This is a genomic window from Klebsiella sp. 10982, assembly GCF_048589245.1.
In the GTDB taxonomy this organism is placed as follows: Bacteria; Pseudomonadota; Gammaproteobacteria; order Enterobacterales; family Enterobacteriaceae; genus Klebsiella; species Klebsiella quasivariicola.
Genome location: NZ_JBMAXV010000017.1, coordinates 57,124 through 98,794 on the forward strand (window position 1 = coordinate 57,124; position 41,671 = coordinate 98,794).

General features: G+C 56.3%; 39 protein-coding genes. 26 read left to right on the forward strand and 13 right to left on the reverse strand.

The window, feature by feature from the left end:
* The first annotated feature begins 107 nt into the window (after window positions 1-107).
* A complete protein-coding gene (degP, locus tag ACKLKD_RS14575) occupies window positions 108-1,541 on the forward strand; it encodes a serine endoprotease DegP (RefSeq protein WP_080897885.1) in 1,434 nt (477 codons plus the stop codon).
* 166 nt (window positions 1,542-1,707) lie between these two features.
* Complete coding sequence (gene cdaR, locus ACKLKD_RS14580) at window positions 1,708-2,865, forward strand: DNA-binding transcriptional regulator CdaR (protein ID WP_002889289.1); 1,158 nt, start codon at window positions 1,708-1,710, stop codon at window positions 2,863-2,865.
* Window positions 2,866-2,958: 93 nt separating this feature from the next.
* On the opposite strand, the gene ACKLKD_RS14585 is transcribed toward cdaR, so the two are convergent.
* The 4 genes from ACKLKD_RS14585 to map form a co-directional block, all read right to left on the reverse strand.
* A complete protein-coding gene (locus ACKLKD_RS14585; protein ID WP_002889292.1) occupies window positions 2,959-3,345 on the reverse strand; it encodes a DUF3461 family protein in 387 nt (128 codons plus the stop codon).
* Between the two features lie 108 nt (window positions 3,346-3,453).
* On the reverse strand, window positions 3,454-4,278 hold the full coding sequence (gene dapD / locus ACKLKD_RS14590) for a 2,3,4,5-tetrahydropyridine-2,6-dicarboxylate N-succinyltransferase (protein ID WP_080897886.1): 825 nt from the start codon (window positions 4,276-4,278) through the stop codon (window positions 3,454-3,456).
* 30 nt (window positions 4,279-4,308) lie between these two features.
* The gene (glnD, locus tag ACKLKD_RS14595; protein ID WP_087805041.1) at window positions 4,309-6,972 is read right to left on the reverse strand and encodes a bifunctional uridylyltransferase/uridylyl-removing protein GlnD; all 2,664 of its coding nucleotides are present in this window, start codon (window positions 6,970-6,972) and stop codon (window positions 4,309-4,311) included.
* Between the two features lie 57 nt (window positions 6,973-7,029).
* Window positions 7,030-7,824, reverse strand: a complete 795-nt coding sequence (gene map, locus ACKLKD_RS14600; RefSeq protein WP_025712340.1) for a type I methionyl aminopeptidase — start codon at window positions 7,822-7,824, stop codon at window positions 7,030-7,032.
* A gap of 322 nt (window positions 7,825-8,146) precedes the next feature.
* Here map and rpsB point away from each other — a divergent pair, with 322 nt between their 5' ends.
* The 20 genes from rpsB (at window position 8,147) to tilS (ending at window position 31,825) form a co-directional block, all read left to right on the forward strand.
* A complete protein-coding gene (rpsB, locus tag ACKLKD_RS14605) occupies window positions 8,147-8,872 on the forward strand; it encodes a 30S ribosomal protein S2 (RefSeq protein WP_025712341.1) in 726 nt (241 codons plus the stop codon).
* 119 nt (window positions 8,873-8,991) lie between these two features.
* Window positions 8,992-9,843 (forward strand): translation elongation factor Ts, encoded by an 852-nt coding sequence (gene tsf, locus ACKLKD_RS14610; protein WP_025712342.1) that lies wholly within the window; start codon window positions 8,992-8,994, stop codon window positions 9,841-9,843.
* Between the two features lie 149 nt (window positions 9,844-9,992).
* Window positions 9,993-10,718, forward strand: coding sequence for a UMP kinase (pyrH, locus tag ACKLKD_RS14615; RefSeq protein WP_004098747.1), 726 nt, complete (start codon window positions 9,993-9,995; stop codon window positions 10,716-10,718).
* 149 nt (window positions 10,719-10,867) lie between these two features.
* On the forward strand, window positions 10,868-11,425 hold the full coding sequence (frr, locus tag ACKLKD_RS14620; protein ID WP_002889308.1) for a ribosome recycling factor: 558 nt from the start codon (window positions 10,868-10,870) through the stop codon (window positions 11,423-11,425).
* Window positions 11,426-11,653: 228 nt separating this feature from the next.
* The gene (gene ispC, locus ACKLKD_RS14625) at window positions 11,654-12,856 is read left to right on the forward strand and encodes a 1-deoxy-D-xylulose-5-phosphate reductoisomerase (RefSeq protein WP_025712344.1); all 1,203 of its coding nucleotides are present in this window, start codon (window positions 11,654-11,656) and stop codon (window positions 12,854-12,856) included.
* 237 nt (window positions 12,857-13,093) lie between these two features.
* Window positions 13,094-13,852, forward strand: a complete 759-nt coding sequence (gene ispU, locus ACKLKD_RS14630) for a (2E,6E)-farnesyl-diphosphate-specific ditrans,polycis-undecaprenyl-diphosphate synthase (RefSeq protein WP_002889316.1) — start codon at window positions 13,094-13,096, stop codon at window positions 13,850-13,852.
* 12 nt (window positions 13,853-13,864) lie between these two features.
* Window positions 13,865-14,722, forward strand: a complete 858-nt coding sequence (cdsA, locus tag ACKLKD_RS14635) for a phosphatidate cytidylyltransferase (protein ID WP_025712345.1) — start codon at window positions 13,865-13,867, stop codon at window positions 14,720-14,722.
* Window positions 14,723-14,733: 11 nt separating this feature from the next.
* Entirely contained in the window at window positions 14,734-16,086 is a 1,353-nt protein-coding gene (gene rseP / locus ACKLKD_RS14640) for a sigma E protease regulator RseP (RefSeq protein WP_025712347.1), read from the forward strand.
* 31 nt (window positions 16,087-16,117) lie between these two features.
* Window positions 16,118-18,547 carry an outer membrane protein assembly factor BamA gene (gene bamA / locus ACKLKD_RS14645; protein ID WP_025712348.1) on the forward strand — a complete coding sequence of 810 codons (2,430 nt, stop codon included), beginning with the start codon at window positions 16,118-16,120 and terminating at the stop codon, window positions 18,545-18,547.
* 121 nt (window positions 18,548-18,668) lie between these two features.
* Window positions 18,669-19,154: a molecular chaperone Skp gene (skp, locus tag ACKLKD_RS14650; protein WP_002889325.1), complete on the forward strand. Its 486-nt coding sequence runs from the start codon at window positions 18,669-18,671 to the stop codon at window positions 19,152-19,154.
* A 3-nt stretch (window positions 19,155-19,157) separates the two neighbouring features.
* A complete protein-coding gene (gene lpxD / locus ACKLKD_RS14655; RefSeq protein WP_025712349.1) occupies window positions 19,158-20,183 on the forward strand; it encodes a UDP-3-O-(3-hydroxymyristoyl)glucosamine N-acyltransferase in 1,026 nt (341 codons plus the stop codon).
* A gap of 105 nt (window positions 20,184-20,288) precedes the next feature.
* The gene (gene fabZ, locus ACKLKD_RS14660; RefSeq protein ID WP_004145858.1) at window positions 20,289-20,744 is read left to right on the forward strand and encodes a 3-hydroxyacyl-ACP dehydratase FabZ; all 456 of its coding nucleotides are present in this window, start codon (window positions 20,289-20,291) and stop codon (window positions 20,742-20,744) included.
* 3 nt (window positions 20,745-20,747) lie between these two features.
* The gene (gene lpxA, locus ACKLKD_RS14665; RefSeq protein ID WP_025712350.1) at window positions 20,748-21,536 is read left to right on the forward strand and encodes an acyl-ACP--UDP-N-acetylglucosamine O-acyltransferase; all 789 of its coding nucleotides are present in this window, start codon (window positions 20,748-20,750) and stop codon (window positions 21,534-21,536) included.
* Entirely contained in the window at window positions 21,536-22,687 is a 1,152-nt protein-coding gene (lpxB, locus tag ACKLKD_RS14670) for a lipid-A-disaccharide synthase (protein WP_025712351.1), read from the forward strand. The genes lpxA and lpxB overlap by 1 nt, the downstream gene beginning before the upstream one ends.
* Window positions 22,684-23,283: a ribonuclease HII gene (gene rnhB / locus ACKLKD_RS14675; protein WP_025712352.1), complete on the forward strand. Its 600-nt coding sequence runs from the start codon at window positions 22,684-22,686 to the stop codon at window positions 23,281-23,283. The genes lpxB and rnhB overlap by 4 nt, the downstream gene beginning before the upstream one ends.
* A gap of 17 nt (window positions 23,284-23,300) precedes the next feature.
* Window positions 23,301-26,783, forward strand: coding sequence for a DNA polymerase III subunit alpha (dnaE, locus tag ACKLKD_RS14680; RefSeq protein ID WP_087805039.1), 3,483 nt, complete (start codon window positions 23,301-23,303; stop codon window positions 26,781-26,783).
* Between the two features lie 12 nt (window positions 26,784-26,795).
* A complete protein-coding gene (gene accA, locus ACKLKD_RS14685) occupies window positions 26,796-27,755 on the forward strand; it encodes an acetyl-CoA carboxylase carboxyl transferase subunit alpha (RefSeq protein WP_004145855.1) in 960 nt (319 codons plus the stop codon).
* A gap of 113 nt (window positions 27,756-27,868) precedes the next feature.
* A complete protein-coding gene (locus ACKLKD_RS14690) occupies window positions 27,869-30,022 on the forward strand; it encodes a lysine decarboxylase LdcC (protein WP_002889384.1) in 2,154 nt (717 codons plus the stop codon).
* A gap of 46 nt (window positions 30,023-30,068) precedes the next feature.
* Window positions 30,069-30,458, forward strand: coding sequence for a VOC family protein (locus ACKLKD_RS14695; protein ID WP_002889387.1), 390 nt, complete (start codon window positions 30,069-30,071; stop codon window positions 30,456-30,458).
* Between the two features lie 53 nt (window positions 30,459-30,511).
* Window positions 30,512-31,825 (forward strand): tRNA lysidine(34) synthetase TilS, encoded by a 1,314-nt coding sequence (gene tilS / locus ACKLKD_RS14700; protein ID WP_080897889.1) that lies wholly within the window; start codon window positions 30,512-30,514, stop codon window positions 31,823-31,825.
* Between the two features lie 13 nt (window positions 31,826-31,838).
* On the opposite strand, the gene rof is transcribed toward tilS, so the two are convergent.
* Window positions 31,839-32,099: a Rho-binding antiterminator gene (rof, locus tag ACKLKD_RS14705; RefSeq protein WP_002889424.1), complete on the reverse strand. Its 261-nt coding sequence runs from the start codon at window positions 32,097-32,099 to the stop codon at window positions 31,839-31,841.
* Entirely contained in the window at window positions 32,086-32,286 is a 201-nt protein-coding gene (locus tag ACKLKD_RS14710) for a YaeP family protein (protein WP_002889429.1), read from the reverse strand. Before ACKLKD_RS14710 ends, rof begins: the two co-directional genes overlap by 14 nt.
* A 196-nt stretch (window positions 32,287-32,482) precedes the next feature.
* Between ACKLKD_RS14710 and ACKLKD_RS14715 the strand changes: the two genes are divergently transcribed.
* Genes ACKLKD_RS14715 through nlpE form a run of 3 tightly spaced genes read left to right on the forward strand, consistent with a single transcriptional unit; the run spans window position 32,483 to window position 34,179 of the window.
* A complete protein-coding gene (locus ACKLKD_RS14715) occupies window positions 32,483-33,028 on the forward strand; it encodes a YaeQ family protein (RefSeq protein WP_080897890.1) in 546 nt (181 codons plus the stop codon).
* Window positions 33,025-33,438, forward strand: coding sequence for an alternative ribosome rescue aminoacyl-tRNA hydrolase ArfB (arfB, locus tag ACKLKD_RS14720; RefSeq protein WP_080897891.1), 414 nt, complete (start codon window positions 33,025-33,027; stop codon window positions 33,436-33,438). The genes ACKLKD_RS14715 and arfB overlap by 4 nt, the downstream gene beginning before the upstream one ends.
* A 42-nt stretch (window positions 33,439-33,480) precedes the next feature.
* On the forward strand, window positions 33,481-34,179 hold the full coding sequence (gene nlpE / locus ACKLKD_RS14725) for an envelope stress response activation lipoprotein NlpE (RefSeq protein WP_087805079.1): 699 nt from the start codon (window positions 33,481-33,483) through the stop codon (window positions 34,177-34,179).
* A gap of 148 nt (window positions 34,180-34,327) precedes the next feature.
* On the opposite strand, the gene ACKLKD_RS14730 is transcribed toward nlpE, so the two are convergent.
* The 7 genes from ACKLKD_RS14730 to metN form a co-directional block, all read right to left on the reverse strand.
* Window positions 34,328-35,170, reverse strand: coding sequence for a YaeF family permuted papain-like enzyme (locus ACKLKD_RS14730; RefSeq protein ID WP_080897893.1), 843 nt, complete (start codon window positions 35,168-35,170; stop codon window positions 34,328-34,330).
* Between the two features lie 60 nt (window positions 35,171-35,230).
* Window positions 35,231-36,949 (reverse strand): proline--tRNA ligase, encoded by a 1,719-nt coding sequence (proS, locus tag ACKLKD_RS14735; RefSeq protein WP_025712360.1) that lies wholly within the window; start codon window positions 36,947-36,949, stop codon window positions 35,231-35,233.
* A 112-nt stretch (window positions 36,950-37,061) separates the two neighbouring features.
* Window positions 37,062-37,769: a tRNA (N6-threonylcarbamoyladenosine(37)-N6)-methyltransferase TrmO gene (gene tsaA / locus ACKLKD_RS14740; protein WP_025712361.1), complete on the reverse strand. Its 708-nt coding sequence runs from the start codon at window positions 37,767-37,769 to the stop codon at window positions 37,062-37,064.
* Window positions 37,766-38,173, reverse strand: coding sequence for an Rcs stress response system protein RcsF (gene rcsF / locus ACKLKD_RS14745; protein WP_025712362.1), 408 nt, complete (start codon window positions 38,171-38,173; stop codon window positions 37,766-37,768). The genes tsaA and rcsF overlap by 4 nt, the downstream gene beginning before the upstream one ends.
* A 107-nt stretch (window positions 38,174-38,280) precedes the next feature.
* Complete coding sequence (gene metQ, locus ACKLKD_RS14750) at window positions 38,281-39,096, reverse strand: methionine ABC transporter substrate-binding lipoprotein MetQ (RefSeq protein WP_025712363.1); 816 nt, start codon at window positions 39,094-39,096, stop codon at window positions 38,281-38,283.
* Window positions 39,097-39,139: 43 nt separating this feature from the next.
* Entirely contained in the window at window positions 39,140-39,793 is a 654-nt protein-coding gene (locus ACKLKD_RS14755; RefSeq protein WP_004204478.1) for a methionine ABC transporter permease MetI, read from the reverse strand.
* Entirely contained in the window at window positions 39,786-40,817 is a 1,032-nt protein-coding gene (gene metN / locus ACKLKD_RS14760; RefSeq protein WP_025712365.1) for a methionine ABC transporter ATP-binding protein MetN, read from the reverse strand. Before metN ends, ACKLKD_RS14755 begins: the two co-directional genes overlap by 8 nt.
* A gap of 188 nt (window positions 40,818-41,005) precedes the next feature.
* On the opposite strand from metN, the gene gmhB reads away from it, so the two are divergent.
* Complete coding sequence (gmhB, locus tag ACKLKD_RS14765) at window positions 41,006-41,572, forward strand: D-glycero-beta-D-manno-heptose 1,7-bisphosphate 7-phosphatase (protein WP_025712366.1); 567 nt, start codon at window positions 41,006-41,008, stop codon at window positions 41,570-41,572.
* Window positions 41,573-41,671 lie beyond the last annotated feature (99 nt).

Sequence of the window (41,671 nt, forward strand, 5' to 3'; positions counted from 1 at the left end):
AATTTTTACTTTTTCCAGAGACTTAATTCCGGAACTTAACGCTATAAAATGACTCTGATAGTCACGTACACAGCAACTTTCGTTATCTGATATTGAGATTGAAACTGATGAAAAAAACCACGTTAGCAATGAGTGCACTGGCTCTGAGTTTAGGTCTGGCATTGTCCCCGCTCTCTGCGAGCGCGGCAGAAACGGCATCTTCGGCCACTAATGCACAGCAGATGCCAAGCCTGGCCCCAATGCTGGAGAAGGTAATGCCGTCGGTAGTAAGCATTAACGTCGAAGGCAGCACCACCGTGAATACGCCACGGATGCCGCGTAACTTCCAGCAGTTCTTTGGCGATAACTCGCCGTTCTGCCAGGATGGTTCTCCTTTCCAGAGTTCGCCGTTTTGCCAGGGCGGTGGACAGGGCGGTCAGCCTGACGGCGGCCAGCAGCAGAAATTCATGGCCCTGGGCTCTGGCGTCATTATTGATGCCGCCAAAGGGTATGTGGTCACCAACAACCACGTTGTGGACAATGCCACCACCATCAAGGTTCAGCTGAGCGATGGCCGTAAGTTTGATGCCAAGGTCGTGGGCAAAGATCCGCGCTCTGATATCGCACTGATTCAGATTCAGGATCCGAAAAACCTGACGGCGATTAAGCTTGCCGACTCCGATGCGCTGCGCGTCGGTGATTATACTGTGGCTATCGGCAACCCGTTCGGTCTGGGCGAAACCGTGACCTCCGGGATTGTCTCCGCGCTGGGCCGTAGCGGCCTGAACGTGGAAAACTACGAAAACTTTATTCAGACCGATGCGGCCATTAACCGCGGGAACTCCGGCGGCGCGCTGGTGAACCTCAACGGCGAGCTGATCGGTATCAATACCGCTATCCTGGCGCCGGACGGCGGCAACATCGGTATCGGTTTTGCTATCCCAAGCAACATGGTGAAAAACCTGACCGAGCAGATGGTGAAATATGGCCAGGTGAAGCGCGGTGAGCTCGGCATTATGGGCACCGAACTGAACTCTGAGCTGGCGAAAGCGATGAAAGTCGACGCCCAGCGCGGCGCCTTCGTCAGCCAGGTGATGCCAGGTTCGGCAGCGGCGAAAGCGGGTATTAAAGCCGGCGATGTGATCACCTCCCTCAACGGGAAAGCGATCAGCAGCTTCGCCGCGCTGCGTGCCCAGGTTGGCACCATGCCTATCGGCAGTAAAGTTGAGCTTGGCCTGCTGCGCGACGGCAAACCGGTGACCGTTACCGTCGAACTGCAGCAGAGCAACCAGACCCAGGTTGATTCCAGCACCATCTTCAATGGGATTGAAGGGGCGGAAATGAGCAACAAGGGCCAGGACAAGGGCGTGGTGGTCAATAATGTGAAAGCCGGTACCCCGGCGGCACAGATTGGTCTTAAGAAAGGCGACGTCATCGTCGGTGCGAACCAGCAAGCGGTGAAAAACATCGCTGACCTGCGGAAAATCTTCGATGCCAAACCGTCTGTGCTGGCGCTGAACATTCAGCGCGGCGACGCCTCTATCTACCTGCTGATGCAGTAACCGTCAGCGCCATCCGCAAGCCCCTGTCCTCGCCGAGGGCAGGGGCTTTTTTTCGTTCTGTGACTCCTTCCACAACTCCACATATCTCTCCCCGGCTTAGTGCATATGCACAATGCGCTACAACGATGACTCTTTTATGCTGGTGCCCTGCTAAGGGGAGGATTACATGGCTGGCTGGCATCTTGATACCAAAATGGCGCAGGATATTGTGGCGCGGACGATGCGCATCATCGATACCAACATCAACGTGATGGATGCCCGCGGGCGGATTATCGGCAGCGGCGATCGGGAAAGGATTGGTGAATTGCACGAAGGCGCGCTGCTGGTGCTTTCCCAGGGGCGGGTGGTGGATATCGACGATGCGGTTGCTCGCCATCTGCACGGGGTACGCCAGGGGATCAACCTGCCGCTGCGTCTCGAAGGTGAAATCGTCGGGGTGATCGGCCTGACCGGCGAGCCGGAATCGCTGCGAAAATATGGCGAGCTGGTGTGCATGACCGCTGAGATGATGCTGGAGCAGTCGCGGCTAATGCATCTTCTGGCCCAGGACAGCCGCCTGCGCGAAGAGCTGGTGATGAACCTGATTCAGGCGGAAGAGCATACCCCGGCGCTGAACGAATGGGCCCAGCGTTTGGGCATCGATCTCAATCAGCCGCGGGTGGTGGCGATGATTGAGGTGGACAGCGGCCAGCTCGGCGTGGACAGTGCGATGGCTGAACTGCAGCAGCTGCAGAACGCGCTGACCACCCCCGATCGCAATAATCTGGTCGCCATTGTCTCGCTCACGGAAATGGTGGTGCTGAAACCGGCGCTGAACAGCTTTGGCCGCTGGGACGCTGACGATCACGTCCGGCGCGTCGAGCAGCTTATCGCCAGGATGAAAGAGAATGGCCAGCTGCGCTTTCGCGTGGCGCTGGGTAACTTCTTCACCGGCCCAGGAAGTATCGCCCGCTCTTACCGTACCGCACGCACGACGATGATGGTTGGCAAGCAGAGGATGCCGGAGAGCCGTAGTTATTTCTATCAGGATCTGATGCTGCCGGTGTTGCTCGACAGCCTGCGCGGCGGCTGGCAGGCCAATGAACTGGCCCGTCCGCTGGCGCGTCTGAAGGCAATGGATAACAACGGTTTGCTGCGGCGGACGCTGCAGGCGTGGTTTCGCCATAACGTGCAGCCGCTGGCGACGTCAAAGGCACTGTTTATTCATCGGAATACGCTGGAATACCGGCTGAACCGTATCTCGGAGCTGACCGGCCTCGATCTCGGGAGCTTTGACGACAGGCTGCTGCTGTATATCGCGCTGCAGCTGGATGAACAACGCTAAGGCGTTTAGGCAAAAAAATGCCGGGTAGCGTTACCCGGCCTGGACGATGCGTGTTGTCTGTAGCGGAGGAAAACGGCCAGCCCGGGGATGCGCTTACTTTCGGGTGAGCTTTTCCAGATCGGCTTCGATTTCGCTGATCTTATTGGTGACCACGCTTTCCAGATGGCGTAAATCGTCGAGGATTTTACGCTTGAGATCGATTTCAGTGCGATCGCGCTGGCAGATTTGATCCAGCTCATCAATGACGTAGCGCAGATTAGGGCTGATCTCCTGGACCTCTTTATAGCCCTGGCCGACGCCGTCGGCAACCACGGTTTTGCGCTGACGCGGATATTTAAACTTGACGCTCTTGGCGAAGAATTCGCCTTTGTCTTTCTGAAAATAGATTTTCAGAATGTCGTTGTTAGCTTCCTGCCGCAGGCTATAGCGATCGATCTCATCAGGGTTGGTAATGCCAAGACTTTTCAGATTATCGTACATAACGGTACCTTTGATAGCATCATAACCATTGAATAATTAACGAAAAAATCCATTTTCGCCAGCATCAAATATAAAAAAAGCGGGATATCTCCCGCTTTTTATTTTGCTTTAGTCGATGGTGCGCAGCAGTTCGTTAATACCGACCTTGCCGCGGGTTTTGGCATCGACTTTCTTCACGATCACCGCGCAGTACAGGCTGTATTTACCATCTTTCGACGGCAGGTTGCCTGATACCACTACCGAGCCAGCCGGCACGCGGCCGTAGAAGATTTCGCCGGTTTCGCGATCGTAGATTTTGGTGCTCTGACCGAGGTAAACGCCCATGGAGATAACGGAGCCTTCTTCGACAATCACCCCTTCAACCACTTCAGAGCGCGCGCCGATGAAGCAGTTATCTTCGATGATAGTCGGGTTCGCCTGCAGCGGCTCCAGTACGCCACCGATGCCGACGCCGCCGGACAGGTGCACGTTTTTACCGATCTGCGCGCAGGAACCGACGGTGGCCCAGGTGTCAACCATGGTGCCTTCATCAACGTAGGCGCCGATGTTAACGTAGGACGGCATCAGCACAGTGTTGCGGGCGATGAATGCGCCCTGGCGCACCGCTGCCGGCGGCACCACGCGGAAACCTTCTTTCTGGAAACGCGCTTCGTCATAGTCCGCGAATTTCATCGGCACTTTATCGAAGTAGCGGCTTTCCGCACCATCGATAACCTGGTTATCGTTAATACGGAAAGAGAGCAGTACCGCCTTTTTCAGCCACTGATGCGTCACCCACTGGCCGTCGATCTTCTCAGCGACGCGCAGCGCGCCGGAATCCAGAAGGGCAATAACCTGGTTAACCGCTTCGCGGGTCACGGTATCCACATTGGCCGGCGTGATGTCGGCGCGACGCTCGAAGGCGGACTCAATAACGTTCTGTAACTGCTGCATTGTTTCTTTCCATTCACTAAAAAAAATACGTCACCCTTTATCGTTTGGATTGAGGGCCGCTGTCAACCGTTGTTGCACTTCTTGTTGCAGCTCATTATTAAGGGCACGCCGGTCGGCGGTGGCGATTATAAATAAATCTTCTACTCGCTCACCAATTGTCGTAATTCGCGCCCCGTGAAGCGATATGCCGAGGTCGGCGAACACCTGGCCGACGCGGGCGAGCAGCCCAGGCTGATCGAGCGCAATTAGCTCCAGAAACGATTTTCGATCGGTATGGGTCGGCAGGAAATTCACCTCGGTGTCCACGGAAAAATGGCGTAGCTTTGCCGCCTGACGACGCGGGGCCGGAGGCTGCCAGCTGCGCTGAGTGATGGTCTGCTCCAGACCCTGGCGGATCGCCTCGTGGCGGTCGGCGGAAAGCGGACTGCCGTCGGGTTCGAGGACGATAAAGGTATCCATCGCCATACCGTCGCGGGTGGTGAAGATCTGCGCGTCGTGGACGCTGAGGTTGCGACGATCCAGTTCGCCACACACCGCGGCGAACAGATAAGGGCGATCCGGGCTCCAGATAAAAATCTCCGTACCGCCGCGGGTGGCCTGCGAACTCAGCAGGATCATCGGCTTATTCAGATCGTGACGCAGCAGGTTGCGGGCGTGCCAGGCGAGCTGCGTCGGCGTATGTCGCACGAAATAGTTGGCGCGGCAGCGGTTCCAGATCTGATGCAGCGCCTCTTCATTAATATTGTCCATCCGCAGCAGCGCCAGCGCCTGCAGCTGATGATGACGCACCCGTTCGCGCATGTCCGGGGTACTTTGCATGCCCCGACGCAGCTGTTTCTCGGTGGCGAAATAGAGTTCGCGCAGCAGGCTCTGCTTCCAGCTGTTCCACAGGGTTTTGTTGGTGGCGCAGATATCGGCGACGGTCAGACACACCAGATAGCGCAGGCGATTTTCCGTTTGCACCTCCTCGGCGAACTGCTTAATCACCTCCGGATCCTGAATGTCGCGCCGCTGGGCGGTGACCGACATCAGCAGATGGTGACGCACCAGCCAGGCGACCAGCTGCGTCTCGCGGGAGTTCAGCCCGTGCAGCTCGGCAAACTTCAGCACATCCTGCGCGCCGAGGATCGAGTGGTCGCCGCCGCGCCCTTTGGCGATGTCATGGAACAGGGCGGCGATTAAAATCAACTCCGGGTGCGTTAAGCGCGGCCACAGCTCCACGCACAGCGGGTGGCGGCTGCGGGTCTCTTCTTTGGCAAAGCTCTCCAGCTTGAGCATCACCCGGATAGTGTGCTCATCGACGGTATAGGCGTGAAACAGGTCGAACTGCATCTGGCCGACAATATGCGACCACTGCGGCATATAGGCCCACAGCACGCTGTGGCGGTGCATCGGCAATAGCCCACGGCTTACCGCCCCCTGGTGGCGCAGCATGCTGAGAAAGAGCGTGCGTGCCTCCGGGATATAGCACAGCGGTTGGGTCAGATGGCGGCGGGCATGGCGCAGATGGCGCAACGTCGTGGAGTAGATGCCGGTGATAGTGCTGTTGCGCACCATCATATAAAACATGCGCAGAATGGCCTGCGGTTCGCGAATAAACAGCGTGTCGTCACGCAGATCGATAAGGGTGCCGCGCAGCTGGAAGTCATCGTCTATCGGACGCGGCTTTTCATCCTCGGTCAGGGCGAGAATGGCCTCTTCAAACAGCTGAAGCAGCATCTGGTTCAGCTCACTCACCCGGCGGGTGACACGGAAGAAGTCCTTCATCATATGCTCAATCGGCTGGTTGCCGTCGCCTTCATAGCCGAGCCGGCGGGCCACACTGAGCTGGCGGTCGAAAAGCAGACGGTTGTCATAGCGCGTGAGCTCAAGATGCAGCGCGAAGCGGATACGCCACAGCTGGTGCAGACACTCATTGAGTTCATTGCGCTCGGCTTCGGTCAGAAAGCCGAAACCGACCATCTCATCCATCGAGGTGGCGCCAAAATGACGGCGGGCCACCCACTGTAGCGTATGGATGTCGCGCAGGCCGCCGGGGCTGCTTTTCACGTCCGGCTCCAGGTTATAGCTGGTGCCATGATAGCGCTGATGACGGACGTTCTGCTCTTCGACCTTGGCGGCGAAGAACTTTTCCGATGGCCAAAAGCCGTCGCTAAAAATATGTTTTTGCAGTTCAAGGAACAGCGCGACGTCGCCGATCAGCAGGCGCGATTCGATTAAGTTGGTGGCAACGGTCAGATCCGAGAGACCTTCCAGCAGGCACTCTTCGAGGGTGCGTACGCTGTGGCCCACCTCCAGCTTGACGTCCCACAGCAGGGTGAGCAGTTCGCCGACTTTTTGCGCCTGGTCGTCCGGCAGTTTTTTACGACTGAGGATCAGCAGATCGACGTCTGAGAGCGGGTGCAGTTCGCCACGGCCATAGCCGCCGACGGCGACCAGCGCCAGGTCGCTGACGGATTCAAAACCGCAGGCGATCCACAACCGCTGCAGCAGCTGGTCGATAAATTCGGTGCGCGCCGCAATGAGCTGCTCCGCGGCGATGCCGGAGTCAAACGCCTCGCCCAGCCAGTGCTGGAAGGTATCGATGTGCGCCTTAATTGCAGCACAGTTCAGATCGCCCTGCGGCCAGCTCACCGGATGTTCCGGCGGGACGGGCAGAAGAGGGGAGGCTGTGTCAGGTAATGAGTTGCTCATCGCGTCACCATAAGAAAAAACTATCTAATAAAAAAGCCGGCGGGCGCCGGCTTTTCATCATTCATCGTGCGAGATTATCGCCGGGATGGTGTCATCCTTGCGTAGCGTCAGAATTTCGCAGCCGTTGTCTGTCACCACAATAGTATGCTCGTACTGCGCAGACAAGCTCCGGTCTTTAGTTTTCACCGTCCAGCCGTCTTTCATGCTGCGGATCTCTTTTTTACCGGCGTTGACCATCGGCTCGATGGTGAAGGTCATGCCTGGTTTGAGCACAACATTGGTCTCCGGCGAGTCGTAGTGCAGCACCTGCGGCTCCTCATGGAAGCCGCGGCCGATACCGTGACCACAGTATTCGCGCACCACGGAGAAACCTTCCGCTTCCACGTATTTCTGAATGGCCGCGCCGATAGTGCGCAGGTTGATGCCGGGCTTCACCATTCTCAGCGCCAGATACAGGCTTTCCTGAGTGATGCGGCACAGGCGCTCGCCGAGAATCGTCGGTTTGCCGACGATAAACATTTTGGAGGTATCGCCATGGAAATCATCTTTAATGACCGTCACGTCGATATTGACGATATCGCCATCTTTCAGCAGCTTGCCGTCGTCAGGAATGCCGTGGCAGACCACTTCGTTGACCGAAATGCAGACGGACTTCGGATAACCATGGTAGCCGAGGCAGGCGGAGATGGCCTTCTGCTCGTTAACGATGTAGTCGTTACAGATGCGGTCCAGCTCGCCGGTGCTCACGCCCGGTTTAACCCAGGGTTCAATCATTTCCAGCACTTCAGCGGCCAGGCGGCCGGCAACGCGCATTTTTTCAATGTCTTCAGGTGTCTTGATAGAGATAGCCATGGAATATGTCCAGCAGTGTCGATTTTTTCGACAATAATAGAGTAAGTCTTGTCAATGGTAACAGTCCGGGCAGGCTGGTGCCAAATTGAGAATCATTAACAGCACGACACGTCAACAAGAGTTGGTGTCTGGCCGGGTTTTGTGGTATAAAGCGCGCCGGACTTCCGTTCCATCTCAGATACACAAGGATGGACGTAAGCGACATAGCTCACTTTGTGTAATAACACACACGTATCGGCACATATTCCGGGGTGCCCTTCGGGGTCGGTAATATGGGATACGTGGAGGCATAACCCCAATTTCATCTATAGAGGTTTTAAACATGGCAACTGTTTCCATGCGCGACATGCTCAAGGCTGGTGTTCACTTCGGTCACCAGACCCGTTACTGGAACCCGAAAATGAAGCCGTTCATCTTCGGTGCGCGTAACAAAGTTCACATCATCAACCTTGAGAAAACTGTACCGATGTTCAACGAAGCCCTGGCTGAACTGAACAAGATCGCTGCTCGTAAAGGTAAAATCCTTTTCGTTGGTACTAAGCGCGCTGCAAGCGAAGCGGTAAAAGACGCTGCTAACAGCTGCGACCAGTTCTTCGTGAACCATCGCTGGCTGGGCGGTATGCTGACTAACTGGAAAACCGTTCGTCAGTCCATCAAACGTCTGAAAGACCTGGAAACTCAGTCCCAGGACGGTACTTTCGACAAGCTGACCAAAAAAGAAGCGCTGATGCGTACTCGTGAGCTGGACAAGCTGGAAAACAGCCTGGGCGGTATCAAAGACATGGGCGGCCTGCCGGACGCACTGTTCGTTATCGACGCTGACCACGAGCACATCGCTATCAAAGAAGCAAACAACCTGGGTATCCCGGTATTTGCTATCGTTGATACCAACTCTGATCCGGACGGCGTTGACTTCGTTATCCCGGGTAACGACGATGCAATCCGCGCAGTAAGCCTGTACCTGGGCGCTGTGGCTGCTACCGTTCGTGAAGGTCGCTCTCAGGACCTGGCTTCTCAGGCGGAAGAAAGCTTCGTAGAAGCTGAATAATAAGGTTTAAGCCCTTATTAGTACCGTGTATGAATAGGGGCCCATTATCGGCCCCTTTTTTCAATTTACGCTGTTTGGCCTCTGGCCGGGCAGTATCCACATCTCCCGAGGATTTTAGAATGGCTGAAATTACCGCTTCCCTGGTAAAAGAGCTGCGCGAACGTACTGGCGCAGGCATGATGGATTGCAAAAAAGCGCTGACTGAAGCGAATGGCGACATCGAGCTGGCAATCGAAAACATGCGTAAATCCGGCGCGATCAAAGCGGCGAAGAAAGCAGGCAACGTGGCTGCTGACGGCGTGATCAAAACCAAAATCGAAGGCAACTACGGTTACATTCTGGAAGTTAACTGCCAGACTGACTTCGTTGCTAAAGATGGTGGTTTCCAGGCATTTGCTGACAAAGTACTGGACGCAGCTGTTGCGGGTAAAATCTCCGACGTTGAAGTTCTGAAAGCACAGTTCGAAGAAGAACGTGTTGCCCTGGTTGCTAAAATCGGTGAGAACATCAACATCCGTCGTATCGCAGTTCTGGAAGGCGACGTTCTGGGCAGCTACCAGCACGGTGCGCGCATCGGCGTTCTGGTTGCCGCTAAAGGCGCTGACGAAGAGCTGGTTAAGCAGCTGGCAATGCACGTTGCAGCAAGCAAGCCGGAATTCGTTAAACCGGAAGACGTGTCTGCTGACGTGGTAGAAAAAGAGTACCAGGTTCAGCTGGACATCGCGATGCAGTCCGGTAAGCCGAAAGAAATCGCAGAGAAAATGGTTGAAGGCCGCATGAAGAAATTCACCGGCGAAGTTTCTCTGACTGGTCAGCCTTTCGTTATGGAGCCGAGCAAATCTGTTGGTCAACTGCTGAAAGAGCACAACGCTGACGTGACTGGCTTCATCCGCTTTGAAGTGGGCGAAGGCATCGAGAAAGTTGAGACTGACTTTGCAGCAGAAGTTGCTGCGATGTCCAAGCAGTCTTAATTTTTAAAAAAGGAGCCGCCTGAGGGCGGCTTCTTTTTGCGCCCATTTTGTAAATTCAGCCAACTGCTTATAGTGACCGCGCTGAAATGCGACATACAATGTCGCCGGAATTCTCACATCTCATTCGTTGACAGTCTCAGGAAAGAAACATGGCTACCAATGCAAAACCCGTCTACAAACGTATTCTGCTGAAATTAAGTGGCGAAGCGCTGCAGGGCTCAGAAGGCTTCGGTATTGATGCAAGCATACTTGACCGCATGGCTCAGGAGATCAAAGAGCTGGTTGAGCTGGGTATTCAGGTTGGCGTAGTAATTGGTGGCGGTAACCTGTTCCGTGGTGCTGGTCTGGCGAAAGCGGGTATGAACCGCGTTGTGGGCGACCACATGGGCATGCTGGCAACGGTCATGAATGGCCTCGCGATGCGTGATGCGCTCCACCGCGCCTATGTGAACGCTCGTCTGATGTCCGCCATCCCGCTGAACGGCGTGTGCGACAACTACAGCTGGGCAGAGGCGATCAGCCTGCTGCGTAACAACCGCGTGGTGATCCTCTCCGCGGGTACCGGCAACCCGTTCTTTACCACCGACTCCGCAGCTTGCCTGCGCGGTATTGAAATTGAAGCCGATGTAGTGCTGAAAGCGACCAAGGTTGACGGCGTATTTACCGCTGACCCGGCAAAAGATCCTTCTGCCACCATGTACGATCAGCTGACCTACAGCGAAGTCCTGGATAAAGAGCTGAAAGTGATGGATCTGGCCGCCTTTACTCTGGCGCGTGACCACAAATTGCCGATTCGCGTCTTCAACATGAACAAACCTGGCGCGCTGCGTCGCGTGGTGATGGGCGAAAAAGAAGGCACATTGATCACGGAATAATTCCCGTCAGCGCCAAATCCGGGTAATATTCCGCTTTACTTTCGCGGGGATATTGCCCGGTGATTTTCATTAAATCTGACTATACTTAGCTCATTTTCCGACGGGCAACCGTCTGGTCTGACTGAGACAAGCTTTCAAGGATTCGTAACGTGATTAGCGATATCAGAAAAGATGCTGAAATCCGCATGGAAAAATGCGTCGAAGCATTCAAAAACCAAATCAGCAAAATTCGCACGGGTCGTGCTTCTCCGAGCCTGCTGGACGGGATTGTTGTTGAGTACTACGGTACGCCGACTCCGCTGCGCCAGCTGGCCAGCGTCACCGTAGAAGACTCCCGTACTCTGAAAATCAACGTCTTCGACCGTTCTATGTCCGCGGCCGTTGAAAAAGCGATCATGGCATCTGACCTCGGTCTGAACCCAAGTTCTGCCGGCAGCGACATTCGTGTTCCGCTGCCGCCGCTGACCGAAGAGCGCCGTAAAGATCTGACCAAGATCGTGCGTGGTGAAGCTGAGCAGGCGCGTGTTGCCGTGCGTAACGTTCGCCGCGACGCTAACGACAAAGTCAAAGCGCTGCTGAAAGAAAAAGAGATCAGCGAAGATGACGATCGCCGTTCTCAGGACGACGTGCAGAAAATGACTGACGCCGCCATCAAGAAAGTTGACGCGGCGCTGGCAGATAAAGAAGCGGAACTGATGCAGTTCTGATGCTCTGCCGTTGCTCGGGCCGGGTACTGGCTGGTCTGAGTAAAATCTGAAACGCCGTACAGGAGACTGTACGCTCAATTCTCGGGATTGCGTTGAGAGGGCTGGCCTTGTAGCCTTTAGCGCTAGTTGAAGGCCTAATGCCGTCGTCTTAATCCCCGAGAGTGGTAGCGTAGGGGCTCGCTGACGGCGTTTTGCTTTTTATTCTGTTTCCACTCTTCTGGACGTTTCATGAAGCAATTAACCGTTCTCGGTTCGACCGGTTCCATTGGCTGTAGCACGCTGGACGTGGTGCGCCATAACCCTGGTCGCTTTTCCATCGCCGCGCTGGTCGCGGGGAAAAACGTTGACCGCATGGTTGAACAATGCCTGGAATTTACCCCCCGTTATGCCGTGATGGATGATGCGCAAAGCGCGGAGCGGTTGCGCATCCGTCTGCAGGCGCATAACAGTCGAACCGAGGTGCTGAGCGGCCAGCAGGCGGCGGCTGATGTCGCGGCGCTGGATGACGTCGATCAGGTCATGGCCGCCATCGTCGGCGCGGCGGGGCTGGTACCGACGCTGGCGGCGATCCGTGCCGGGAAAACAGTGCTGTTAGCGAATAAAGAATCGCTGGTGACCTGCGGCCGCCTGTTTATGGATGCAGTTCAGCAATATGGCGCTCGCCTGTTGCCGGTTGATAGCGAACATAACGCGATTTTTCAGAGTATGCCGGAGACAATTCAACAGCAACTGGGATACGCTGATCTCGCACAGCATGGCGTCTCGTCAATTCTGCTAACCGGCTCCGGCGGGCCTTTCCGCGAGACCGCCGTGGCTGAACTGGCGGCGATGACCCCGGATCAGGCCTGCCGCCATCCAAACTGGTCGATGGGACGTAAGATCTCCGTCGATTCAGCCACGATGATGAATAAAGGCCTGGAGTACATTGAAGCGCGCTGGCTGTTCAATGCCTCTGCGCAGCAGATGGAAGTGCTGATCCACCCGCAGTCGGTGATCCACTCGATGGTTCGCTATCAGGACGGCAGCGTGCTGGCGCAGCTTGGGGAGCCGGATATGCGCACGCCTATCGCGCATACCATGGGCTGGCCGCTGCGCCTGAATTCCGGCGTTAAGCCGCTGGACTTCTGCCAGTTGAGCAATCTGAGCTTCTCCGCGCCAGACTATACGCGCTACCCCTGCCTGAAGCTGGCGATGGAGGCGTTTGAGGTCGGCCAGGCGGCGACCACGTCGCTAAATGCGGCCAATGAAGAGTCGGTTGCGGCGTTTCTGCAGGGGGATATCCGTTTTACCGATATTGCGGCGGTTAACCAGGCGGTACTGGATAAGGTAAACCAGCAAGAGCCGCAAAGCATTGATGACGTTCTGATTATCGACGCTGATGCCCGCGCGGTTGCTCACCAGCAGCTGAAGCGGCGGAGCGCACAGGCGTAACGCGGTGATATTTGTGGGCGCAAGGCTTCAGTGATATAGTCTGCGCCACCCGATCGTTGCATTTTGTTGTTAAAGATTACGGTGGCCGTGGCAAAACACGGCTTTTTTGCGTAAAGCTTTTGGTTGTTCTCTGCGATTGGCTGCAGCCCCGGCATCGGATAAAAATGCGTATCCAGCGCGGCCCGGTGGCCTCTGTTTGGTGGCTAGTTAATCCTTATTATGGACTTAAAACGCGTGATGTTGTCTGCTAATCAAACTGTCAGCGAAATATCGCCCACCCATGGCTGCCGTCATGTCGCCATTATTATGGATGGCAACGGCCGTTGGGCGAAACGGCAAGGTAAAATTCGCGCTTTCGGGCATAAGGCCGGTGCGAAATCCGTGCGTCGTGCGGTCTCCTTCGCGGCGAATAATGGGATTGAAGCGTTAACGTTATACGCGTTCAGCAGTGAAAACTGGAACCGTCCGGCTCAGGAAGTCAGTGCGCTGATGGAACTGTTCGTCTGGGCGCTGGATAGCGAAGTCAAAAGTCTGCATCGACACAATGTGCGTTTGCGGATTATTGGCGACACCACGCGCTTCAATGCGCGCCTGCAGGAGCGTATCCGCAAAGCGGAAGCGCTGACCGCAAACAATACCGGCTTAACGCTGAACATTGCGGCAAATTACGGCGGTCGCTGGGATATTACCCAGGGCGTTCGTTTGCTGGCGAAACAGGTACAGGACGGGACGCTACTGCCTGAGCAGATCACAGAGGATATGCTGAGCCAGCAGGTCTGCATGCATGAACTGGCTCCCGTTGATTTAGTTATTAGGACCGGGGGAGAGCACCGAATAAGTAATTTTCTGATTTGGCAAATTGCCTATGCCGAACTTTACTTTACGGATGTTCTTTGGCCCGATTTTGCTGAACAGGACTTTGAAGGTGCACTCCATGCCTTTGTTAATCGAGAGCGTCGTTTCGGCGGCACTGAGCCGGGTGGCAGTCATGCCTGATGGGGGTCACTTTTGCTGAAGTATCGCCTGATATCTGCTTTCGTCTTAATCCCCGTCGTCATTGCGGCATTGTTTTTATTGCCGCCGATGGGGTTTGCTATCGTCACCCTGGTCGTGTGCATGCTTGCCGCCTGGGAGTGGGGACAACTGAGCGGTTTCACCTCGACTTCGCAGCGGGTTTGGCTGGCGGTGCTCTGCGGCCTTCTGCTGGCGGCGATGCTTTTTCTGCTGCCTGAATACCATTATGACGTTCATCAGCCGATGGTCGAAGGTTCGCTATGGGCCTCTTTCGCCTGGTGGATCGTCGCGCTATTGCTGGTGCTTTCCTACCCGGCGTCGGCGGCCCTCTGGCGCCATTCTAAAGTCCTGCGCCTGATCTTCGGCATCCTGACCATCGTTCCGTTTTTCTGGGGCATGCTGGCGCTGCGCGCCTGGCATTATACCGATAACCATTACAGCGGTGCGCTGTGGCTGCTGTACGTCATGATCCTGGTCTGGGGCGCGGACTCTGGCGCCTATATGTTCGGTAAAATGTTCGGCAAGCATAAGCTGGCGCCGAAGGTTTCGCCGGGAAAAACCTGGCAGGGTTTTTTTGGCGGGTTGCTGACCGCGGCCGTGATCTCCTGGGCCTACGGGGTGTGGGCCCATCTTGACGTCACACCGACGGTACTGCTGGTTTGTTCGGTAGTGGCGGCCCTGGCTTCGGTATTGGGCGACCTGACGGAAAGTATGTTTAAGCGCGAGGCTGGCATTAAGGATAGCGGGCACTTGATTCCCGGACACGGCGGTATTCTCGATCGTATCGACAGCCTGACGGCGGCGGTACCGGTCTTTGCCTGTCTGCTACTGTTAGTCTTCAGGACGATTTGACGGAAGGTAATATGCTGAGCGTGCTCTGGAATCTGGCGGCTTTTATCATTGCGCTTGGCGTACTGATTACGGTGCATGAGTTTGGCCATTTTTGGGTGGCGCGCCGCTGCGGTATCCGGGTTGAACGTTTTTCTATCGGCTTTGGCAAAGCGCTGTGGCGGCGTAAAGACAAACAGGGGACCGAGTTTGTCATTGCCCTGATCCCGCTGGGCGGCTACGTCAAGATGCTGGATGAGCGTGTTGAAGCGGTGGCGCCGGAGTTGCGCCATTACGCGTTCAACAATAAAACCGTCGGTCAGCGTGCAGCAGTCATTGCTGCTGGTCCCATCGCCAACTTCATTTTCGCTATCTTTGCTTACTGGCTGGTGTTCATCATCGGCGTTCCCGGCGTGCGGCCGGTGGTGGGTGAAATAACGCCCAATTCGGTTGCCGCGCAAGCACAAATTGCAAAAGGAACGGAACTTAAAGCGATAGATGGTATCGAAACGCCTGATTGGGATGCGGTGCGTATGCAGCTGGTAGCCAAAATTGGCAACGCGCAAACAATACTTACCGTCGCCCCTTTCGGGACTAATCAGCGCCAGGATAAAATCGTCGATCTGCGGCACTGGGCCTTTGAGCCCGACAAGCAAGATCCCGTGACGTCATTGGGGATCCAGCCGCGTAGCGCGCAGATTGATACGGTGCTGGCGGAAGTCCAGGCGGGTTCGGCAGCCCAGAAAGCGGGTTTGCAAGCGGGCGACCGGATCGTTAAAGTCGATGGTCAACCGTTAACGCAGTGGATGACGTTTGTTAATCTGGTGCGCGATAATCCGGGCAAAGCGCTGGCGCTGGAGATTGAACGGCAGGGGAGTGCGCTGCCGTTGACCCTGACGCCGGATGCGAAAACGGTAAAAGGTAAGGCTGAAGGGTTCGCAGGGGTGGTGCCAAAGGTCATCCCGCTGCCTGAAGAATACAAGACAGTACGTCAGTACGGACCGTTTGCCGCCATCGCTGAAGCCACGGATAAAACCTGGCAGCTGATGTCACTGACGGTCAGGATGCTGGGTAAATTGATAACCGGTGATGTCAAACTGAACAACCTCAGTGGGCCGATCTCTATCGCTCAGGGGGCTGGAATGTCAGCGGAGTTTGGGTTGATTTATTATCTGATGTTCCTTGCGCTGATTAGCGTGAACCTCGGAATCATCAACCTGTTCCCACTACCCGTACTGGATGGGGGACATCTGCTGTTTTTAGCGATTGAAAAGCTGAAGGGCGGGCCGGTATCCGAGCGAGTTCAAGACTTTAGTTATCGCATTGGCTCAATACTGCTGGTGCTGTTAATGGGGCTTGCACTTTTCAATGATTTCTCTCGGTTATAAGAGAGTTTGTTAGGAAGAACGCATAATAACGATGGCGATGAAAAAGTTGCTCATAGCGTCGCTGCTGTTTAGCAGCGCGACTGTATACGGTGCTGAAGGGTTCGTGGTGAAGGACATTCATTTCGAAGGCTTGCAGCGTGTCGCTGTTGGTGCGGCCCTCCTCAGTATGCCAGTGCGTCCTGGCGATACGGTGACCGACGATGATATCAGTAACACTATTCGCGCGCTGTTTGCCACTGGCAACTTCGAGGACGTCCGCGTCCTGCGCGATGGTGATACCCTGCTGGTGCAGGTGAAAGAGCGTCCGACGATCGCCAGCATCACTTTCTCCGGCAACAAGTCGGTGAAAGATGACATGCTTAAGCAGAACCTTGAAGCCTCTGGCGTTCGGGTGGGCGAGTCGCTTGACCGCACGACCATCGCGGACATCGAGAAGGGGCTCGAAGACTTCTACTACAGCGTCGGTAAATACAGCGCCAGCGTCAAAGCAGTGGTTACCCCGCTGCCGCGTAACCGTGTCGACCTGAAGCTGGTATTCCAGGAAGGCGTCTCTGCAAAAATTCAGCAGATCAACATTGTCGGCAACCATGCGTTTTCGACTGATGAGTTGATCTCCCACTTCCAGCTGCGCGATGAAGTGCCATGGTGGAACGTGGTCGGCGACCGTAAATACCAGAAGCAGAAGCTGGCGGGCGACCTTGAAACCCTGCGCAGCTACTACCTGGATCGCGGCTATGCCCGTTTCAACATCGATTCTACCCAGGTCAGCCTGACGCCGGATAAGAAAGGGATCTACATCACCGTTAACATCACCGAAGGCGATCAGTACAAGTTTTCCGGGGTGCAGGTGACGGGCAACCTTGCCGGCCATTCCGCGGAAATCGAAGCGCTGACCAAAGTCGAGCCGGGTGAACTGTACAACGGCGCGAAAGTGACCAAGATGGAAAACGACATCAAGAAACTGTTGGGTCGTTATGGTTACGCCTATCCGCGCGTGCAGTCGCAGCCGGAGATTAACGACAGCGATAAGACCGTTAAGCTGCACGTCAACGTTGACGCGGGCAATCGCTATTACGTGCGTAAAATTCGCTTCGAAGGCAACGATACCTCCAAAGACGCGGTTCTGCGCCGCGAAATGCGCCAGATGGAAGGCGCATGGCTGGGCAGCGACCTCGTTGATCAGGGTAAAGACCGTCTCAACCGTTTAGGCTTCTTCGAAACGGTAGATACTGATACCCAGCGCGTGCCGGGCAGCCCGGACCAGGTCGACGTTGTCTACAAGGTGAAAGAACGTAACACCGGTAGCTTCAACTTTGGTATCGGCTACGGCACCGAGAGCGGCGTCAGCTTCCAGGCAGGCGTCCAGCAGGATAACTGGTTAGGTACCGGTTACGCTGTCGGGATCAACGGCACCAAAAACGACTACCAGACCTATACCGAACTGTCGGTCACCAACCCGTACTTCACCGTAGACGGTGTAAGCCTCGGCGGCCGTATCTTCTATAATGACTTTGATGCGAACGATGCGGATCTGTCTGACTATACCAACAAAAGCTATGGTACAGACGTTACGCTGGGCTTCCCGATCAACGAATACAACACGCTGCGCGCCGGGGTCGGTTATGTTCATAACTCCCTGTCCAATATGCAGCCGCAGGTGGCGATGTGGCGTTACCTGAACTCGATGGGCCAGTATCCGGACAACACCAACGACCGGAACTCGTTCAGTGCGAATGACTTCACCTTCAACTACGGTTGGACCTATAACAAGCTTGACCGCGGCTTCTTCCCAACGGAAGGTTCGCGCGTCAACCTGAACGGTAAGGTGACCATTCCGGGCTCAGACAACGAATACTACAAAGCGACGCTGGATACCGCCACCTATGTGCCGATCGACAACGATCACCAGTGGGTAGTGCTGGGTCGTACCCGCTTTGGCTATGGCGATGGTATCGGCGGCAAAGAGATGCCGTTCTATGAGAACTTCTATGCCGGTGGTTCCAGCACCGTGCGTGGCTTCCAGTCGAACACCATTGGTCCGAAGGCGGTGTACTTCCCGTCGAGCAGCCGTCATGATGGCGATAGCGGTTATACCAATGACTGTAAGAGCACCGAATCCGCGCCGTGTAAATCCGATGATGCGGTGGGCGGTAACGCGATGGCGGTGGCCAGCCTGGAGCTGATTACCCCGACGCCGTTTATTAGTGACAAATATGCGAACTCGGTCCGTACTTCCGTCTTCTGGGATATGGGTACCGTATGGGATACTCACTGGGATTCGAACGCCTATGGCGGTTACCCGGATTACAGTGATCCGAGCAACATCCGTATGTCTGCGGGTATTGCCGTGCAGTGGATGTCGCCGTTGGGGCCGTTGGTCTTCTCCTACGCCCAACCGTTCAAAAAGTACGATGGAGACAAAGCCGAACAGTTCCAGTTTAACATTGGTAAAACCTGGTAATTGTTGGCGGCAACGGAATGCAAGTGCAGTATAGCGCTGACTGTAGGCGATAACGCGGTTATCGCCTCGCCACGCAAATAACGGTACCCCTGGGTACTCATGGGATGGTAAGGAGTTTATTGTGAAAAAGTGGTTATTAGCTGCAGGTCTGGGTTTGGCAATGGTAACTTCCGCTCAGGCGGCAGATAAAATTGCCCTGGTGAACATGAACAGCCTGTTCCAACAGGTTGCCCAGAAAACTGGCGTTTCCAACACGCTGGAAAACGAGTTCAAAGGCCGCGCTAGCGAACTGCAGCGTATGGAAGGCGACCTGCAGTCTAAAATGCAGCGTCTGCAGTCCATGAAGCCGGGCGCCGATCGTACCAAACTGGAAAAAGACGTGATGGCACAGCGCCAGACCTTCTCCCAGAAAGCGCAGGCGTTTGAGCAGGATCGCGCACGTCGTTCCAACGAAGAGCGCGGCAAACTGGTTACCCGTATCCAGACTGCCGTACAGAGCGTAGCGAAAGATCAGAGCATCGATCTGGTGGTTGACGCGAATGCCGTTGCATACAACAGCAGCGATGTAAAAGACATCACCGCTGATGTGCTGAAACAGGTTAAATAAGTAATGCCTTCAATTCGACTGGCTGATCTCGCGCAGCAGTTGGATGCAGAATTACACGGTGATGGCGATATCGTCATCACCGGCGTTGCGTCCATGCAGAGCGCGAAAACGGGCCAAATCACTTTCATGGTCAACCCTAAGTACCGTGAGCACCTGGCCGCTTGCCAGGCTTCTGCCGTTGTGATGACGCCGGATGATTTACCTTTTGCCCATAGCGCCGCGCTGGTAGTGCGTAACCCCTACCTGACCTACGCGCGCATGGCTCAAATTCTTGATACCACGCCGCAGCCGGCACAGGATATCGCGCCGAGCGCGGTCATCGATCCGTCGGCGAAGCTGGGTAACAACGTCGCCATCGGCGCCAACGCGGTTATTGAATCCGGTGTTGTACTGGGCGATAACGTGGTGATCGGCGCAGGCTGCTTCGTTGGGAAAAATACGAAAATAGGCGCCGGCTCGCGTTTGTGGGCCAATGTGACCGTTTACCATGAGATTGAGATCGGCGAAAATTGCCTGATCCAGTCCAGCACAGTGATCGGCGCGGATGGCTTCGGCTACGCTAACGATCGCGGTAACTGGGTGAAGATCCCGCAGCTGGGTCGCGTGATTATTGGCGATCGCGTAGAGATCGGTGCCTGCACCACGATTGACCGTGGTGCGCTGGACGATACCGTGATTGGCAACGGCGTTATCATTGATAACCAGTGCCAGATTGCGCATAACGTGGTGATTGGCGACAATACCGCGGTTGCCGGCGGTGTCATCATGGCGGGCAGCCTGAAAATTGGCCGCTACTGCATGATTGGCGGTGCCAGCGTGATTAACGGCCATATGGAAATCTGCGATAAGGTCACCGTCACGGGGATGGGGATGGTGATGCGTCCTATCAGCGAACCTGGCGTATACTCCTCCGGTATTCCGCTGCAGCCGAACAAGGCGTGGCGTAAAACCGCTGCGCTGGTGATGAATATTGACGAGATGAGCAAGCGCCTGAAAGCGATTGAGCGCAAGGTTAATCAACAAGACTAATTCATCATTTGGTCACATGACATTTCCGGCCTGTTGCATTCGCTAAAAGATTGCCGCAGGCCGTGTTATTATTGCCTTTTAGTACATTTAGACAGGAAGAGTATTTTGACTACTGACACTCATACTCTGCACATTGAAGAGATTCTGGAACTTCTGCCTCACCGTTACCCGTTCCTGCTGGTAGACCGCGTGCTGGATTTTGAAGAAGGTCGTTTTCTGCGCGCAGTAAAAAATGTTTCTGTAAACGAGCCGTTTTTCCAGGGGCATTTCCCTGGTAAGCCGATTTTGCCGGGCGTGCTGATTCTGGAAGCAATGGCCCAGGCCACCGGGATTCTGGCATTTAAAAGCGTCGGAAAACTGGAACCAGGCGAGCTGTACTACTTCGCGGGCATCGATGAAGCACGTTTCAAACGTCCGGTAGTACCAGGCGATCAGATGATTATGGAAGTCACTTTCGAGAAAACCCGCCGCGGCCTGACCCGTTTCAAAGGCGTTGCGCTGGTTGACGGTAAAGTGGTTTGCGAAGCGACGATGATGTGTGCGCGTAGCCGGGAGGCCTGATACGTGATTGATAAAACCGCTTTTGTTCATCCTACCGCCATTGTAGAAGAAGGCGCCGTGATTGGCGCTAACGTCCACATTGGTCCGTTTTGTATTGTTGGCGCCAACGTTGAAATCGGCGAAGGCACCGTACTGAAGTCTCACGTTGTCGTTAACGGCCACACCAAAATCGGTCGTGACAATGAGATCTATCAGTTCGCTTCCATCGGTGAAGTTAACCAGGATCTAAAATATGCTGGCGAACCGACACGAGTGGAAATTGGCGATCGCAACCGCATTCGCGAAAGCGTCACCATTCATCGCGGCACAGTACAGGGCGGTGGATTAACAAAGGTGGGCAACGATAACCTGCTGATGATCAACGCCCACGTGGCGCACGATTGTACGCTTGGCGATCGCTGCATTCTGGCCAATAACGCGACGCTCGCCGGCCATGTTTCGCTGGATGATTATGTCATTATCGGCGGCATGACGGCGGTGCACCAGTTCTGCGTCATTGGCTCACACGTTATGGTTGGCGGCTGCTCCGGCGTGGCGCAGGACGTTCCGCCGTTCGTGATTGCCCAGGGCAACCATGCGACGCCGTTCGGCGTCAACATCGAAGGCCTGAAACGCCGCGGCTTTAGCCGGGAAGCGATCACCGCGATTCGTAACGCGTATAAACTGCTGTACCGCAGTGGTAAGACGCTGGAAGAAGCGAAGCCGGAGATCGCCGAACTGGCGACTCAGCATGCGGAAGTTCAACCCTTTGTCGATTTCTTCGCTCGTTCCACTCGCGGCTTGATTCGTTAATGGCTGAACCGCGTCCCCTGACGATTGCCCTGGTCGCCGGAGAAACCTCCGGCGATATTCTTGGTGCAGGCCTCATCCGCGCGCTTAAAGCCCGCATCCCGAACGCGCGCTTTGTCGGCGTGGCGGGACCGCTGATGCAGGCGGAAGGGTGCGAAGCCTGGTATGAAATGGAAGAGCTGGCGGTGATGGGCATTGTTGAGGTGCTCGGCCGCTTACGCCGCTTATTGCATATTCGTGCCGATCTTACCCGCCGCTTTGGCGAGCTGCGCCCCGATGTTTTCGTCGGCATCGACGCCCCTGATTTCAATATTACCCTCGAAGGGAATCTGAAAAAGCAGGGCATCAAAACGATTCACTACGTCAGCCCGTCGGTCTGGGCCTGGCGACAAAAACGCGTTTTCAAAATCGGCAGAGCGACCGACCTGGTGCTGGCTTTTCTGCCTTTCGAAAAAGCGTTTTACGACAAATTTAACGTCCCTTGCCGCTTTATCGGTCATACCATGGCGGATGCGATGCCGCTGGATCCTGACAAAGGCGCTGCGCGCGACCGGTTGGGGATCCCGCACAATGTGCGTTGTCTGGCGTTGCTGCCCGGCAGCCGCGGCGCGGAAGTCGAAATGCTCAGCGCGGACTTCCTTAATACCGCGCAGTTATTACGCGTCACTTATCCCGATTTGCAGGTGGTAGTGCCGCTGGTCAATGCCAAACGTCGGGAGCAGTTTGAGCGAATCAAAGCTGAGACGGCTCCGGATATGATCGTGCATATGCTGGACGGTCAGGCGCGCGATGCGATGATCGCCAGCGACGCCGCGTTGCTGGCCTCCGGGACGGCGGCGCTGGAGTGCATGCTGGCAAAATGTCCGATGGTGGTGGGCTATCGCATGAAGCCGTTCACCTTCTGGCTGGCGAAGCGGCTGGTGAAAACCGACTACGTCTCGTTGCCGAACCTGCTGGCCGGTCGCGAGCTGGTCAAAGAGCTGCTGCAGGATGAGTGCCAGCCGCAGGCGCTGGCTGCTGCTCTTGAGCCGCTGCTGGCCGATGGCAAAACCAGCCACCAGATGCATGAGACGTTTCGCGCGCTGCATCAGCAGATCCGCTGCAACGCCGATGAGCAGGCGGCGGACGCCGTACTGGAGTTAGCAAAACAATGATGGAGTTCATCTACCCGCATACCCATCTGGTTGCCGGCGTCGATGAGGTTGGGCGTGGCCCCCTGGTCGGCGCGGTGGTGACCGCGGCGGTGATCCTTGATCCGGCGAAGCCGATTATGGGTCTGAATGATTCCAAAAAACTCAGCGAGAAGCGTCGTCTGGCGCTATACGATGAGATTAAAGAGAAAGCGCTGTGCTGGAGTCTGGGCCGCGCCGAGCCGCATGAAATTGACGAGCTGAATATTCTGCACGCGACCATGCTGGCAATGCAGCGCGCCGTCGCCGGCCTGAGCATTGTTCCTGAGTTTGTCCTGATCGATGGCAACCGCTGTCCGTCGCTACCGATGCCTTCCCTGGCGGTGGTAAAAGGCGACAGCCGGGTGGCAGAAATCAGCGCAGCGTCTATTCTGGCAAAAGTCACTCGTGACGCCGAAATGGCCACGCTGGACCTCGCATTTCCTCACTACGGATTTGCCCAGCATAAAGGCTATCCCACCGCTGTTCACCTGCAGAAGCTGCAGGAACACGGCGCAACAGAGCATCACCGGCGCAGTTTTGGCCCGGTGAAGCGTGCCCTGGGCCTGGCGTCCAACTAAGTCACCGGGATCTTAAGATGGCTGAACCACGTTTCGTACACCTGCGGGTGCACAGCGACTATTCCATGATCGATGGGCTGGCGAAGACCGGGCCGCTGGTCAAGAAGGCGGCCTCGCTTGGCATGCCAGCGCTGGCGATCACTGATTTCACTAACCTGTGTGGGCTGGTGAAGTTCTACGGGACGGGACATGGCGCGGGCATTAAGCCGATCGTCGGCGCCGACTTCCATGTGCAGTGCGACCTGCTTGGTGACGAATTTACCGAGCTGACCGTGCTGGCGGCGAACAACACCGGCTACCAGAATCTGACGCTGCTGATTTCCCGTGCCTATCAGCGCGGCTATGGCGCACTGGGCCCCTGGATCGACCGTGACTGGCTGGTCGATCATCAGGAAGGGCTGATTCTGCTCTCCGGCGGCCGTAAAGGTGACGTCGGCGTCAGCCTGATCCGCGGCAATATGCCGCTGGTGGAACAGTGCGTCGCCTTCTATGAAGAGCATTTCCCGGATCGCTATTTTCTGGAGCTGATCCGCACCGGGCGTCAGGATGAAGAGAGCTATCTCCATGCCGCCGTGGCGCTGGCTGAAGCGCGCGGTTTGCCGGTGGTGGCGACCAACGATGTCCGCTTCCTTGAAACCGGCGACTTCGACGCCCACGAAATCCGCGTCGCCATTCACGACGGCTTCACGCTCGACGATCCGAAACGGCCGCGTAACTACTCCCCGCAGCAATATATGCGCAGTGAGGAGGAGATGTGCGAGCTGTTCGCCGACATCCCGGAAGCGCTGGCAAACAGCGTAGAAATCGCCAAGCGCTGCAACGTCACCGTGCGGCTTGGCGAATATTTCCTGCCGCAGTTCCCGACCGGCGATATGACCACCGAAGATTTCCTGGTCATGAAATCGAAAGAAGGTCTGGAAGAGCGTCTGGCGTTTCTGTTCCCGGATCCGGAAGAGCGCGCAAAGCGTCGACCGGAGTACGACGAACGTCTGGACATCGAGCTGCAGGTTATCAACCAGATGGGCTTCCCGGGCTACTTCCTGATCGTGATGGAGTTTATCCAGTGGTCGAAGGATAACGGCGTGCCGGTAGGCCCGGGCCGCGGTTCCGGCGCCGGTTCGCTGGTGGCCTACGCGCTGAAGATAACCGATCTTGACCCGCTGGAGTTCGACCTGCTGTTCGAACGTTTCCTTAACCCGGAACGTGTCTCGATGCCCGACTTCGACGTCGACTTCTGCATGGAGAAACGCGACCAGGTTATCGAGCACGTGGCGGACATGTACGGCCGCGATGCGGTATCGCAGATCATTACCTTCGGTACCATGGCGGCGAAAGCGGTTATCCGCGACGTGGGTCGCGTACTGGGTCACCCGTACGGCTTTGTCGACCGTATCTCCAAGCTGGTGCCGCCCGATCCGGGCATGACGCTGGCGAAAGCCTTTGAGGCCGAACCGCAGCTGCCGGAAATCTACGAAGCGGACGAAGAAGTTAAAGCGCTTATAGACATGGCGCGTAAGCTGGAAGGGGTGACGCGAAACGCCGGTAAACACGCCGGTGGGGTGGTTATCGCTCCGACTAAAATCACTGACTTCGCGCCGCTGTATTGCGATGAACAGGGGCTGCATCCGGTCACCCAGTTTGATAAGAACGACGTGGAATATGCCGGGCTGGTGAAGTTCGACTTCCTCGGTCTGCGTACGCTTACTATCATTAACTGGGCGCTGGAGATGATTAACAAGCGCCGTGAGAAGAATGGCGAAGGGCCGCTGGATATCGCCCCTATCCCGCTGGATGACAAGAAAAGCTTCGACATGCTGCAGCGCTCGGAAACTACCGCGGTCTTCCAGCTTGAATCGCGCGGCATGAAAGATCTGATTAAGCGCCTGCAGCCTGACTGCTTCGAAGATATGATCGCGCTGGTGGCCCTGTTCCGCCCGGGCCCGCTGCAGTCGGGGATGGTAGATAACTTTATCGACCGTAAGCATGGCCGCGAAGAGATCTCTTATCCGGACGTGCAGTGGCAGCATGAGAGTCTGAAACCGGTGCTGGAGCCGACCTACGGCATCATCCTGTATCAGGAACAGGTCATGCAGATTGCCCAGGTGCTGTCCGGATATACCCTTGGCGGCGCGGATATGCTGCGTCGTGCAATGGGTAAGAAAAAGCCGGAGGAGATGGCCAAGCAGCGTTCTATCTTTGAAGATGGGGCGAAGAAAAACGGCGTTGACGGCGAACTGGCGATGAAAATCTTCGACCTGGTGGAGAAATTCGCCGGGTACGGATTTAACAAATCGCACTCCGCCGCCTACGCGCTGGTCTCCTACCAGACGCTGTGGCTCAAGGCGCACTATCCGGCCGAGTTTATGGCGGCGGTGATGACCGCCGATATGGACAACACCGAGAAGGTAGTGGGCCTGGTGGATGAGTGCTGGCGTATGGGGCTGAAAATTTTGCCCCCGGATATTAACTCCGGCCTGTACCATTTCCACGTCAACGACGACGGCGAGATCGTCTACGGCATCGGCGCCATCAAAGGCGTCGGCGAAGGGCCGATCGAAGCGATCATTGAGGCGCGCAACAACGGTGGTTATTTCCGCGAGCTGTTCGACCTCTGCGCGCGGACCGATATTAAAAAGCTCAACCGTCGGGTGCTGGAAAAACTGATTATGTCCGGGGCGTTCGATCGTCTCGGTCCACATCGCGCGGCGCTGATGAATTCGCTGGGCGATGCGCTGAAAGCCGCCGACCAGCACGCGAAAGCCGAGGCCATCGGTCAGGCCGATATGTTCGGCGTGCTGGCGGAAGAGCCCGAGCAGATTGAGCAATCCTACGCCAGCTGTCAGCCGTGGCCTGAACAGCTGGTACTGGATGGTGAAAGGGAGACCCTGGGGCTATATCTGACCGGGCACCCGATTAACCAGTATCTGAAAGAGATTGAACGCTACGTCGGTGGCGTGAGGCTCAAAGACATGCATCCGACCGAACGTGGTAAAGTCACCACGGCGGCGGGGCTGGTGATTGCGGCGCGGGTAATGGTCACCAAGCGCGGCAATCGTATCGGCATCTGTACTCTGGATGACCGTTCCGGGCGTCTGGAAGTGATGTTATTCACTGACGCGCTGGATAAATATCAGCAGTTGCTGGAAAAAGACCGCATACTTATCGTCAGCGGACAGGTCAGCTTTGATGACTTTAGCGGGGGGCTTAAAATGACCGCCCGTGAAGTCATGGACATTGACGAAGCCCGGGAAAAATATGCTCGCGGGCTTGCTATCTCGCTGACGGACAGGCAAATTGATGACCAGCTTTTAAACCGACTCCGTCAGTCTCTGGAACCCCACCGTTCGGGAACCATTCCAGTGCACCTCTATTATCAGAGGGCGGATGCACGCGCGCGGTTGCGTTTCGGCGCAACATGGCGCGTCTCTCCGAGCGATCGTTTACTTAACGATCTGCGGGGCCTTATCGGCTCGGAGCAGGTGGAACTGGAGTTTGACTAATACAGGAATACTATGAGTCTGAATTTCCTAGATTTTGAACAGCCGATTGCAGAGCTGGAAGCGAAAATCGATTCCCTGACTGCGGTAAGCCGTCAGGATGAGAAACTGGATATTAACATCGACGAAGAAGTGCATCGTCTGCGCGAGAAAAGCGTAGAACTGACGCGCAAAATCTTCGCCGATCTCGGTGCATGGCAGGTTGCGCAACTGGCGCGCCACCCGCGCCGTCCATATACCCTGGATTATGTCCGCCTGGCGTTCGACGAATTTGACGAACTGGCCGGTGACCGTGCCTTTGCTGACGATAAAGCAATTGTCGGCGGTATCGCGCGTCTTGATGGTCGTCCGGTGATGATTATCGGCCACCAGAAAGGCCGTGAAACTAAAGAGAAGATCCGTCGCAACTTTGGCATGCCGGCGCCGGAAGGTTACCGTAAAGCGCTGCGCCTGATGGAAATGGCTGAGCGGTTTAAAATGCCGATCATCACTTTCATCGACACCCCGGGTGCCTACCCGGGCGTCGGCGCGGAAGAGCGCGGCCAGTCGGAAGCGATCGCCCGTAACCTGCGTGAAATGTCGCGTTTGAGCGTGCCGGTTATCTGCACCGTGATCGGCGAAGGCGGCTCCGGCGGCGCGCTGGCGATCGGCGTGGGCGACAAGGTCAACATGCTGCAGTACAGCACCTATTCGGTCATTTCGCCGGAAGGCTGCGCCTCCATTCTGTGGAAGAGCGCGGATAAAGCGCCGCTGGCTGCGGAAGCGATGGGCATTATCGCCCCGCGTCTGAAAGAGCTGAAGCTGATCGATTCTATCGTTCCGGAACCGCTGGGCGGCGCTCACCGCAACCCGGAAGCGATGGCGGCAAGCCTGAAGGCGCAGCTGCTGGCAGACCTGGCGGATCTCGATCTGCTCAGCGAAGAAGAGCTGCTGAACCGCCGCTATCAGCGTCTGATGAGCTACGGTTACGCTTAACTTTTTCGCCAGAACTAAACACTAAGGGCCGGATTTTCCGGCCCTTTTTTTATGTGCGATGCGCCCGGGGGATTGCTATGATGCTTGACTTAGGTGAATACCAGGAGGAAAGCGTGAATATCATCGCCATCATGGGGCCTCACGGCGTCTATCACAAAGACGAACCGATCAAAGAACTGGAAGCGGCGCTGCAGCGCCAGGGTTTCCAGACCATCTGGCCGCAAAACAGCGCCGACCTGCTGCAGTTTATCGAGCACAATCCGCGCATCTGCGGGGTGATCTTCGACTGGGATGAATACAGCGTCGATCTGTGCAGCGATATCAATCAGCTCAATGAATACCTCCCCCTGTATGCCTTTATTAACGCCCACTCGACGATGGACGTCAGCAGTCAGGATCTGCGCATGACGCTGTGGTTCTTCGAATATGCGCTGGGACTCTCCGAAGAGATCGCCACTCGCATCGGGCAGTACACCCGCGAATACCTGGAGAATATCACTCCGCCATTTACCCGCGCGCTGTTTAACTACGTGCAGGAGGGAAAATATACCTTCTGTACGCCGGGCCATATGGGCGGTAGCGCCTATCAGAAAAGCCCGGTGGGCTGCCTGTTCTATGATTTTTTTGGCGGCAATACGCTGAAGGCGGATGTCTCGATTTCGGTCACTGAGCTGGGCTCCCTGCTGGATCATACCGGCCCGCACCTGGAGGCGGAGGAGTATATTGCCCGCGCCTTTGGCGCTGAACAGAGCTACATGGTGACCAACGGCACCTCGACGTCCAACAAAATTGTCGGTATGTACTCGGCGCCCGCCGGCAGCACGCTGCTGATTGACCGTAACTGTCACAAATCGCTGGCCCACCTGCTGATGATGAGCGATGTGGTTCCCCTGTGGCTGAAGCCGACCCGCAACGCGCTGGGGATCCTCGGCGGTATCCCCCGGCGCGAGTTCACCCGCGACAGCATTCAACAGAAAGTGCGCGACACGGGCGGGGCGCAGTGGCCCGTGCATGCGGTGATCACCAACTCTACCTACGATGGACTGCTCTACAACACCACCTGGCTTAAGGAGACGCTCGACGTCCCGTCGATCCATTTTGATTCCGCCTGGGTGCCGTATACCCATTTCCATCCGATATATCAGGGGAAAAGCGGCATGAGCGGGGAGCGGATCCCCGGGAAAGTTATCTTCGAGACGCAGTCGACGCATAAAATGCTGGCCGCGCTGTCGCAGGCCTCGCTGATCCACATTAAGGGCAACTATGATGAAGAGACCTTTAATGAAGCCTTTATGATGCATACCTCGACCTCGCCGAGCTACCCCATCGTCGCGTCGATTGAGACCGCGGCGGCGATGCTGCGCGGTAACTCCGGTAAACGTCTGATCCAGCGCTCCATTGAGCGGGCGCTGGACTTCCGCAAAGAGGTGCAGCGACTGCGCGAGGAGTCGGACGGCTGGTTCTTTGATATCTGGCAGCCGGAAGCGGTGGATAAAGCCGAGTGCTGGCCGGTAGCGCCGGGAGAGGACTGGCACGGCTTCAAGGATGCCGATGCGGATCATATGTATCTCGATCCGGTGAAGGTCACCATTCTGACGCCGGGCATGGACGAGCAGGGGAATATGGATGAAGAGGGGATCCCGGCGGCGCTGGTGGCGAAGTTCCTCGACGAGCGGGGCGTGGTGGTGGAAAAAACGGGCCCCTATAACCTGCTGTTCCTGTTCAGCATCGGCATTGATAAAACCCGGGCGATGGGGCTACTGCGCGGTCTGACTGAGTTCAAACGCGCCTACGATCTCAATCTGCGGGTGAAAAATATGCTGCCGGATCTGTACGCCGAAGATCCCGACTTCTACCGCAACATGCGGATCCAGGATCTGGCGCAGGGGATCCACCGCTTGATCCGTCAGCACCAGCTGCCGCAGCTGATGCTCAGCGCCTTTGACGTCCTGCCGGAAATGAAAATGACGCCGCATCACGCCTGGCAGCGCCAGATCAAGGGTGAGGTAGAAACTATTGAACTGGAGAACCTGGTGGGGCGGATTTCGGCCAATATGATCCTCCCTTATCCGCCGGGCGTACCGCTGCTGATGCCGGGAGAGATGATTACCGAGGAGAGCCGGGCGGTGCTCGATTTCCTGCTGATGCTCTGCTCCATCGGGCGTCATTATCCGGGCTTTGAGACCGATATTCATGGTGCGAAGCGCGATGAAGACGGCGTGTATCGGGTACGAGTCTTAAAAAATGACGAAAGGCTTGCGCGTTAACGGCACGCACGCGTAACGTGGCTGGCTTAACAGAAGGAGTTTAACCATGCTGGGTTTGAAACGGGTTCACCATATTGCCATCATTGCGACGGATTACGCCCGCAGTAAAGCGTTCTATTGCGACATTCTGGGGTTTACGCTGCAAAGCGAGTTCTATCGCGCTGAGCGCGATTCCTGGAAGGGCGATCTGGCGCTCAACGGCGAGTACGTGATTGAGCTGTTCTCGTTCCCGTTTCCGCCGGCCCGACCCAGCCGCCCCGAAGCCTGTGGGTTGCGTCATCTGGCCTTTAGCGTGGATGATATCGACGCCGCGGTAGCGCATCTGACGGCCCATGGCGTCGAGTGCGAAGCGATTCGCGTCGATCCCTTTACCGGCAAACGCTTTACCTTCTTTAGCGATCCGGACGACCTGCCGCTGGAAATATATCAGCAGTAAACCTTGCCAGCGCGACCCTGGCCCGGTAACGTGCCGGGCCATCACTTCTCGGTATGTTTGTGGATATGTTGGCTGATATTGCGCATACGCTTCATCCCCATCGCCAGCTGCTGGTGGCCTTCAGCGGCGGTCTGGACTCGACGGTTCTCCTGCACCAGCTGGTGCAGCTGCGGGAACAGGATCCCGCGCTGACGCTGCGGGCGGTGCATGTTCATCACGGCCTTAGCGCCCATGCAGACCAGTGGGTGGCGCATTGTCGGCAGGTTTGCCAGCAGTGGCAGGTGCCGCTGGTGGTGCATCACGTGACGTTAGCCAGGGGAGGGCTCGGCGTCGAGGCCCACGCTCGTGCGGCGCGCTATCAGGCCTTTCAGGAGACGCTCAACGCCGGTGAGGTGTTAGTGACCGCCCAGCACCAGGATGACCAGTGTGAAACCCTGCTGCTGGCGTTAAAACGCGGCAGCGGTCCTACCGGCCTGTCGGCGATGGCGCCATCCTCTGCCTTTGCCGACAGTCGACTACTGCGTCCTCTCCTCAATGAAACCCGCGAATCGCTGCGCCAGTGGGCGCTCGCCCATCAGCTGTCGTGGATTGAAGATGAGAGTAATCAGGACGATACCTATGACCGCAATTTCCTGCGCCTGCGGGTGATCCCGGTGCTGCGCGAGCGCTGGCCGCACTTTAGCGAGGCCGTTGCCCGCAGCGCCAGCCTGTGCGCCGAGCAGGAGCAGCTGCTGGACGAGATGTTGGCGGCGGAGCTGGCGTCGCTGGTGGCCGAAGATGGCTCGCTGGCTATCACCCCGCTGATGTCGATGAGCCCACCCCGTCGCGCGGCGCTGCTGCGTCGCTGGCTCGCCGGGCAGCAGGCGCCGATGCCGGCCCGCGAGGTGCCAGAGCGCCTCTGGCATGAGGTGGCGCTGGCGCGGGAAGATGCCAGCCCTTGTCTGCGGCTGGGGGATTTTACCGTCCGCCGTTTTCAGCAGCGCTTGTACTGGGTGAGATATGTACCCGGGCAGGCGGATAGCGTCCAGCGCTGGCCCGACTGGCGCCAGCCGTTGCGGCTGGCGGACGGTCTCGGCGAGCTGATGCTGCAGCCGGGCGGCAGGCTGCGCCCGCCGTCTGAGGGAGAAGCGGTCACTGTCCGCTTTCGCGCCAGCGGCCACCTGCATATCGTCGGGCGCCACGGCGGACGTAAGCTGAAGAAGCTCTGGCAGGAACTGGGCGTTGCTCCGTGGCGACGAGACACCACGCCGCTGCTGTTTTACGGCGAAACGCTGATTGCCGCAGCGGACGATCTGTTTGTGACCACAGAAGGTGAAGTGAAGGACGGGGAAGGGGTCAGACTGACGTGGAGGAAAACGGGCGATTAAGCCCGTTTTTGATTCAGGATTCGCTCACCACCACGGTGCCGATTTCCGGGTGACTGAAGCTGGCGATTTTATCCAGGCGCAGCTCGCGGACATTACCGGCGAGTTCGACCACCAGATACTCGATATTTTTACGCGAGATTAGATCGCTGGCCTTGGCCTGCAGCTGTTCGCCATCCTTCAGCGCCAGCGTCAGCACCAGGTGATGCTGGCAGGCCAGCTCCAGGTTGTCGTAATCATCGCAGTTAATGGGTTGATAAGTATCATTCATTGACATAATCGCTCACCAGTAAGTTTGCTGCCGCATAAGCGGCCTTTTCCCTGACTGACTCCGAAAGGGCCTCATCCGCCGCAATCTCATTCAATACTTTCAACACGCAACCCAGCGCATCCGGGATATACCCTAAGTCTCCGCTGGCTATTTCCGCATACCGCTTGCGTATTAACTCACAATAGTGATCCACATGCCCTCCTGTCAGCGTTCTGACTCAACCGTGGGATGCAAGTTTAAGCCTACGAAGATAAACTCTGTTTAGCAAGGGAACTATATCATAGTCATTTAAGCATTTTCAGCAGGATGAAACAGGTTGCTGCGATTGCCGACAGCCTTTTGCTACCAGTTTCGCTACAATGGACGCCATTTTTTTCAGGAGTTTATTCATGGCGCTGAAAGCGACGATATATAAAGCCGCGGTGAATGTAGCCGATCTGGATCGCAACCAGTTTCTGGATGCTAACCTGACGCTGGCGCAGCACCCGTCGGAAACCCAGGAGCGCATGATGCTGCGCCTGCTGGCGTGGATCAAATATGCCGATGAACGGCTACAGTTTACCCGCGGCCTCTCGTCGGACGACGAGCCGGAGCTGTGGCTGCTTAACGATCATCTCGGGGTCGATCTGTGGATCGAACTGGGTCTGCCGGATGAGCGGCGGATTAAGAAAGCCTGCTCACGGGCGCAAGCGGTGGCGCTGTTTGCCTATAACAGCCGGGCGGCGGAAGTGTGGTGGCAGCAGAATCAGAGCAAGCTTGCGGCGTACCCGAAGCTGAGCATCTGGTATCTTGATGATGCGCAACTGGCACAGCTTAGCGCTTTTGCCGACCGCACCATGACGCTGCAGGCTACTCTGCAGGACGGTGGTATCTGGTTATCCGACGCTCAGAATAATCTGGAAATTCAGCTTACCGCCTGGCAAGCGCCGGCATGATTACCATCAGCCGCAGCGTGGCCATTCCTGACGACGAGATCGTGCTTTCAGGTATTCGCGCCCAGGGAGCAGGGGGGCAGCATGTGAATAAAGCGTCGACGGCCATCCACTTGCGCTTTGATATTAAAGCTTCAAGCCTGCCGGAGTTTTACAAAGAGCGCCTGCTCGCCGCCAGCCACCACTTAATTTCTGCTGACGGTGTGGTTATCATTAAGGCTCAGGAATACCGCAGCCAGGAGATGAACCGTGAAGCGGCGATCGCCCGGCTGGTGGCCCTTATTAAAGAATTAACCGCAGTGCAAAAAAGTCGCCGGGAGACGCGACCGACTCGGGCATCGAAAGAGCGACGCCTTGCTTCCAAGGCACAGAAGTCCTCAGTCAAGGCGCTGCGTGGGAAAGTTCGCCAGTGAAGGCGTCGGCGAACGGGTGAAATGGATGATAAGGAAAGCAAAGTGAAGAAAATCGTATTCTCCGTGATAGCGGCCTGTTCGCTGTTCGCGCTGTTTGGTTGTAACCATCGCGCCGAGACTGACACGGTCCAGCCAGCGGCGATGGAAGAGCTCAAGCCGATGCAGCAAAGCTGGCGAGGCGTGCTGCCTTGCGCGGATTGCGAAGGTATCGACACCTCGCTGTTCCTGGAAAAAGACGGGACCTGGGTGATGAATGAGCACTACCAGGACGCCCGTCGTGAGCCGTCATCCTTTGCCTCGTACGGCACCTGGGCACGTACCGCGGATAAACTGGTGCTGACCAACAGCAAGGGCGAGAAATCTTACTTTCGCGCGAAAGGCGACAAGCTGGAGATGCTCGACCGCAACGGAAGCCCCATTCAGTCTCCTCTCAACTATACCCTGGAGCCAGTGAAGGCCAGCCTGCCGACGACGCCGATGGCGATGCGCGGCATGTATTTCTATATGGCCGATGCGGCAACCTTTACCGATTGCGCGACCGGTAAACGCGTCGCGGTGGCGAACAATGCCCGGCTTGAGCGGGATTATGCCGCTGCCCGCGGCAATGATTCACGCCCGGTGCTGCTGGTGGTGGAGGGGCACTTCACTCTCGAAGCGAACCCGGATACCGGCGAGATGATGAAAACGCTGATGACGGATAAAGACGGAGAATTTATCCAGGGGAAAGACTGCGGGCACTGATTGTCCGGCCCCTGCCCGCGAACCGGGCAGGGGCGCTCCTCTGACGGTCGCCAACTAGCTGATTTTCGTCATTGTGGCACTGTCATTCTGCTTCTTTCCGCCCACCATAGCGTATAAAGCGTTAGCTGTAGGGGGAAAGGTAAATAGTTTAATTCATACCAGCTGTTGCTCTGTTTAATCCCACCAGCCGACCGGCCTGAAGATAAACCCCCAGCTTCAAATGCCCGACATACTGCAGCTGCGTTTCCGGTTTAAAGGTGGCGACGTCTCCTTCCCGCATGTGCAGCAGGTCTGAGGGGCTGATCCACGCCGCCTGCGCGAGCGTCAGCGGATGCCCGGCTCGGACAAAGGCCTCGCTGACAAACTCCGAGCAAAACCACGCTTTCTTGTCAGCGCTTGCCGCATCGCCCAGCTGCGCTTTGGCCAGGCCGCTGACGCACTGCTGGCGAAAGTCTCGTGAGAAGGGGTTGAGCGAGCAGAGCGGCTTGGTGACCATATAAGGAATAAACTGCATAATGCCGCGATAGTTATACCCGCTGTCTTTGACCTGCCAGGCAAAGTTTTTCATCGCCATCACCTGATCTGGCGTCAGGTCGGGCACCCTGAGGGCAAACAGTTTATCGCTGTGCGCCAGCGCCTGTTGAACAGAAATGATCTGAACGCCGGCGCCGGTAGCTTCCGCAATCTGACCGTCACCGAGATACAATGCGACGTGGCTTACAGAAGAGGCGCTGAAGGCGCGGATCCCAAGCGACGTGACGCCCAGGCTGGAGGAGAACAGCAGGTCACCGGAACGGAGGTCGCTTTCGTTGATTTCGTGTAGCTCGCTGCCGGCAATCGAGCTTTGCCGCTGGAGGGTGATAGCCCATGGCGGGGAGCGTCCATCGGTAGCGGAGGCAGAAGAGGCGCTGCGGCCAACGTCTACGGTACAGGCGGTAAGCAGGAGCAGGGCAGAGGTAAGCAGCCCGCCACGGAGGATTTGTGAAGCCATGCGTACTGTCCTTGTAAAAAAAAAGGCCCTGACATCCGTTCAGGGCCTTGAGGGGGAGAATTAGCCTTTTATCGCTTTAACCAGATATTCCACGATATCACCGGTTTTAATCAGCTGCTTCTCACCGTTGCGACGATATTTGTATTCGATATCGTCGTTGTCGAGGTTCCGATCGCCCAGCACGATGGTGTGCGGGATACCGATCAGCTCCATATCGGCGAACATGACGCCCGGACGCTCTTTACGGTCGTCCATCAGCACTTCAATACCTTGAGCGCTCAGTTCGGCGTACAGTTTTTCCGCCAGTTCCTGCACACGGTAAGACTTGTGCATATTCATCGGCAGGATCGCCACCTGGAACGGCGCGATCGCATCCGGCCAGACGATGCCGCGATCGTCAAAGTTCTGCTCAATTGCTGCCGCCACCACGCGAGTCACCCCGATACCATAGCAGCCCATGGTCAGGATCTGATTGCGGCCATCTTCGCCCTGCACCGCAGCCTTCATCGCCTCGGAGTACTTGGTACCGAGCTGGAAGATATGGCCTACTTCGATACCGCGTTTGATAAGCAGGGTACCTTTACCGTCCGGGCTCGGGTCGCCGGCAACGACGTTACGGATGTCGGCGACTTCCGGCGTGGCAACATCGCGGTCCCAGTTGATACCGAAGTAGTGTTTGCCATCGATGTTGGCGCCGGCAGCGAAATCGCTCATCACCGCCACAGTACGGTCGATAATCACTGGCACCGGCAGGTTCACCGGACCCAGGGAACCCGGGCCAGCTTGCACCAGGGCGCGGATCTCTTCTTCGGTGGCGAAAGTCAGCGGGCTGGCGACCTGCGGTAGTTTTTCCGCTTTCACTTCGTTCAGCTCGTGATCGCCGCGCACCAGCAGGGCAACCAGCGGGGAAGCGCTATCTTCAACGGCTTTCACCAGCAGGGTTTTCACGGTTTTTTCGATCGGCAGGTTGAACTGCTCCACCAGCTCGGCGATGGTTTTGGCATTCGGCGTATCGACCAGCGTCATCTCCTGGGTGGCGGCTGCGCGCGGCTCTTTTGGCGCAACGGCTTCTGCAAACTCGATGTTTGCCGCGTAATCAGAGCTGTCGGAGAAGATCACATCGTCTTCGCCGCTCTGCGCCAGCACCTGGAATTCATGGGAAGCGCTACCGCCGATGGAGCCGGTATCAGCCTGTACCGCGCGGAAATCCAGCCCCATACGACTGAAGATTTTGCTATAGGCGGTATACATCGCATCGTAGGTTTCCTGCAGCGACTCCTGCGAAGTATGGAAAGAGTAAGCATCTTTCATCAGGAATTCACGGGAGCGCATCACACCGAAACGCGGGCGCACTTCGTCACGGAATTTGGTCTGGATCTGATAAAAATTCAGCGGCAACTGCTTATAGGAGTTCAGCTCGTTGCGGATCAGATCGGTAATGACCTCTTCGTGGGTTGGTCCGAGGACGAACGGGCGATCGCCGCGATCGGCAATGCGCAGCAGTTCCGGGCCGTATTGCTCCCAGCGACCGCTCTCCTGCCACAGTTCAGAAGGCTGAACGACCGGCATTAACACCTCGATCGCACCGGCGTTGTTCATCTCTTCACGCACGATGTTTTCGACTTTTTTCAGGACGCGCACGCCGGTCGGCAGCCAGGTGTATAACCCGGAGGCCAGCTTGCGGATCATCCCGGCGCGCAGCATCAGCTGGTGGCTGATTACCTCGGCGTCGGCAGGTGTCTCCTTCAGAGTGGAGAGCAGATATTGGCTAGTACGCATGTTGTAACGGTTCCAGTTAAACGAGCGGAACAGGCTGGTTGTCCAGCCTGAAACAAAAAAGTGGTTTAGTTTACCAGTGTGGCAAAGATGCCAAAAGAGAGGAAAAATAAAATTAGCGCGCTTCGAGGGCAAAGACTTCAAAACCAGAGGCAATAACCCGCCAGCGGACGTTGAAATCCAGCAGCCAGACGGCATACGTTTTTCCTGCTTCTTCCTCTTTACGGTAGGCCGGGCGCGGATCCTGTGCCAGTACTTCGCGGATAAACGCTTTGATATGCGGGTAGCGTTTTTCCAGCGTCAGTAACTGTGCTTCTGTTTCCGGCGTAAAGCTGACGTTCATACCCGCCAGCGGCGCCTGCTGCGCATAGCTGGCGCTGGCATTCGGCAGGGCTTCGGCGAAAGGAAGATACGGTTTGATATCAACCACCGGCGTCCCGTCGACGAGATCAAGACTACCCAGCTCCAGTATCACCTGATCTTTCTGACAGCGGACGCCTTTCAGTTCAACCAGAGACATGCCGATGGGGTTAGGGCGAAACGTCGAACGGGTGGCGAAGACGCCCATCCGCGCATTGCCTCCCAGCCGGGGAGGGCGCACCGTGGGACGCCAGCCGCCTTCCATCGTCTGATGAAACACAAACAGGACCCACAGATGGCTGAAGTTTTCCAGGCCCCGCACGGCGTCGGCCTGGTTGTAGGGCGCGACCAGATGCAGTTCTCCGCCGCCGTGTTTTACCAGGCCTGGCTGGCGAGGCACGGCAAATTTCTCTTTATACGGCGAGCGGATCACGCCTATCTGTGCGAACTGGAATGCACTCATTGTGCCGAGACGTTAAGCGCCGAGCCGAGACATACCGCCTGACGGTAGCAGCCTGGCGTGCCGCTGGTCACTTCGCAGCGGTGAAGCAGGACAGCATTGGCTTTCATACGCGCGGCATTAATCTGCAGGCGCTTGCGGGCGGTAGGGATATTTGGTGGTGAATCCTGATTCGAGGCCTGGCACGATTCGCCAGTGACTTCACCCAGATCGCGGAACGGTTTACCTACCAGCTCTGACGCATCGGTATAAATACGTACTGGCGCCGGACGGGTTGCGCGTGGTTTGCTCGGCTCCGATTTAACCGGGGGAGTTGCAGTGCTTTGAACAGGCTCAACGGGAGATCTGCTTAGCATGGAACAACCGCTTAACATGAGTGCTAACAAACAGACCGGTAAAGCACGCATAGTATTTCCTCAATGAATAAAAAACAGGGCGTTATTGAATCAGGTGCTTGCATAAATGACAAGACGGGCGTGAAGCCCGTCCTGAATGATATTACGGTGAGAAAAGATTACCAGCCTTTCACGGCGCCGCCGTTAAAGATCTTGTTCGCCGCTTCGTAAACTTCATCGCTCTGGTAAGCCTGAACGAATTTTTTCACATTCTCAGCATCTTTGTTGTCTTCACGCGCCACGATCAGATTCACGTACGGCGACTCTTTGCCTTCAACAAAGATACCGTCTTTCGCTGGGGTCAGACCAATCTGGCTGGCGTAAGTAGTGTTGATAACGGCCAGCGCAATTTGCGCGTCGTCCAGAGAACGCGGCAGCTGCGGCGCTTCCAGCTCAACAATCTTCAGGTTTTTCGGGTTCTCAACCACGTCCAGAGAAGTCGGCAGCAGGCCCACGCCTTCTTTCAGTTTAATCAGACCCACCTGCTGCAGCAGCAGCAGGGAACGACCGAGGTTGGTCGGATCGTTCGGAACGGCAATCTGTGAGCCCGGCTGCAGTTCATCCAGCGATTTGATTTTCTTCGAGTAACCCGCGATTGGATAGACGAAGGTATTGCCGACGGCAACCAGTTTATAGCCGCGGTCTTTAATCTGCTGGTCGAGATAGGGTTTGTGCTGGAAGGCGTTCACGTCGATGTCGCCTTTGCTCAGCGCTTCGTTCGGCAGCACGTAATCGTTGAAGGTCACCAGCTCAACGTCGAGGCCATACTTCTCTTTTGCTACTTTCTGCGCCACTTCCGCGACCTGCTGTTCCGCCCCGACGATAACGCCAACTTTAATATGATTCGGATCTTTTTCATCCTGACCGCAACCCACCAGCGCCAGAGAACCGATTAACGCGCCAACTGCCGCAAAGGTTTTGAAATTAAAGGCCATGTTATTTCCTTCCTGTAAGAATGAGTGTTGTCTGCCAATAACGTTATTTATGAGTCACAGCCCGGACGATGCGATCGCCAGAGAATTGAATTAAATAAACCAGAATAACCAGTAATACCAGTACGGTATTCATTACCGTCGCGTTATAGCCGATGTAGCCATACTGATAACCAATCTGCCCCAGACCACCGGCGCCCACCGCGCCGCCCATGGCGGAGTAGCCTACCAGGGTAATAAGCGTGATGGTGGCAGCGTTGACCAGACCCGGCAGCGCTTCAGGCAACAGGACTTTACGCACGATCTGCAGCGGCGTGGCGCCCATCGCGCGGGAAGCTTCGATAAGACCGGTCGGGATTTCCAGCAGTGCGTTCTCCACCATACGGGCGATAAACGGCGCGGCGCCGACGGTTAACGGCACGATCGCCGCCTGCAGGCCGATTGAGGTGCCGACGATCACGCGGGTAAACGGGATCATCCAGACCAGCAGGATAATGAACGGGATGGATCGGAAAATGTTCACCAGCGCCGACAGCGTGCGGTACAGTTTGGCATTGGCGACGATTTGTCCCGGACGGGTCACGTACAGCAGTACGCCCACCGGCAGGCCGAGGACAAAACCGAAGAAGCCGGAGACAAAAGTCATTGCCAGCGTTTCCCATACGCCGCGCAACAGCAGCCACATCATTGCCTCAGACATAACCCAATACCTCTACTTTTACATGATGTTCCTGCAGCCAGGCGATCGCCGCCTGAGTGTCTTCCTGTGTACCGTGCATTTCGGTGAGCATGATGCCGAACTTCACACCGCCGGCATAATCCATCTGCGCGCTAATAATGTTGTTATTTACATTGAAGCGACGCGCGGTTTCCGAGAGCAGCGGCGCATCGACGGAGTGGCCGGTAAATTCCATGCGCAGCATCGGTACGCTATCCGCTGTGGCGGTAGGTTTCAGGCGCGCCTGATAGTCATCCGGAATATCGAGGTGCAGAGTGGACTGAATAAACTGCTGCGCCAGCGGCGTCTTCGGATGGGAGAAGACTTCGCTCACCGTGTCCTGCTCGATCAGCTGGCCGTTGCTAATGACCGCCACGCAGTCGCAGATGCGTTTCACCACATCCATTTCGTGGGTGATCAGCAGGATGGTCAGGCCCAGGCGACGGTTAATGTCTTTCAGCAGTTCGAGAATGGAACGGGTAGTGGCCGGGTCCAGGGCGCTGGTGGCTTCATCGCACAGCAGAACCTTGGGGTTGCTGGCCAGCGCGCGGGCAATGGCGACGCGTTGTTTCTGGCCGCCGGAAAGATTGGCCGGGTAGCTGTCCTGCTTATCAGCCAGGCCAACAAGATCCAGCAGCTCGGTGACTCGGCGTTTGATTTCTGCTTGCGGCGTGTTGTCCAGCTCCAGGGGTAATGCCACGTTGCCGAAAACGGTCCGCGAGGCCAGCAGATTAAAATGCTGGAAAATCATGCCAATCTGACGGCGTGCGCGGGTTAACTCCTTTTCCGACAGAGCAGTCAATTCCTGGCCGTCAACCTGTACGCTGCCCTCGGTCGGGCGCTCCAGCAGGTTGACGCAGCGAATCAGCGTACTTTTACCGGCGCCGGAGGCACCGATGACGCCGTAAATCTGTCCTGCAGGGACATGCAGGCTGACGTTATTGAGCGCCTGAATGCTGCGATTCCCCTGCTGGAATACTTTGGTGATATTGGAAAGTTTAATCATCAGTTATTTATTATCGTTTAGCCGTTTGCCGTGGCATTTTCTTCTGCCGTATCCAGGCGATGCCTGGCAATGAAATGGATGTTAAGGCATCCAGACGTCTAAATCAATCTGACTCTTTATAATGAGCACTTTCTTGCATGCGGAAACATGCGATACTAACGGCACTAGCCTTTTTCAGGAGCAAACCGGTGGCAAAGTCAGTACCCGCAATTTTTCTCGACCGTGACGGCACTATTAATGTCGATCATGGCTACGTCCACGAAATCGACAATTTTGAATTTATCGATGGCGTCATTGACGCGATGCGCGAACTAAAAGAGATGGGCTACGCGCTGGTGCTGGTCACTAACCAGTCCGGTATTGCTCGCGGCAAATTTACCGAAGCCCAGTTTGAAACGCTGACCGAATGGATGGACTGGTCTCTGGCAGACCGCGGCGTCGACCTGGATGGTATCTACTATTGCCCACACCACCCGCAGGGTGCGGTGGAGGAGTACCGCCAGACCTGTGATTGCCGTAAACCGCATCCAGGGATGCTGATCTCCGCCCGCGATTATCTGCATATCGATATGGCTGCTTCCTTTATGGTAGGGGACAAACTGGAAGATATGCAGGCGGCAGCGGCTGCGGATGTTGGTACTAAAGTGCTGGTGCGTACCGGTAAGCCCCTGACTGAAGACGCGGAAAAAGCGGCGGACTGGGTGCTAAATAGCCTGGCAGAGCTGCCTGCTGCGATTAAAAAGCAGCAAAAATAAGCGTTACGTTTAAAAGATGAGCGGTTGAAATAAAATTGTATTTTTCCGCTTGTCATTCCCGGAGAGCTCCCTATAATGCGCCTCCATCGACACGGCGGG

What these genes read in the sequence shown, in the direction of transcription:
- proS (WP_025712360.1), bottom strand. Translation starts at nt 36,949, where the DNA reads ATGCGTACTAGCCAATATCTGCTCTCCACTCTGAAGGAGACACCTGCC.
- arfB (WP_080897891.1), top strand. Translation starts at nt 33,025, where the DNA reads ATGATTACCATCAGCCGCAGCGTGGCCATTCCTGACGACGAGATCGTG.
- metN (WP_025712365.1), bottom strand. Translation starts at nt 40,817, where the DNA reads ATGATTAAACTTTCCAATATCACCAAAGTATTCCAGCAGGGGAATCGC.
- ACKLKD_RS14715 (WP_080897890.1), top strand. Translation starts at nt 32,483, where the DNA reads ATGGCGCTGAAAGCGACGATATATAAAGCCGCGGTGAATGTAGCCGAT.
- metQ (WP_025712363.1), bottom strand. Translation starts at nt 39,096, where the DNA reads ATGGCCTTTAATTTCAAAACCTTTGCGGCAGTTGGCGCGTTAATCGGT.
- pyrH (WP_004098747.1), top strand. Translation starts at nt 9,993, where the DNA reads ATGGCTACCAATGCAAAACCCGTCTACAAACGTATTCTGCTGAAATTA.
- lpxB (WP_025712351.1), top strand. Translation starts at nt 21,536, where the DNA reads ATGGCTGAACCGCGTCCCCTGACGATTGCCCTGGTCGCCGGAGAAACC.
- ACKLKD_RS14695 (WP_002889387.1), top strand. Translation starts at nt 30,069, where the DNA reads ATGCTGGGTTTGAAACGGGTTCACCATATTGCCATCATTGCGACGGAT.
- degP (WP_080897885.1), top strand. Translation starts at nt 108, where the DNA reads ATGAAAAAAACCACGTTAGCAATGAGTGCACTGGCTCTGAGTTTAGGT.
- dnaE (WP_087805039.1), top strand. Translation starts at nt 23,301, where the DNA reads ATGGCTGAACCACGTTTCGTACACCTGCGGGTGCACAGCGACTATTCC.
- glnD (WP_087805041.1), bottom strand. Translation starts at nt 6,972, where the DNA reads ATGAGCAACTCATTACCTGACACAGCCTCCCCTCTTCTGCCCGTCCCG.
- tilS (WP_080897889.1), top strand. Translation starts at nt 30,512, where the DNA reads ATGTTTGTGGATATGTTGGCTGATATTGCGCATACGCTTCATCCCCAT.
- ACKLKD_RS14755 (WP_004204478.1), bottom strand. Translation starts at nt 39,793, where the DNA reads ATGTCTGAGGCAATGATGTGGCTGCTGTTGCGCGGCGTATGGGAAACG.
- rpsB (WP_025712341.1), top strand. Translation starts at nt 8,147, where the DNA reads ATGGCAACTGTTTCCATGCGCGACATGCTCAAGGCTGGTGTTCACTTC.
- ACKLKD_RS14585 (WP_002889292.1), bottom strand. Translation starts at nt 3,345, where the DNA reads ATGTACGATAATCTGAAAAGTCTTGGCATTACCAACCCTGATGAGATC.
- tsf (WP_025712342.1), top strand. Translation starts at nt 8,992, where the DNA reads ATGGCTGAAATTACCGCTTCCCTGGTAAAAGAGCTGCGCGAACGTACT.
- rnhB (WP_025712352.1), top strand. Translation starts at nt 22,684, where the DNA reads ATGATGGAGTTCATCTACCCGCATACCCATCTGGTTGCCGGCGTCGAT.
- rcsF (WP_025712362.1), bottom strand. Translation starts at nt 38,173, where the DNA reads ATGCGTGCTTTACCGGTCTGTTTGTTAGCACTCATGTTAAGCGGTTGT.
- ispC (WP_025712344.1), top strand. Translation starts at nt 11,654, where the DNA reads ATGAAGCAATTAACCGTTCTCGGTTCGACCGGTTCCATTGGCTGTAGC.
- lpxD (WP_025712349.1), top strand. Translation starts at nt 19,158, where the DNA reads ATGCCTTCAATTCGACTGGCTGATCTCGCGCAGCAGTTGGATGCAGAA.
- accA (WP_004145855.1), top strand. Translation starts at nt 26,796, where the DNA reads ATGAGTCTGAATTTCCTAGATTTTGAACAGCCGATTGCAGAGCTGGAA.
- bamA (WP_025712348.1), top strand. Translation starts at nt 16,118, where the DNA reads ATGGCGATGAAAAAGTTGCTCATAGCGTCGCTGCTGTTTAGCAGCGCG.
- map (WP_025712340.1), bottom strand. Translation starts at nt 7,824, where the DNA reads ATGGCTATCTCTATCAAGACACCTGAAGACATTGAAAAAATGCGCGTT.
- rof (WP_002889424.1), bottom strand. Translation starts at nt 32,099, where the DNA reads ATGTCAATGAATGATACTTATCAACCCATTAACTGCGATGATTACGAC.
- dapD (WP_080897886.1), bottom strand. Translation starts at nt 4,278, where the DNA reads ATGCAGCAGTTACAGAACGTTATTGAGTCCGCCTTCGAGCGTCGCGCC.
- rseP (WP_025712347.1), top strand. Translation starts at nt 14,734, where the DNA reads ATGCTGAGCGTGCTCTGGAATCTGGCGGCTTTTATCATTGCGCTTGGC.
- ACKLKD_RS14730 (WP_080897893.1), bottom strand. Translation starts at nt 35,170, where the DNA reads ATGGCTTCACAAATCCTCCGTGGCGGGCTGCTTACCTCTGCCCTGCTC.
- cdaR (WP_002889289.1), top strand. Translation starts at nt 1,708, where the DNA reads ATGGCTGGCTGGCATCTTGATACCAAAATGGCGCAGGATATTGTGGCG.
- ispU (WP_002889316.1), top strand. Translation starts at nt 13,094, where the DNA reads ATGTTGTCTGCTAATCAAACTGTCAGCGAAATATCGCCCACCCATGGC.
- tsaA (WP_025712361.1), bottom strand. Translation starts at nt 37,769, where the DNA reads ATGAGTGCATTCCAGTTCGCACAGATAGGCGTGATCCGCTCGCCGTAT.